Genomic DNA, 43,481 nt, shown 5'->3' on the forward strand with positions numbered 1-43,481 from the left:
TCTGGTGGCCGACATCCACGATCACGACGCGCCCGATGCGATCGTGGAAAAGGCGCTCGCGGACCCCCCCCCCCCCCCCGCCCCCCTCCCCCCCCCCCCCCTCCCCCCCCCCCCCCCCCCCCCCCCCCCCCCCGGGGCCGTCGGCGTTTCCGGAGCCGCCCGCCGGTCCGGCGGCTGCGTTCGGCCGGGGGTTTCAGAGCCCGAGCCGGGCGGCCCGGGCGGCGGCCCGGTCGAGCAGCTGGTGGACGTCCCCCACCCGGGTGGTGGGGCGGTCGTTGTACTCGTCCGGGGAGCGCGCCGGGCGCCCGGTGGCGTGCAGCACCTCCATCAGCTGGACCCGGGCGGTCCGCACGGTGGCCGGGGTGCCGTAGCCGTACGCCAGGACGGCGGCCTGGGCGCCGAGCAGGCAGACCCGGCCGGACGGGTCCCACATGGCGCCCTGCAGCCAGCCGTGGGCGCCGATGTAGCGGGAGGCGAGCCGCAGGTGGTCGGCGGCGCTGACCGGGACGGGCCGGGCGGGGCGGCGCAGCACCCGGTCGAGCAGGGTGGCCCGGGGGGCCAGGAAGCCGGCGTTCCAGGGGTGCAGCGTCGCGCCGTACCGGCAGACGTAGGGCGCCGGGGTGCGGACGGGCGCGGGCAGCGAGGCGAGGTACGCCTCGATCTCGGCGACCAGCCCGGTGCCGTCCGGGTGGACCAGGAGCGGTGGGAAGGTCGTCGGGGCGGTGCGGGGCATGCGGGTTCTCCAGGTTGGTGGCCGTCAGATTCCGCTCACCAAAGTGGGGCATTCCAGACATTTCCGCGACCGGAGTGCGCCCGACCGCGAGCGGTTTCCGGGTTGGCGGCCGGGCCGATAGCCTCGGCGGCGTTCGAGCGCAGTTCGAGCGCGACCGGAGCCGGCGCGTTCCCCGAGATGGAGGAGTCCCGGTGCATCCGCAGGAGCGACTGGCCGTCATACAGCGCTGCGTGATCCGGGAGATGGCGCGCCTGGGTCAGGTGTTCCATCCGGAAGGCGACGTGGTGCGCGGCCCGGGGACCACCGCGGTGGCGGTGCGCGACCACCCGGGGGACGACGGCGCCGGGCACGTGGACCTCGGCTTCGTGCTGCAACTGGGCCGGGCGGACGCACCGGTGGTGTGGGACTGCGCGGCGGGCCTCGGCAAGACCGAGGAGGAGAAGCTCGCGAACGCGGTGAAGATGTGGGCGACCACCACCGCCTCGGTGCTGGTGGAGCTGGCCGAGGGGCGCGGGGTGCACGCCGACCACGCCGACCTGCCCGAACTCCCGGGCTGGCACGCGGTGCAGGGGCCGGCGGCGGTCTTCGGGTTCGGCAACGAGCACCTGGCCGCCTGGCTCGCCGAGCACCGGGTGCTGCCGGCGCTGGCACCCGCGCTGCGGGCGGAGGTGGCCGGGCCGGGCCCGGTGGGGGTGAAGCTCTTCCTGGGCGGGAAGGCGGGCGACGACATCGCCGAGGTCCGGGTGGGCGGCGAGGTGTCGGAGGCGGCCTCCGCGGCGCTGCGCGCGCTGGACTGGCCCCGGGGCGAACGGCTCTGCTGGGCACGGCTGTTCGTGCTGCTGACGGCGGAACGGGCGGCGCCGGTCACGGCCGCGCCGGCGGGTGCCGCGACGCCCGCACCGTGGCACGCCCGGGCGGCGGCGCGCCCCCGGGGACTGTTCGCCCGCTGGCGGGAGGCCCGACGGGCCGGCCGGTGACCGCTACTCGCCCACCGGCCCACGCGCCCGCGCGAGTTCGAGCGTGCGGGCGTTCGGGATCCGGTGCCGACGGTCGATGCTCCGACGCCCCCGCCACCCGGAGCACCTCGCACCCGCCCCTCGACACCGGCGCGCCCTTCGGCTCGGGCGCGCGGGCCCGGGCCCGTCAGCCGCCGGTGATGCTGGAGATGCTGTGCGCCAGGTTGGACAGGATGGAGTTGATCGACGTCGCCATGGTGGTTTCGTGCAGCATGAAGCCGAAGAGGGCGGCGACGATCGCGTGCGGGATCTTCATCTGCTTGTTCCGGATGAAGATGATGCACAGGATCGCGAACAGGACCAGCGCGGAGACGGAGAGTGCCACCCGGACTCACTTCCTCGTTTCATAGCGTGGCGCCGCCGCCCGGCGGCACCTGCGAAGCCGGACCCCGGCCTGTCCGACGGTCCCGAGGCGGAATCGCGGACCGCCCGGCGCAGTGCCGGCCGGGGAGCCCACGCTCGTGCGCTGTCTGGCGTGCCGCACGTGCCACCCCCCGTTCCCCCGAATCCTGAACAGTCCCGCCCGGACTCAGTGTGGTCGACCGTGCCGGTTGCGTAAAGGTCTGACAGTCGGCCCAACGCCGACATCCTGCGATGCGAGACGAGTTTCCGCCGACCGGGACGATAGCGGAGCAGTTCTGACGGACGGTCGGCGGGGCGGGCTGAGCGGCCGGGACGCGTCTGCGGGCGGGGAGCGGAAGCCGCTGATCCGGTCAGCCGGCGGGGCGTCCGAGATGGCCGAAGATCAGCTGCCAGGCTTGACAGCGAGGCTGCCGGTGGCATGTGCCTCAGTCGCGCCAGAGCAGCAGCACGGCGCGGTCGTCGTTGATGTCCCGGGCCACCGTCTCGATCAGCGCGGCCGCGGCGCCCGCACGGGCGCCCGGGGCGCCGCCGGGGACCAGCCGGTCCGCCTCCCCCATCAGGCGGTCCATGCCCTCGGTGAGGTCCCGGCCCGGCGCCTCCACCATGCCGTCGGTGCACAGCATCAGCACGTCGCCGCGGTTCAACCGGCCGCGCACGCCCTCGAACTTGGCGCCGTCGTAGATCCCGAGCAGCGGGCCCTCGGCCTCCTTGACCTCCCAGCGTCCGGCGCCGGCCAGCCGCTGCATGCCCGGCAGGTGCCCGGCCGAGAGCAGCTCGTACTCGCCGGTGTCCAGGTCCAGCACCAGGTGGACGGCGGTGGCGAAGCCCTCCTCCCAGGACTGGCGCAACAGGTAGCCGTTGGCGGCGGGCAGGAAGTCGTGCGCGGGCAGCGAGCCGACCAGGCCGCCGAACGCGCCGGAGAGCAGCAGCGCCCGGGAGCCGGCGTCCATGCCCTTGCCGGAGACGTCCGCGAGGACCACCTCCAGCAGCCGCTGGCCGGGCCCGGTGCGGGCGGCCACCACGAAGTCCCCGGAGAACGACTGCCCGCCGGCCGGACGCAGCGCCATGTCGGCGTGCCAGCCGTCCGGCAGGTGGGGCACCCGGCTCTGCACCCGCAGCCGCTCGCGCAGGTCGAACAGCATGGTGGAGCCGCCCCACCACGGCACACCGACCCGGGCCCGGAACTGGGCCAGCAGCAGGCCGCCGACCCCGGCGGCGCCGACCACCAGGGCGGCGCCCGGGGTCACGCCGTAGAGGTAGGCCTGCGGGTTGTCGCTGGCGACCCGCTGGCCGGTGTGGATCACGGACTCGGCGGACAGGCCGAGGGCGGCCAGCGCGTAGAGCACCACCAGGCTGCCGGGGCGCAGCAGCAGCGCGCCGGCCAGGATCGGCAGCACGAGGGCGGTGGGCGGGGCCCAGTCGGGGATCCAGATGTTGAGCAGGATCAGCAGCGGGACGAGCAGCGCGAGCGCGCTGAGCACCGGCCAGTCGGCGGCGCCGCCGCGGAAGTAGTCGACACCGGCCGTGCGCAGCCTTCGGCGGACCCGGCGGAGCCTCTTGCGCAGCCGGGCCGTCACGGGCTCGGACGCCTGGGCGGCGCCGGGCCTCGTCGCAGTCGTCTGGGGCGGTGCGCCCGGCGGTCTGCCAGCCATGGGGTCCGACCCTATCCACGGGTACGGCCCGGCGTCGACGGGCCGGGGGCGGGCGGCGGCGTCGGCGCGCGGGGAGCTCAGCGGGTTTCGGCCGATCGGCGCGGTGCCGGGCGTGTCGTCAGGAGGCGTGCGCCGGTTGGGTCCACGGGGGCTCGGCGGCGGCGTGCGCGCCCCGCGTGCGGGGGCGGGGGTGTGCCTGCGCCTTGTGGCCGATCCCACAGGTCCCGGGCGGGTGGGACGTCCTCGCCGGCTCCCGGCTCCCGGCTCCCGGCTTCGGGCTGTGGGCTGTGGGCTCCGGGCTCCGGGCCCCCGCCGGGCGCCGGGCGCCGGGCGCAGACGGCGGCGGCCGGCCGCACGGGAGGGTGCGGCCGGCCGTCGTGGGCGGGTGGGGGGCGGGATCAGCCCTGCGGGTGGTGGGCCGGGATCGGCGGGAGCTCGCCGGTGGTCTCGTACTCGCTCAGCATCTCGATCCGGCGGGTGTGCCGCGGCTCGCCGCTGTAGGGGGTGTTGAGGAAGACCTCGACGAACCCGGTGGCCTCCTCCGGCGTGTGCATCCGGCCGCCGATGGAGATCACGTTGGCGTTGTTGTGCTGACGGCCGAGCTCGGCGGTCTGCGTGCTCCAGGCCAGCGCCGCCCGGACGCCCTTGACCTTGTTGGCGGCGATCGCCTCGCCGTTGCCCGAACCGCCGATCACGATGCCCAGGGCGTCCTCGTCGGCGGCGGTGCGCTCGGCGGCGCGCAGGCAGAAGGGCGGGTAGTCGTCCTCGGCGTCGTAGATGTGCGGCCCGCAGTCGACCGGCTCGTGGCCGGCCCCCTTCAGCCACTCCACCAGGTGGTTCTTCAGTTCGTATCCGGCATGGTCGGAGCCCAGGTACACGCGCATGCCATGAGTGTGGCATGCGCGCGCGCCCGGGCCCGACAACGGGGGGCGTCAGCGCTTGCCGAGCACCTTCCAGGCCAGCGGCAGGGCGCCGGCCGCGAAGGCGGCCTTGAGGGCATCGCCGACCAGGTACGGGTAGAGGCCGAGCTCGGCGGCGCGGGCCAGCGACACGTGCAGGGTGACCGCCAGGTACGGGACGCCGACGGCGTAGATGGCCAGGCTGCCGAGAACCATCGTGACGGCGGTGTTCACCGGGGTGCGGTCGGCGCCGCGGCGGGCCAGCGCGCCGGTCACGGCGGCGGCGAGGACGAAACCGATCACGTAGCCGAAGGAGGGCATGGCCCAGCCGGAGGTGCCCTCGGCGAACCAGGGCAGGCCCGCCATGCCGGCCAGCAGGTAGAGGACGAGCGAGGCGACGCCACGGCGGGCCCCGAGCGCGGTGCCGACCAGCAGGGCGGCGAAGGTCTGGCCGGTGACCGGCACCGGCGAGCCGGGGACGTTCACCGACAGCTGCGCGGCCGCGCCGGTGAGCGCGGCGCCGCCGACCACCAGGGCGAGGTCGCGGACCTGCGCTCCGACACGGGTGGAAGCGGCGGGCAGCAGGTCGGCGAGGACGGCGCGGCGCGCTATCGGGCTGGTGGCAGTGGCCATCGGGATCCTCCGTAAGGGTCCAGGTGAGTGAACATCTGTGAACCTACGCGGTGATCGACTCCGGCGCCGCCACGGTTTCGGACAAAGCCGGGCCCTCGGGCGTTGTCGGAAACGACTCCGGAGCACGCTCCGCGACCGCGGTGTCACGCTCCGGTGGACTCCGGTCCGCATGGTGGGCCGGAAGCGGCCATTGTTGGCATGAGCCGGGAGGCCACCGGATATTGGACAGCTCATGTCGCATTCCGCACAGTCTGGATCCACCCCTATGGCCCCCACCTCCGCGCCGACGGCGCCCGGGACCACCGACGCCGACGGCCGACCGGCCGACGGCACGGCACCCGGCAGCCAGCAGCTCAGCCACGGGCTCAAGCAGCGCCACCTGTCGATGATCGCCCTCGGAGGCGTCATCGGCGCCGGCCTCTTCGTCGGCTCCGGCGCGGGCATCGCGGCCGCCGGTCCGGCGATCATCCTCGCCTTCACCCTGTCCGGACTGCTGGTCATGCTGATCATGCGGATGCTCGGGGAGATGTCCGCGGCCCGTCCGGCCTCCGGCTCCTTCTCGGTGCACGCCGAGAAGGAGGTCGGCCCCTGGGCCGGGATCACGGCCGGCTGGATGTACTGGGTGATGCTCTGCTGCGGCGTCGCCGCCGAGGCCACCGCCGCCGGAAAGATCGTCAACGGCTGGATACCCGGCGTCTCCGCCTGGGTCTGGGTCGGCCTCTTCATGGTCTTCTTCTGCGCCAGCAACCTGACCGCGGTGAAGAACTTCGGCGAGTTCGAGTTCTGGTTCGCCACCATCAAGGTCGCCGCGATCGTCGCCTTCCTGGTCCTCGGCGTGCTCGGCGTCACCGGGGTGATCGGCCCCGGCGCCCCCGGCACCGGCAACCTCACCGGCCACGGCGGCTTCCTGCCCACCGGCGTCAGCGGACTGATCGTCGGCCTGCTCTCCTCGGTCTTCGCGTACGGCGGCCTGGAGACGGTGACCATCGCCGCGGCCGAGTCCGACGACCCCAAGAAGAACGTCGCCAACGCGGTGCGCACGGCGGTGTGGCGGATCGCGATCTTCTACATCGGCTCGATGGCCCTGGTCGTCACCCTGGTCTCCTGGAAGGACCCGGCGGTCGTCGCCGACGGCCCGTACGTCACGGTGCTGCGCCACCTCGGGGTGCCCGGCGCCGGGGCGATCATGGAGGTGGTGGTGCTGGTCGCGCTGCTGTCCGCCATGAACGCCAACATCTACGGCGCCTCCCGGATGGCCTACTCGCTGGTCGGCCGCGGCCAGGGCCCCAAGGCGCTGGCCAAGGTCAGCGGCGGGGTGCCGCGCCGGGCCGTGCTGGTCTCCTGCCTGTTCGGCTTCGGTGCCGTGCTGGCCGCCAAGTTCTGGCCCGCCACCGTGTTCACCTGGCTGATGAACACCACCGGCGTGGCCATCCTGGTGGTCTGGCTGTTCATCTGCATCGTCCAGCTGCGGATGCGCCGCCGGCTGGAGCGCGAGGCGCCCGAACTGCTCACCGTGAAGATGTGGGGCTACCCGTACCTGACCTGGGTGGCGATGGCCGCCGTGGCGGGCATCCTCGCGCTGATGACCACCACCGAGGGCAACCGCCAGCAGCTGTACGCGGCCGGGGTGCTGGTCGCCCTGCTGATCGGGGCCGGCCTGCTCAAGCAGCGCCGGGACGCCGCGGCGGGCTGACCCCCCGCCCCCGGCCGCCGCGCCGAGACACCCGGAAGGGCCCGGTACCGAGCGCGGTACCGGGCCCTTCCGCGTGCCGGCGCCTACTCGAAGGACGGGCCCGCCGTACGGGTGCGCTTGATCTCGTAGAAGCCCGGGGTCGACGCCACCAGCAGGGTGCCGTCCCAGAGCCGGGCCGCGGCCTCGCCCTTCGGGGCCGGGGTGACCACCGGGCCGAAGAAGGCGACCCGCTCGCCGTCCGCGCCCTCGACCGCGATCACCGGAGTGCCGACGTCCTCGCCGACCAGGCTGATGCCCTCCTTGTGCGAGGCGCGCAGGGCCTCGTCGTACGCGTCGGTGTCGGCCGCGTCCGCCAGCTCGGCGGGCAGACCGGCGGCGACCAGGGCGGCCCGCACCGTCTCCCGGTTCTGCGGCAGGCCCTGGTTGTGGAAGCGCAGGCCCAGCTCGGTGTACAGCCGGCCGAGCACCTCCTCGCCGTGCTGCTCGGCGGCCGCGATGCAGACCCGCACCGCGCCCCAGGCGTTGTCCAGCAGCTCGCGGTACTCCTGCGGCAGGTCGCGGTGCTCGTTGAGCACCGACAGGCTCATCACGTGCCAGTTCACGTCGACCGGGCGCAGTTGCTGGACCTCGATCAGCCAGCGGGACGTCATCCACGCCCACGGGCAGGCGGGGTCGAACCAGAAGTCGGCGGTCTTGCGCTCAGCGGCAGTCGTCACGGGAGTGTCGTCCTTCATGAGGTGATCCGAGGCGGCGGGGGTAACCCCCTCCCGACCCCAACACCCGTCCGGCGCCGGTGATTCCGGCCCCGGCCCGGCGGCCTGTGCAATGGTACCGGCCGGGGCGGGCGTGAAAGGATGCCCCTGCGTGCGCGACGCACACCGCGCACGGGACACCCACAGACGCACCACCGTGCGAGCCGGACAAAGGAGTACCGCCGTGCCGGGCAAGAACCTGAGCCGCGACGAAGCACAGCAGCGAGCCGGCATCCTGGCCGTGGACGGCTACCGGGTCCACCTCGACGTGACCTCGGCCCCCGACCCGGCCGCCGCCACCTTCCGCTCCACCACCACCGTCGCCTTCCGCTGCTCCCAGCCCGGCGCCGCCACCTTCCTCGACCTGCTCGCCCCGACCGTCCGCTCCGTCACCCTCAACGGCCGCGCCCTGGACCCGGCCACCGCCTACGACGGCGCCCGGGTGCACGTCGACGGCCTGGCCGCCGAGAACGTCCTCACCGTCGAGGCCGACTGCGCCTACAGCCGCACCGGCGAGGGCCTGCACCGCTTCGTCGACCCGGCGGACGGTGAGACCTACCTCTACACCCACTACGAGCCGGCCGACGCCCGGCGGGTGTTCGCGAACTTCGAACAGCCCGACCTGAAGGCCCCGTTCAGCTTCACGGTGACCGCCCCGGCCGACTGGGACGTGCGCTCCAACGCCCCGTACGAGAGCGTCAGCGCGGCCGGGCCCCTGCCGTCCGAGGACGAGCGGGAAGGGCGGGCGACCGGCGAAGGCGCCGCCCGCACTTGGGAGTTCGCGCCGACCAAGCCGATCTCCACCTACCTCACCGCCGTGGTGGCCGGCCCGTACCACGTCGCCCGCGACCACTACAGCCGCGAACTCGCCGACGGAACCACCCTGGAGATCCCGCTCTCCGCGCTGTGCCGCAAGTCGCTCGCCCCGCACTTCGACGCGGACGAGATCCTCGGCGTCACCAAGCTCGGACTCGACTTCTTCCACGAGGCCTTCGACTACCCGTACCCCTTCGGCAAGTACGACCAGGCCTTCGTCCCCGAGTACAACATCGGCGCGATGGAGAACCCGGGCTGCGTGACCTTCAAGGAGGAGTTCGTCTTCCGCTCGAAGGTCACCGACGCCGCCTACGAGTCCCGCGCCAACGTCGTCCTGCACGAGATGGCGCACATGTGGTTCGGCGACCTGGTCACCCCGCGCTGGTGGGACGACCTGTGGCTGAAGGAGTCCTTCGCCGACTTCATGGGGTCCTACGGCCTGATCGGCGCCCGCACCCGGTACTCCTCCGCCTGGGTCACCTTCGCCAACCAGCGCAAGGCCTGGGCCTACCGGCAGGACCAGTTCCCCACCACCCACCCGATCACCGCCGACATCCGCGACCTCGAGGACGCCAAGCTCAACTTCGACGGCATCACCTACGCCAAGGGCGCCGCCGTCCTCAAGCAGCTGGTCGCCTACGTCGGCTCCGAGGCCTTCTTCGAGGGCGCCCGCCGCTACTTCAAGCGGCACGCCTTCGGCAACACCGAACTCGCCGACCTGCTCGGCGTGCTGGAGGAGACCAGCGGGCGCGACCTGAAGAACTGGGCCGCCGACTGGCTGCAGACCGCCGGCGTCAACGCGCTCACCCCGCAGGTCACCACCGACGCCGAGGGCCGGATCACCGAACTGGCCGTGCTCCAGGACGGCGACGTCCTGCGCCCGCACCGGATCGCGGTCGGCCTCTACGACCGGGACACCGACGGCGCCCTGGTGCGCACCGGACGGATCGAACTGGACGTCACCGGCGCCCGCACCGTCGTCGCCGAGGCCGTCGGCCGCCCCCGCCCGGCCCTGGTCCTGCTCAACGACGAGGACCTGACCTACTGCAAGGTCCGCTTCGACGCCCACTCGCTGGAGACGCTGCGCACCGGCCTCGGCGACATCCACGACGAGCTGGCCCGCGCGCTCGCCTGGTCCGCTGTCTGGAACCTCACCCGGGACGGCCTGATGCCGGCCCGCGACTACGTCGCCCTGGTGCTGCGCTTCGCCGGACAGGAGGACAACATCGGCGTGCTGCAGTCGCTGCACGCCCAGGCCAAGACCGCCGTCGACCTCTACGCCGCCCCCGAGTGGCGCGCCGAGGGCGCCCGGCAGCTCGCCGACGGCGCGCTGCGCGAGCTGCGCGAGGCCGTCCCCGGCAGCGACCACCAGCTGGCCTGGGCCCGCTTCCTGGCCCAGACCGCGGGCGGCGCCGAGCACCTCGGGCTGGTCCGAGGGCTGCTCACCGGCAGCGCCCGGATCGACGGGCTGGAGGTCGACCAGGAGCTGCGCTGGTCGCTGTGGCTGGCACTGGCCGCCGCCGGACAGGCCACCGACGAGGAGCTGGCCGGGGAACTGGCCGCCGACAACACCGCGGGCGGCAAGCGCCAGCACGCCCTGTGCCTGGCCGCCCGGCCCACCCCGGAGGCCAAGGCCGCCGCCTGGTCGGCCGTGATCGACTCCGACGATTTGCCCAGCGCCCTGGTCGAGGCCAACAGCGCGGGCTTCGGCATCCCGGCCCAGCGCGACCTGACCGCCCTCTACGCGGCGCCGTACTTCAAGCTGCTGGAGAAGGTCTGGGCCGAGCGGACCATCGAGATCGCGATCCGGATCGTCGGCGGCTTCTTCCCGATCGCCCAGACCGACGAGCAGACCCTGGCCGAGGCCGACGCCTGGCTCTCCGGCCACCCGCATGCCGCGCCCGCGTTGCGGCGCCTGGTGCTGGAGCGCCGGGACGACCTGGCCCGCGCACTGCGGGCGCAGGCCTGCGACCGGGTTTGACGGGCTGGCCGGCTGACCGGGCTGACCGGCTGACCGACCGGCTCTGAGCGGTGCTCGCCCGGAGGGGCCCGTCGTGCGCGCGCACGGCGGGCCCCTCCGGCGTGCGGGGGCCTCCGCGTGGGCGGGCCGTTTCAGCGGGCGCATCGGCGCGGGACGTACGGCACGCGAAAGGGGCCGGACCGCGCGGTGCGGTCCGGCCCCTTTCAGCCGCTGGTGCGGGGCTGGGTTCAGCCGATCAGCGAGCGCAGCACGTACTGCAGGATGCCGCCGTTGCGGTAGTAGTCCGCCTCACCGGGGGTGTCGATGCGCACGACCGCGTCGAACTCCTTGCTGGCCCCGTCCGCGCCGACCGCCTTGACCTTGACGGTCTTGGGGGTGCGGCCCTCGTTGAGCTCGGTCACGCCGGTGAAGGAGAAGGTCTCCTCGCCGGTCAGGCCGAGGGAGTCGGCGTTCTCGCCCTCCGGGAACTGCAGCGGCAGGACGCCCATGCCGATCAGGTTCGAGCGGTGGATGCGCTCGTAGGACTCGGCGATGACGGCCTTGACGCCGAGCAGCGCGGTGCCCTTGGCGGCCCAGTCGCGGGACGAGCCGGAGCCGTACTCCTTGCCGGCCAGGACGACCAGCGGGATGCCGGCGGCCTGGTAGTTCTGCGAGGCGTCGTAGATGAACGACACCGGCGCGTCGGCCTGGGTGAAGTCGCGGGTGTAGCCGCCCTCGGTGCCCGGCGCGATCTGGTTGCGCAGACGGATGTTGGCGAAGGTGCCGCGGATCATGACCTCGTGGTTGCCACGGCGCGAGCCGTAGGAGTTGAAGTCGCGCTTCTCGACGCCGTTGGCGGTCAGGTACTGCGCCGCCGGGGTGCCCGGCTTGATGTTGCCGGCCGGGGAGATGTGGTCGGTGGTGACCGAGTCGCCCAGCTTGGCCAGGACGCGGGCGCCGGCGATGTCGGTCACCGGGCTCGGGGTCTTGGCCATGCCCTCGAAGTACGGGGGCTTGCGGACGTAGGTGGACTCGGCGTCCCACTCGAAGGTGTTGCCGGTCGGGACCGGGAGCGACTGCCAGCGGTGGTCGCCGGCGAAGACGTCCTGGTAGCCCTTGTCGAACATGTCCTGGTCGATGGAGCCCGCGACGACGGCGGCGACTTCCTGCTCCGACGGCCAGATGTCGGCGAGGAAGACGTCGTTGCCGTCGGCGTCCTTGCCCAGGGCGTCCCTGGTGATGTCGACGTTCATGTTGCCGGCGAGGGCGTAGGCGACCACCAGCGGCGGGGAGGCCAGGTAGTTCATCTTGACGTCCGGGTTGATCCGGCCCTCGAAGTTGCGGTTGCCGGAGAGCACCGAGACGACCGCGAGGTCGGACTCGTTGACGGCGGCCGAGACCTCCTCGGGCAGCGGGCCCGAGTTGCCGATGCAGGTGACGCAGCCGTAGCCGACCAGGTTGAAGCCCAGCTTCTCCATGTACGGGAGCAGGCCGGCCTTCTCGTAGTAGTCCATGACGACCTTGGAGCCGGGCGCCAGGGTGGTCTTGACCCAGGGCTTGACCTGCAGGCCCTTCTCCACGGCCTTCTTCGCCAGCAGGGCGGCGCCCAGCATGACGGAGGGGTTGGAGGTGTTGGTGCAGGAGGTGATCGAGGCGATCACGACCGCGCCGTTGTCGATTTCGTAGGTCGAGCCGTCGGGGGCGGTGACGGTGGTCGGCTTCGAGGCCTCGGCGGAGTAGGCCGGCAGCGCCTCGGCGAACTTCTGGGCGGCCTCGGCCAGGATCACGCGGTCCTGCGGGCGCTTCGGGCCGGAGATCGACGGGACGACGGTGGAGACGTCCAGCTCCAGGTACTCCGAGTAGACGGGCTCGACCGACGGGTCGTGCCAGAGGCCCTGCTCCTTGGCGTACGCCTCGACCAGGGCGAGCTGCTGCTCGTCGCGGCCGGTGAGCTTCAGGTAGTCGATGGTCTCGGCGTCGATCGGGAAGATCGCGCAGGTCGAGCCGAACTCCGGCGACATGTTGCCGATGGTGGCGCGGTTGGCCAGCGGGATGGCGCCGATGCCGTCGCCGTAGAACTCGACGAACTTGCCGACCACACCGTGCTTGCGCAGCATCTCGGTGATGGTGAGCACCAGGTCGGTGGCGGTGGTGCCGGCCGGCAGCTGGCCGGTCAGCTTGAAGCCGACCACGCGCGGGATCAGCATGGAGACCGGCTGGCCGAGCATGGCCGCCTCGGCCTCGATGCCGCCGACGCCCCAGCCCAGCACGCCCAGGCCGTTGACCATGGTGGTGTGCGAGTCGGTGCCGACGCAGGTGTCGGGGTAGGCCTGACCGCCCCGGACCATGACGGTGCGGGCCAGGTGCTCGATGTTCACCTGGTGGACGATGCCGGTGCCCGGCGGGACGACCTTGAACTCGTCGAAGGCGGTCTGGCCCCAGCGCAGGAACTGGTAGCGCTCCTTGTTGCGGCCGTACTCGATCTCGACGTTCTGGGTGAAGGCGTCCTTGGTGCCGAACTTGTCGGCGATGACGGAGTGGTCGATGACCAGCTCGGCCGGGGCCAGCGGGTTGATCTTGGCCGGGTCGCCGCCCAGCTCCTTGACGGCCTCGCGCATGGTGGCGAGGTCGACCACGCACGGCACGCCGGTGAAGTCCTGCATGATCACGCGGGCGGGCGTGAACTGGATCTCCTGGCTCGGCTGGGCGTCGGCGTCCCAGTTGCCGAGGGCGCGGATGTGGTCGGCGGTGATGTTCGCGCCGTCCTCCGTGCGGAGGAGGTTCTCCAGCAGCACCTTGAGGCTGTAGGGCAGCCGCTCGGAACCCTCGACGGCGGAGAGCTTGAAGATCTCGTACGACTCGTCGCCCACCTGCAGCGAGCTGCGGGCGTCGAAGCTGTTCGCGGACACGACTGACTCCTTCTGGGTGCTTCGTGCGATATCCGGCCGTCACACGGTGATAAGGTCACCCTTACTTAGGCTGACCTTGCCCGCATCGGCGGCGAGCGCCTCTCGGCAAGTATCTTGATGTCGAGATATATCCTAAGGGGCAGTTATCTCGATGTCGAGATAAACCATAGTGCATACCGCCGCAGACACCACCGCAGGCATGCCCCGCTGCGCGACGGCCCTGGTCAGCGGCCCTACCACCACCAGCTCACCACCGGAGCCCCCGGTCGGCCACGGGGCGGCGGCCGAGTACGGTGGCCGCTGTGGCGACAGGCAGAGGGGGCCGACCGATGATCGTGGTGGACGCGTCCGCGCTGGTGCTGGCACTCGCCGACCAGGGCTCGCGCGGAGTCCGGGCCCGGGCCGAACTCGCCTCCGGCGGCGAGTGGCTGGCGCCCGAGCACATCGTCATCGAGGTGATGCAGTCGCTGCGCGGCCTCTACCTGGCCAAGCAGCTGACCGCCGAGCGGGTCGCCGAACTCACCGGCGAACTGGCCGCAGCGGCCATCCGCAAGGTCGAGGTGGCACCGCTGCTCGGCCGGATCTGGGAGCTCAAGGACAACCTCACCCCGGACGACGCCGCGTACGTCGCCGTCGCCGAGCGGTACGGCGTGCCGCTGGTCACCGCCGATCTGCGGCTGATGCGGGCCAGTGGGCCGCGCTGCGAGATCCGGGGCATCCGCCGGGAGGCGGACTGACCGGGGGGCATCCCCCGGGAGGCAGGCTGAGGGAGCATCCGCCGGGAGGCGGACCGAGGGTGTCCCCGGCGGGGCGGCCGCGTTAGCAGGGTGACCGTCGCCCTGCCCGTGGAAGGCCCGTCCCGATGCCCGCTCCGTTCGCCGCCGCCCTGCTGCCGCTGGCCCTGCTCGCCCCCGCCGCCTCGCCGGTCTCCGTCCTGGACGCCCACTTCGACCCGGCGACCGCCTTCGTCCCGCCGGCCGCGATCAGCTACGCGGCCGACCTGGTGCCGTACGGCTCACACGTCCGGGTCGTCACCGACCGCTCGACGGCCGGGCGGACGGTGCTCACCCTGACGGTGGCCGGGCTCGCCCCCGATCACGAGTTCCCGGTGCACCTGCACACCGGCGCCTGCGGAGCCGAGCCGGCCGCCTCCGGGCCGCACTACCAAAACGTGGTCGACCCGGTGCAGCCGTCCACCGACCCGGCCTACGCCAACGACCGCAACGAGCTGCGGCTGGTGCTGCGCACCGACGGGCGGGGCGGGGGCACGGCCAAGGCGGCGGTGGACTGGCAGCCCCGCCCGGGCGAGGCCCGCTCGCTGGTGCTGCACGCCGGCACCCCGGCCGGGCCGCACGCGGCGGGCGACCGGGTGGCCTGCGTCAGGCTGGGGAAGTAGCCGCCCGATAGTGGGCCGGGAGGTGGCGGGGGCGGTAGCTCCCGGGAGACCGCCCGAGGGATCCGGACGGGTCAGGAGCCCAGGGTGGCGACCAGGACGGCCTTGATGGTGTGCAGGCGGTTCTCGGCCTGGTCGAACACGATGGAGTGCATCGACTCGAACAGCTCGTCGGTGCACTCCAGCTCGGTCATCCCGGTCGCCTCGTACATCTGCCGTCCCACCACGGTGCCCAGGTCGTGGAACGCGGGCAGGCAGTGGAGGAACTTCACGTCCGGGTTGCCGGTGGCCCGGACGGTGTCCATCGACACCTGGTACGGCTTGAGCAGCTCGATCCGCTCCGCCCAGACCTCCTTGGGCTCACCCATCGAGACCCAGACGTCGGTATAGAGGAAGTCGGCGCCCAGCACGCCCTCGGCCACGTCCTCGGTCAAGGCGATCCGGGCGCCGGTCTCCTCGGCCAGCTGCTGCGCGGCCTTCTGCACGTCCTCGGCCGGCCAGAGGGCGCGCGGGGCGACGATCCGGATGTCCATGCCGAGCAGGGCGCCGGTGACCAGCAGCGAGTTGCCCATGTTGGAACGGGCGTCGCCCAGGTAGGCGAGGGCGACCTCGGTGAGCGGCTTGGCGGTGTGCTCGGTGACGGTGAGCACGTCGGCCAGCATCTGGGTGGGGTGCCACTCGTCGGTCAGGCCGTTCCAGACCGGGACGCCGGCGTGCTGGGCCAGCTCCTCGACGACCTCCTGGCCATGGCCGCGGTACTCGATGCCGTCGAACATCCGGCCCAGCACCCGGGCGGTGTCCTTCACCGACTCCTTGTGGCCCATCTGCGAACCGGCCGGATCCAGGTAGGTGGTGGTGGCGCCCTGGTCGTGGGCGGCGACCTCGAAGGCGCAGCGGGTGCGGGTGGAGGTCTTCTCGAAGATCAGCGCGATGTTCTTGCCCCGCAGTCGGGGCTGCTCGGTGCCCGCGTACTTCGCCGCCTTGAGCCCGGCGGCGAGGTCCACCAGGAAGCGGAACTCCTGGGGCGTGAAGTCGAGCTCCTTGAGGAAGTGCCTGTTCCGGAGGTTGAAGGCCATGCCGGGCTCCTGGGGTGACGGGACTACGGGAAAGGCGGCAAGTGTATACGACGGTTGGTATTTCTATACGGCATGGGGGTGGAGGGGGAAGAAGGGGGAGCCCGGGTGGGACTCCCCCTTCACGGCGATCACCGCAGGCCTCCGCTACAGGCGCGGATCGACCGGCTCGGACTCCAGCGCGAGCACGGCGAACACCGGCTCGTGCACCCGCCACAGCGGCTCACCGGCCGCCAGCCGGTCCAGCGCCTCCAGACCCAGCGCGTACTCCCGCAGCGCCAACGAGCGCTTGTGTCCCAGCGAGCGCCCGCGCAGGCGGTCCAGGTGCCCGGTGTAGTCGGGGCCGTAGACGATCCGCAGGTACTCCCGGCCGCGCACCTTCACGCCCGGCTGCACCAGGCCGCCCGGACGGCCCTCGCCGCGCGCGGTCCGCGTCACCGGAGCCAGTGGCTTGACCACCATGCCCTCGCCGCCCGCGTCCGTGAGCCGCTCCCACCAGACGGTGGCGGCGGCCATCGAGGCCTCGTCCTCGGTGTCGACCAGGACGCGGCCCGTGCGGTGCAGCATCGACGCCTCACCGTCGATGCTCGGCCCGGCGGTGCTCGACTCGGGGGTGCTGGGCTCGGGGGTGCTGGGCTCGGGCGTGCTCGGCTCGGGGGTGGTGGGCTCGGCTGCGTTCCGCTCGGCGCTGCTGCGCTCGTCGGCGTCCACCAGGCGGTCGATCCGGGCCAGGTGCTCGTCATGCGGGAGCACGGCGAGGTTCGCGCCCTCCGCGGCCAGCAGCTGGAACGGCGCCAGCCGGATGCCCGACAGCCCCTCGGTCGGCCAGCAGTAGCGCCGGTACGCCTCGGTGAACGCCGACGCGTCGGCGGCCCGCCGGCGCTGGCGCCCGGTCAGCTCCGCGAGGTCCAGGCCACGCCCGGCGGCCCGTTCCAGCGCGGACAGCACCTCGGGCAGCGCGGCGCCGGCCGCCGCACCGACCGCCGCGTACTGGCGGCGCAGCAACTCCACCGCCTTGAGCGACCAGGGCATCAGCTCGGCGTCCAGCAGCAGCCAGCCGGTGTCCAACTCCTCGAACAGCCCGGCGCGTTCGGCGGCCTCGCGGACCCGCCCCAGCACGGCCTCGGTCAGCTCCCCGTCGTCGAGGAAGGCCCGGCCCGTCCGGGTCCAGATCGCACCCGGCCCGGCCAGCCCGAATCGCCGCTCCAGCGCGGCGTCGTCCCGGGCGACCAGCAGCACCGCGCGCGAGCCCATGTGCTTCTCCTCGCAGACCAGATGCCGGACGCCGTCCGCGCGGTAGGCGAGGAAGGCCTCCTCCGGGTGCTCCAGGTAGCCGTCCCGGCGGGACGTCGGGCTCGGCGCCATGGTCGGCGGCAGGTAGGCGAGCAGCCGCGGGTCCAGCGCGAAGCGGCTCATCACCTCCAGTGCCGCCGCGGCGTTCTCCTCCCGGACGGCGACCCGCCCGTGCAGACCGGTCTCCACGACCCGGCGCCCGGCCACGTCGGCGAGGTCCAGCGGACGGCCCTCGCGGGCGCCCGGCGCGTCGGTGATCAGCGGACGCACCGGCGCGTACCACTCCCGCTCGGCCGGCACGCTCACCAGCTCGCGCTCGGGGTAGCGCAGCGCGGTCAGGCTGCCGCCGAAGACGCAGCCGGTGTCCAGGCAGATGGTGTTGTTGAGGAAGCTCGCTCTCGGCACCGGCGTGTGGCCGTAGACCACCAGCGCCCGGCCCCGGTACTCCTCGGCCCACGGGTAGCGCACCGGCAGGCCGTACTCGTCGGTCTCGCCGGTGGTCTCCCCGTACAGGGCGTGCGAGCGGACCCGGCCGGAGTTGCGGCCGTGGTACTTCTCCGGCAGACCGGCGTGGCAGACCACGAGGGCGCCGCCGTCCAGCAGGTAGTGGCTGACCAGGCCACGCATGAACGCGCGCACCTCGGCCCGGAACTCCTCGCTCTCACCGGCCAGCTGGTCCAGCGACTCCCGCAGGCCGTGCGAGACGGTGACCTTCTTGCCGTCCAGGGCTCGGCCGAGCTTGTTCTCGTGGTTGCCGGGCACGCAGATCGCGTGGCCCGCCGCGACCATGCCCATCACCAGGCGCAGCACGCCCGGGGTGTCCGGGCCGCGGTCGACCAGGTCGCCGACGAAGACGGCGGTGCGTCCCGCGGGGTGGGCGGCGTCCACCGGGCGACCGGCGGCGTCCCGGGTCAGGGTGTAGCCGAGGCGGGCGAGCAGGGTCTCCAGCTCGGAGCGGCAGCCGTGGATGTCACCGACGACGTCGAACGGGCCGGTCAGGTGGCGCAGGTCGTTGTAGCGCTTCTCCCACTCGATCTCGGCGGCCGCCACTTCGGCCTCGCCGCGCAGGACGTGCACCTTGCGGAAGCCCTCGCGCTCCAGGCCGCGCAGCGAGCGGCGCAGCTCGCGGTGCTGGCGCGGCACGACGTGGGCGGGCAGCTGACGGTCAGGGCGGGAGCGGTTGCGCTCGGCGCACACGCCGGGCGGGACGTCCAGGACGATCGCGATCGGCAGCACATCGTGCTCGCGGGCGATACCGACCAGCTGCTTGCGGGCCTCCGGCTGGACGTTGGTGGCGTCCACCACGGTGAGGCGGCCGGCCGCCAGGCGCTTGCCGACGATGTGGTGCAGGAGGTCGAAGGCCTCGGCGGAGGCGGACTGGTCGTTCTCGTCGTCGGCGACCAGGCCGCGGCAGAAGTCGGAGGAGACCACCTGGGTGGGCAGGAAGTGGCGGCGGGCGAAGGTGGACTTGCCCGCGCCGCTGGTGCCGATCAGGACGACGAGGGAGACGTCGGTGACGGGGAGGCGGCGGGGGGCGGTGCTCAGGGTTCCGTCGCCGGTCATCGGGCTTCGCCTCCTTCGGGCGTCGTGGGGGTCGCGGTGGGGGCCGGGGCGGTGGTCGCACGGGTGGTCGAGGTCGGGGTGGTCGGGGTCGGGGTCGGGGTGGTGGAGGCGGTCGTGGCCGGGGTGGTGTGGTCGGTGTCGGACGCGGTGCGGAAGAGGGCGAGTTGGGTCGGGGCGCCGACCTCCTCGTCCTCGGGGCCGACCGGGCGCAGCTCGACCGTGTAGCCGTACGCGGCCGCGACCCGCCCGGCCCAGGCGCGGAACTCCGCCCGGGACCACTCGAAGCGGTGGTCGGCGTGCCGGACACGGCCGGCCGGGAGGCTCTCCCAGCGGACGTTGTACTCCACGTTCGGGGTGGTCACGACGACCGCCTTCGGACGGGCCGCGCCGAACACCGCGTACTCCAGGGCGGGCAGCCGCGGCAGGTCCAGGTGCTCGATCACCTCGCACAGCACCGCCGCGTCGTAGCCCTTCAACCGGGCATCGGTGTAGGTCAGCGCCCCCTGCGTCAGCGTCACCCGGGCCGCCTGCCGCTCGGGCAGACGCTCCAGGCGCAGCCTGCGGCTCGCCGCCCGCAGCGCCCGCGCGGAGACGTCCACGCCGAGGATGGCGGTGAACCGGGCGTCCTTCAGCAGCTCGCCGATCAGCTCGCCCTGGCCGCAGCCGAGGTCGGCGACCCGGGCCGCCCCGGTCTCGCGGAGCACGGCGAGGATGGCGGCGCGGCGCTGCTCCGCGAGGGAGGGCCGCTTGGCCTCCGGCTGCTGCCGGCTGTCGTCGGTGGCCCGGTCGTCCACGGTGCTTCCGGTGTGCTCAGTGGTTCCGGTGTCCGGGATGGTTCCGGTGTCCGGGATGGTCGCGGTGGTTTCGGCGTCCTCGTACGGGTGGTCGTCGACCGCGTTGTCGACCTCCTCGACCTCACGGTCGTCCGCCTCGGCCAGCCGGGCCAGTTCCAGGCGCTCCATCGCGGCCCGGGTCAGCGACCAGCGCCGGGCCAGGTAACGGCGGGTGATCAGGGCGCGCTCCGGGTGCTCGGCCAGCCAGCCCTCACCGGCGGCGAGCAGCTTGTCCACCTCGTCCGGGGCGACCCAGTAGTGCTTGGCACCGTCCAGCACCGGCAGCAGCACGTACAACTGCTGGAGCGCGTCGGCGAGCAGTACCGACTCCGAGGCCAGCGCGACCCGCACGTACCGGGACTCGCCCCACTCCGGGAACGCCTCGTCCAGCGGGACGGCCGTCGCCTCGACCCGCCAGCCCAGCGGTTCGAACAGCCGGGCCACCAGCGCCGGGCCGCCACCCTCGCCCGCGCCGTTCGCGGGCACGGCGGGCAGCTCGATCCGCAGCGGGCGGGCCCGCCCCGGCAGCTCGGGGCGGGCCGGGCAGTCACCCCTCATCGCGGACCGGAACACCGTCCGCAGCGCCACCGCGAGCAGCGAGGACGCGGCGTACGGGCGGTCGTTGACGTACTGGGCGAGCGCGAAGTCGGGCGAGCCGCCGCGCCCCCTGCCGTCGCCCCTGCCCTTGCGGACCAGCGCGATCGGGTCGATGTCCAGCAGCAGCGCCGCCGTGCAGACCGCGTCCTCCGCCTCCGGGTAGAAGACGTGGGCCTCGCCGTGCGACGTCGTGAACCGCTGGAGCTTGCCGGGGTGCTTGTGCAGCAGGAACCCGAGATCCGTCGCCGGGTCCGCGGCGCTGCCGGTGGTGGAGATCGACATGAACACCCGCCGAAGTATCGCCCAGCGCGCCGGCTCCGAGCACCGGGTTTTCCCTCCGCCCGGGGCGCCGACCTGCGGCTCCGCCCGGGCCCCGCCCGCGACTCGGTACGGCCCCCGCCGGCGACTCGGTCCGGGCCCTGCCCGCGGCTCGGTCCGGCCCGTCCGGACGGTGGGCGTGTTCGGCGGCGGGGCCCCGCATTGGTTAACGTGCACGGTGTGACTGCTGAATCCACCCCGCTCGAATCCACCTTCCCGGCAAACGGCGCCGTGGCCGCCGGTCTGGCCACCATCGCCGCCGACGGCACCGTCCTCGACACCTGGTTCCCCGCGCCCGCGCTGGCCGCCGAGGCCGGCCCGGCCGGCACCGTCCGGCTGACCGCCGAGCAGGCCGAGGCCGAGCTCGGCGCGGGCGCCGCCGAGGCCCTGCGCGCCGACGCCCGCCGGGGCGTCGAGGTCGTCGCCGTGCGCACCACCATCGCCTCGCTGGACGAGAAGCCGCTCGACACCCACGACCTGTACCTGCGCCTGCACCTGCTCAGCCACCGCCTGGTCAAGCCGCACGGCCAGAACCTGGACGGCATCTTCGGTCTGCTCGCCAACGTCGCGTGGACCAGCATCGGCCCCGTCCCGGTCGACAAGGTCGAGCAGGCCCGCCTCGCCGTCCGCGCCCAGGGCGGTCAGCTGGCCGTCTACGGGATCGACAAGTTCCCGCGGATGACGGACTACGTCGCCCCGACCGGCGTGCGCATCGCCCACGCCGACCGCGTCCGGCTCGGCGCCCACCTGGCGCCCGGCACCACCGTGATGCACGAGGGCTTCGTCAACTTCAACGCCGGCACCCTCGGCACCTCGATGGTCGAGGGCCGGATCAGCGCGGGCGTCGTCGTCGGCGACCACAGCGACATCGGCGGCGGCGCCTCGATCATGGGCACCCTGTCCGGCGGCGGCAAGCAGGTCGTCTCGGTCGGCGAGCGCTGCTTGCTCGGCGCCAACGCGGGCATCGGCATCTCGCTCGGCAGCGACTGCGTCGTCGAGGCCGGCCTGTACGTCACCGCCGGCACCCGGGTCACCACCCCGGACGGCGCGGTGGCCAAGGCCGTCGAGCTGTCCGGCCAGGACAACCTGCTGTTCCGCCGCAACTCGCAGACCGGCGCGGTCGAGGTGATCGCCCGCTCCGGCTCCTGGGGCGGCCTGAACGCCGACCTGCACGCCCACAACTGACCACTGGGCAGCAGAAGTTCGGGGCCCGGCGCCGGGTGCGCCGGGCCCCTTCGCGCGCCACGGGGGTGCGGGGCGGTGCCGCGTCCGCCCCGGCCGCCGTCCGGCGCCCACCGTGCTCTTCAGGTGCGGCGGTGGCGACCCGGCGCCCGGCGCTGGCGACTCTGCCGGGGCTCCGAGTAGGGGGGCCGACGCACGCCGTCACCCTCGATCCCGTGCAGGATCCGCTGGGCGGCGGCGTAGTCCTCGGCCACCGTCTCCGCCAGCCACTGGTAGCCGTCCCAGCGCACGATCAGTCGCGGCTCGCCCGGCTCCAGATGGGCGCCCCGCTGCTGGTCGCCCCCGAGCCGGACGGCCCTCAACTGCCCGACCGGGCGCAGCCGCTGCTCCCGCCGCGCGGCCCACGACGCCAGCGGTTCGTCCTCGTCCATCGGCCCAGTCTGGCCTGCTGAACCCGTTGATCGGCACCCCCGTCACCCGACCGGGGGACCCACCGGCCCCGGCAGCCGACCGGGGGACCCACCGGCCCCGGCAGCCCCGCCGCTACGCGATCACGACCGCGTTCGCCGTCAGCGGGTCCCCAGGGGTGGCCCCTCAACTCCTGCGGCTCCGCCGGTCTTCGGTCCCGCGGCTGCTCAGGACGACGAGTTGCTGGGTCGCCCTGGTCATCGCCACGTAACGGTCGACCGCTCCCGCGACGCCCTCGCCGAACGCCTCCGGATCGACCAGAACCACCAGGTCGAACTCGAGCCCCTTGGCCAGCTCGGGGGTGAGCGAGCGGACCCGCGGCCGCTCCCGGAAGCCCGCATCGCCGATGACGCAGGCGACCCCTTCCGGGTGCTCGGCGAGCCAGGCGTCCAGCACCGCTTCCAGTTCCGCCACCGATCCGTGCCGCACCGGGATGCCGCTGCTGCGCACCGAGGTCGGCACGTTGGCGTCCGGCAGGGCCGCCCGGATGGCGGGCTCGGCCTCCGCCATGACCTCCTCCGGGGTGCGGTAGTTGATGCCCAGGGACGCCAGGGTCGTGCGGTCCAGGCCCACCCGCTCGAGCCGCTCCTGCCAGGACTCGGTGAAGCCGCGCCTGGCCTGGGCGCGGTCCCCGACGATGGTGAAGCTCCGGGACGGGCAGCGCAGCAGCAGCATCTGCCACTCGGCGTCGGTGAGTTCCTGGGCCTCGTCCACCACGATGTGGGCGAACGGGCTGGCCAGCGGCTCCGCGTCGGCACCGGGCAGCGCCGCCTCGTCGACCAGGGTGTCCTGGAGGTCCCGGCCCCGCAGCATGGTCACCGCGCCCTCGCCGTCGTCGTCGGCCTGGAGCAGGTCGCCGATCACGTCGGCCATCCTGGCCCGCTCGGCGGCCACCGAGGCCCGGTGGCGGTTGCGGCGCAGCGTGGCCTCGCGGTCCCCGAGCCGCTGGCGGGCCGCGTCCAGGAGCGGCAGGTCGGAGACCGTCCAGGCCTGCGGGGCGTGCTTGCGCTGGAGCTTGCGGACCTCTTCGGGGGTGAGGTGCGGCGCGCACATCCGCAGGTAGGCGGGCACCGACCAGAGGTCGCCGACCAGGTCGGTCGCGTCGAGCAGCGGCCAGGCGCGGTTGAGGGTCTCCACCAGCTCCCGGTCCTGCCGCAGCGAGCGCCGGAACAGCTCGGGCGGGACCTCCTCCTCGTCCTGATCCCGGTCCTGGTCCAGCTTGTCCATCAGGATCGTGGCCAGCTCGTCCCAGATCTGCTCGCGCGCCTCGTTGTGCGGGGTGCCCGGGTCCGGGGCGTCGAAGGCGTCCGCCCAGTCCTGGGCGCTCAGCCAGAGGTCGGACCAGCGGGTGGTGACCGCCAACCCCTCGCTCGGCGGCTCCTCGTAGAACCGGACGGCCTTCTCGATCGCCTTCACCATCTCCACGGAGGACTTCAGCCGGGCCACCTCCGGATCGGCCTCCGGCGCCGCGGCCGCGCCCTCGGGGACGAGGTCGCGCACGGTGCAGGTCCGCACCCCTTCCTCGCCGAGACTGGGCAGCACGTCGGCGACGTACGCCAGGTACGGCTGGTGCGGGCCGACGAACAGCACTCCGCCGCGCCGGTGACCGAGGCGGGGGTCGGAGTACAGCAGGTAGGCGGAGCGGTGCAGCGCGACGACGGTCTTGCCGGTACCGGGGCCGCCGTCGACCACCAGGGCGCCGCGCGAGCCGGCCCGGATGACGGCGTCCTGGTCGGCCTGGATGGTGCCGAGCACGTCCCGCATCCGAGCCGAGCGGTTGCCGCCCAGGCTGGCGATGAAGGCGGACTGGTCGTCCAGCGCGGCATGCCCCTCCAGGCCCTCGGCGGTGAACACCTCGTCCCAGTAGTCGGTGATCCGGCCTCGGGTCCAGCGGTACCTGCGGCGGCTCACCAGGCCCATCGGGTCGACGTGGGTGGCCGCGAAGAACGGCTCGGCGGCGGGCGAGCGCCAGTCGACCAGCAGCCGGCGGCCGTCACCGTCGGTGAGCCCGAGCCGGCCGATGTACACCGGCTGCTCATCGTCCCCGGCGACGATGCGCCCGAGGCACAGGTCCAGGCCGTAGCGGCGCAGGGCGCGCAGTCGGCCACTCAGCCGGTGGACCTCGATGTCCCGGTCCATCGCCGCCTGCCCGGCACCCCCCGGTGCGCGGCGCACCGCGTCGAGTTGGCCGGACAGCTCGGCGATCGTCTGCTCAAGGCTCTCGGCGATGGCCGCGAAGTGCCGCTCGTCGCCGGCGATCAACGTGGGGACGGCCTTGCCGGAAAGGCGCTCGGGGAGGTCGAAAGCGCTGGTGATCAGGGGGTTCATGGCATCAGCTCCGATCTGAGGCCAGCGATTCTGCGGCACCCCGGGGGCCTTGCCGCAAGGCCCCCGGTGCGCTATAGGTTGGGAGTGGCAAGGGGGGCCCTCCCCCCTCCCCCCCTCCCCCGCCTCCTCCGCCCGCCCGCGCACTCGCCTCCTCTCCGCACGCGCCCTTGGCCCTCGCGCGATCCGGCCCTTGCAGAGGCACGCACCGCACCCCTGGTCCTCCCGGCGGCGCGCACCCCGGGCCCTAGCCGAGGCTGCGGCGCGGCGGCAACCCGGGCTCACCCGAGAGGCTTACTGGGCACCGGAGTCGGACCTCATCGGGTGGTAGGCGGTGACCGGCCGCCGGAACGGTTCGTTGGTCGCTGCGGCACATCGCACCACCGATCCGAAGAGGTCCCGTCATGTCCGAACCCTCCGCCACGCCGCAGCTCCCGAGTAGCCCGACGAGCTCGGCCGTCGGCGACTCGGCCGGGCCCGCGACTCCCAAGAGCCTGCTGGAGCAGATGCAGGCACTGCTCGCCTCGGTGACCGCGGACCTCGCGGAGCTGCAGTTCGGCAGCGGCACCCGGAACACCGCGCCGACCGCCGACTACCCCGCCGACACGGACACCTCCGAGGCACCGGCCACGCCGGCCACACCGGGCACCCGGTAGTCCGGCGCCCGCTCCCGCGCGGTCGGCCCGTCGCCACCCGGCGGGCCGAGCCGGACCACCAGTAACGGCGAAGCGCCGACGGCCCGTTCAGGCTCCGCCCCGCCGAGCGCCGTGGGCTCCGCTGCCCCGCCACGGTCCACCGCTTCGCGCAGTCGCGCGGCCACGTCCTTGCACTCCGACACCGCATCCACGCCGTCGATGCACGTCCAGTACAGGCTTTCGGTCTCGGCCCCGCAGGCCAGCACCACCAGCGTCTCCCCGACGTCCCGCAGCAGTTCGTCGAGCGCGCTCAACGCCTCGGCGGGTTCGCCAAGTTCGGTGAGCCGACCGGCCCGTCCGCCGCTCACCAGAGAGCCCTTGGCGACGGACCGGTCCAGACAGACCGCCGCGTGCGCTCCCGCCTCCGAGAGCTGCTGGCCGAGCCCGGTCAGCTCCTCGTCCTCCGACTCCGCCAGGCTGGCACCCACCGCCTCGGTGAGCAGCGCGGCCTGCCTCGCCTCGGCCAGTACGTCGGGTACGTGCCTGGCCTCGGCCAGGGCGTGCCGGGCCGTCCTGATCAGTCGCAGCGCCTCCATGGATCCCGCTCCTTCCGCTCGCTGTCTCCGTCGCCTCCGGCCGCCGGTGGGGCGGTCGAGTGGTCACGGGGAGAGCGTGCGGGGAGGCGGGGAAAAGTGCATCCACCCCATGCGGAAGCTGTGGAAAACCCGGGGGTTGTGGATAACTTCCGTCCCTCACAAGGGTGATCAGGTCATGTCGGGGTTGACATCGGCCGCCTCTCCCGGAGCCGGGAAGCGGTGTTCATTGCGGTCGATCTTGGCCGCGAGAGCTTCCAGCGGGTCCACCCCGACCGTCGTGCAGAACTGCACCAGGTAGGCGAGCACGTCCGCGACCTCGTCGCGCACCCGGTGGGCCCGTTCCGGGTCGGACATCACCGCGGCCGCCTGCTCGGGCGTGAGCCACTGGAAGATCTCCAGCAGCTCCCCCGCCTCCACGCTCAGCGCCGCCGCCAGGTTCTTCGGCGTGTGGTACGGCTCCCAGCGCCGAGCCGCGGCGAAGTCCACCAGCCGACGCCGCAGCGCCTCCAGGGTCAGCTCCCCGGACTCCGCCGTCCGCCCGCTCCCCGCGGACGCCGCGCGCTCCCCGGCCACCTCGGGCCCGTCCGGCTCCCCTGGCTCCCCCGGCCTCGTCACTCGCTCGTTCACGCCCCCAGGTCTACCGCATCCGGGGCCGCCACCACCCCCGGGGCGCCTCCCCCGACGCCGCCGACGACGTCCCCGGCCCCTTCCCCGCCCCCGGTCCCATCCCCCCGCCCGCACTGCACCGGCACCCGGGCCGTCTCCGACCGCAGCACCGTGAGCCCCGATCCCGGGTCGCGCCGGCACTCCACCAGCGCCACCGCCCCCGAACGCTCTCCGTCCGTCCCGAACGCCTCCCGCGCCGCCGTCGGCTCCTGCAGCGCGGCCACCACCCGTAGCTGGTTGCGTCCCGCCATGTCCCGCGCCAGCCGCAGCAGCGAGGCGGCCTGCTCGGTGGCGAGCCCGCTCCCGAGGTCCTCGGCGAGGACGGTGAGCTGCCGGTGCGCCCAGGGCACCTCGGCGGCCACATCGAGGTCGAGCACCCCGGCCCCGGTGAGCAGCACCGCCGCGAAGGCGAGGTGGCGCAGCATGCCGTCGGAGGCCTGGTCGGCCCCGGTGCGTCCGAGCACGCCCTCGTCGAAGACGGTGAGCACCCGCCGCGCCGCGCCGCTGTCGCGTTCGGCGAGGGTGAGGCCGAGCAGCGGGTGCGGCGCGGCCGCCTGGATGGCCCGCAGCAGTTGGCCGTACCGGCGTGGGCACTCGTTGCTGAGCCGGTGGATGACGGCCGAGATGTTGGCGGCGTTGCTGCGCAGCCGGGCTTGTGGGTCGGCCTTGGCCCAGCCGCGCATCAGGGCCGGTACGGGGTGCAGCGGGAAGACTTCGCGCAGTGCGGTGAGCAGGTCCTCGACGGCGGCGAGGACGAGTCGTTCGCCGGGGGAGGAGCCGGCCACGCGTAGCGGCAGCTGCGCGGTGATCATGGTGCCGCTGGGCAGCGGTGCCCGGATGTCGCCCTGCCTGGTGTCGTTGTGCCAGCAGACGTTGACGCGCCGGTTGCGCAGGTCCTGTTCGCCGGTGTCCACCAGCGTCCGGCCGTCGAGAGTGATCGATTCGCGGGCGATCCGCACCGGGCCGTCGGTGCGGATCACCAGGTCGAGCCGGATCCGGCCGCGCGGTGAGCGGACGGTACAGCCCAGGATGACGGCGTCGCGTCCGTGCGGCACGCACCCGTCGAGGCCGCCGCGTACGGGTGCGGCGAGCGGGCCGGTGCGGTCGGCGAGCCCGTCCAGGGAGTCGGTGATCTCCTCGCCGAGGGCGAGCCGGGACAGTACGGCGAGCGCGTCGAGGGCGTTGGACTTGCCCACGCCGGCGGGCCCGTGCAGCACGGTGAGCGGGGCGAGCGGCAGGACGGCCCGCCGGTACGACTTGAAGGCGGTGAGCCGGAGCTCTTCGACGGTGGGGCGTGGCACGGGCGGCCGGTCGGGCATGGGGGTGCTCGGGCGCAGAGGGGCCGGCCCGGTGGGGGCGGCGGCGTCGCGGTTCACCCGTGGGACGTTAGCCGCAGGCCGATCGGGAGAAACGTGCCTGCTCAGCAAAATTCATCCCAACGTGCGGCCAACCCTGTGACCCGATGACCTACGGCCGCCGGTAGGCGGCCACCGTCACGGAGGCGGTCACCTCGACCGGGTCCGGCAGGGCCGCGAGGGCGGCGTCGAGCCGCGCCGGGTCGGTGTGCCAGGCACTGGGGCCCATGCCGACGACGGTGCGGACGTCCTGCGGCCCGAGCCGCAGGGTGAACTCGACCTCGTGCTGCTCCACCGGTGTCAGGTGGGGGCCGAGCTTCTCGTCGATCCGGCGCTGCTTCTCCTCGTCCACGGACAGCAGTCCGAGTGCGGCCACGAGTTCGCGCAGGTGGCGGGCGGTGGGCGCGACCAGCAGCAGGGTGCCGCCGGGGCGCAGCACCCGGCGGATCTCGGGGCCGTTGCGCGGCGCGAACACGTTGAGCACCAGGTCGGCGGAGGCGTCCCGCAGCGGCAGGGGCCGCCAGGCGTCGCAGACGACGGCCCCGATCCTGGGGTGGGCCTTGGCGGCGCGGCGCAGCGCGTACTTGGAGATGTCGAGCGCGGCGCCGACCCGGCCGGGCAGGGCGTCGAGGACGTGGGCCAGGTAGTGGCCGGTGCCGGCCCCGAGGTCGGCGACCAATCCCTCGGGGGCGAGGGAAGGGCCGGCCTCCGCGTGGGGCGGGCCGGCCTGCGCGAGAGGCGGACCGGCCTGCGCGTCGGAGGGCCCGGCCGCGGTGAGCGCGGTGGCGGCCTCGGCGAGGGCGTCGGCGATCGGCCGGTAGTGGCCGGCGGTGAGGAAGTCGGCGCGCGCGGCGACCATCTCGGCGGTGTCGCCGGTGCCGGTGTGGGCGTCGCCGGGGAGCAGGCTGACGTACCCCTGTTTGGCGAGGTCGAAGCTGTGCCCGGCGGCGCAGCGCAGGCTGCGTTCGTGCCGGGTGAGGGCCTGCGCGCAGTGGGGGCAGGCCAGGTAGGGCTCGATGTCCTGCAGCAACGTTCCGTCTTCTCTCGCCGTTCGCCCCGGCCGTTCGGGGCGCCAGCCAGCCTAACGACCCGGGCCCGCCGGGGGCCGCCCCCGCTCCGCGGCCGCCCGCAGGGCCAAGGCGGCGAGGGCCTCCGGCGCGCCCGGCCGCCCGCGCACCCCGGGGAACGCGTTGACGTCCACGATGACCGGTTCCGCGGCTCCGTCGAGGAGGTCGACCCCGTAGACGTCGAGCCCGAACACCTCCCCCACCCGCAGCGCGAGCGCGGTCAGTGCGGCGGGCGGCTCCCATGCGCCGACCGGGCCCGTCTCCCCGCTGTCGGGGGAGAGTTCGGAGCGCCGCCGGGCCGCGAAGAGCTGCCCGTCGACGACCCACAGCTTCTGGTCCCAGCCGTTGCCGGGCAGATACGGCTGGGTGACGATTTCCTCGTCGGGCCAGCGCTCGGCGAGTTCGCGCAGCCGCACCGCGTCGTCGACCTTCGCGACCAGGTCGTGCCGTCGGCTGTGCCGGCTCTTGACCACGAACGGCTTCCCTGGGAAGGCCAGTTCACCGAGCCGCCGAACGGTGGTGGTCGCCGCGAACGGCAGTCCGGCGCTCCGGCCGAGTTCCGCCATCCGCGTCCGGTCCTGGCAGAGTTCCGTCGCCGCCGCCGAGTTGATGACGGTCGCGCCACGCCGTTCCAACTCCCGCGCGAGGGCGAGGGCTTGCGGCGTACGGGCCTTGAGCAGATAGACGTCGGCGAGCACCCCGGCCCCGGCGCCGAAGGGATCAGCAGCGTCCGGCGGAACGACCTCCACCGCGCACCCACGCCGCACCAGCACCTCGGCGGCGGCCGCGAGCACCGGGTGCCCCGGGTCGCGCGTGATCAGTCCGGCCCTCACCGCAGGTCACCGTCCACCAGGTCCAGCGGGCCGTACGAGGCGCCGCCCACCGGCACCAGCGGGGGCGCTGTCACGGCCGTCCCGCTGCGCGCGAGCCGCAGCACCGCCCGGGCGACCCGGGCCACCGCGTCGGGAACCTGCCGGAAGCTGGGGAAGTCGTTGACGTCCACCACGACCGGCCCGTCCGGGCCGAGCAGCACGTCGATCCCGTAGAGGTCCAACCCGAACACCTCGCCGACCTGGGCGGCGATCCGCGCCACGCTCGCCGGCAGCGGCACCTGGCGTTCGCGCACGCCCTGCCCGGGGTGCAGCAGGGATGAACGTTCCGTTGCGAAGAGCTCGCCGTCGACGCAGTACACCTTGAGGTCCGTCCCGGAGTTGGGCACGTACGGCTGCGCGATCAGCAGCCCCTCGCCCGCGAGTTCGGGCCCGAGGCCGGGCAGGTCGTCGGGTCCGGCGACCAGGCGGACGCCCCGCCCCGAGCTGCCGTCGGCCGGTTTGACGACCAGCGGGTACTCGGACGCGGGGATCTCGGCGAGCCGCTCCCAGCGGGCGGCCGCGTAGGTGACCGGGGCGGGCAGCCCGCGGGTGCGGGCGATGACGGAGGCGAGCGCCTTGTCCCGGACGCCGCGGATCGAGCGCACGTCGTTGACGGTGGTCAGGCCCACGGCGGCGGCCGCCTCCAGCAGGGTGAGCCCGGGCCCGCCGGAGACGGTCTTGAGCACCCAGGCGTCGTGGCTGCCCGCCCGCACCGACTCGGAGATCACCATCAGCGAGTCCCCGGGGCGCAGCACGTCCACCCGGTGTCCCCACGCGGTGAGTTGGCGTGCCACGTCCAGGGGCATGCCGTCCCGCCGGTAGTGCTCCTCCACCAGAAAGCAGAGCCTCATGGGCCTGTCTTCCCCCCTTGCCTCGCCGAGTGCATCCGTAGGTCCGCCGTCCCCCCTCGGCAGAACCGTGAAGGGTTCAGCTTGCCCGGTGTACACGCACAAGATCACCGCGAGCCGGTAAGCGTTCGGCAACAATCCGCGGCCTCGGCCGGGCGCCCCGGGGCGAAACCGGTGGCGGTCCGTCAGTGCCCCTGCTTGTATGCACGCCGTGACTTCCGCTGATCATGCCGACGACCGTGCCCTGCTCGACGAGATCGAGCGCTACTACGACGCGGCTCCGCGCAGTGCCGCGGACGCCGAGGACTTCGGCCCGCTGACCCTGTTCGTCCGCAGGGACGCCGCCGGCTGGCCGTACTACGCCCGCCCGACGCTCGGCCACGACGGCCCTGCCGCCACCGCCGAGGACGTCCGCACGGTGCTGGCGCGGCAGCGGGAGTTGGGCGCGCCGGAGGCCTTCGAGTGGGTCGCCGAGCGGAATCCCGAGCTGCGTGCGGCCGTGGAGGCGGCCGGGCTGACGGTGCACGAGCATCCGCTGCTGGTGCTCGCCTCGGAGGCGGAGGCCCCGGCGCCCGAGCTGTCCGGGCGGGTGGAGGTGCGGGTGCTGGGCGCGGACGCGCCGGAGCTGGCGGCCGCGGTGGCCGTTCCGCACGTGGCCTTCGGCACTCCGGGCACTGCCGCCGGTGAGGCGGGAGCGGCCGAACTGGCCGAGCACATCGCGGCGTTGACGGCCGACGGCAGGGTCGCGCGGGTCGCGCGGCGGATCGCCGACGGCGTCACCGTGCAGGCCGCCGCCTTGGACGGCGCCGAGGTGCTGTGCGCGGGCCAGCATAATCCGGTGGGCCGGGTCACCGAGGTGGTCGGGGTCGGCACGCTGCCGTCCGCGCGTCGTCGCGGCCTGGGCCTCGCGGTCACGGCGGCGCTGGTGGCGCACGCGCGCGCCCACGGGGTGCGGACGGTGTTCCTGTCCGCCTCGGACGAGGACGTCGCCCGGATCTACCGCCGGGCCGGCTTCCGTCCGTTCGCGACGGCCCTCATCGCGGAGCGGTGACCGGCGGGCGGCGAGGACGGCGGCCGGACGACCGGGTCCGCGCGCCGGCGACCGGTCGACGGGACGGCGACCGGCGGGCCTGTGGGACGGCCCGGCCCTGCCGTCAGTCGTCGTCCTCGTCCTCGTCGTCCGCCCCGCTGACGCCCTCCCCCGCGGCCTCGTCCACCACCCAGGCCGCCAGCCGCTCCGCGACCCCGGACACGCCGAGCCGCCCTTCCCGGATGGCGCGGGAGAGGCTGCGGACCTCGCGGGCGGTGGTGGCGACGGTGCAGCCGCTGGCGACGAGGTAGGCGTAGGCGACGGCGGTCGCGAAGAGCTCGTTGGTCTTCTCCAGGGCCGGCACCCGGATCAGCTGGTGCATCAGGGCGGCAGCGCGGTCCTGCGGTTCGGGGTAGACGGCGATGTCGAAGATCTCGGCCTGGTGCCGGGTGACGGCCGCGAGCAGCGATCCGTAGTCGGTGACCTGCGGGTCACCGGGCGTGTACTGCTCGGCGGTCATGAGCAGCCACGAGAGGTCGACCTCCAGTTTCAACGGCGCACGTCCTGGATCTCGCCCGGCTCCCCGAACTCGGCGAGGAACGCCGTCTCGTACTCCTTCATGAACTGCGCGGCCGCGTCGACGAAGGCCCGCCCCGACTCGCCCATGTCCTGCTGGACCAGGCGTTCGATGTACTGGTTCATGCTGATCCCCTGTTGCTCCGCCCGTTCCCGGGCCATCTCCGCGGTCGTGGCGTCCACTCGGACGTTCAGCTGCTTCTTACCCATGCCCTCAAGCTAGCGCTGAAGTGCTAGCACAACAAGGGCGCACATCCACCGCCCGCACACCCGCCGCACGCCCCCGCGCAACCTCCCGTCCCCCGAGCCGTCACCGCAGCCGTCACCGGAACCGCCATCAGAGCCGTCACCGCGGCCGTCATGGAGCCCACCGAACCGGCCGCCGAGCCGCCCAGCTCCCCTACCCTGCCCGCCGCCACCCCACCCCACCAGGGCGAGCGAGACTTGAAGAGTCCTTCACCATCCGGGACTCTGAACTCTCCTGAGCGTTCCCCGAGCGGCACCGACCGGTGTGGAGGCCGGCAATGACAGCCATGTTCGACCAGGAGCTGCGTGAGCAGCTCGCCCAGGCCCGGCGGGACCTCGCGGCGGCCCGGGCCGAAGGGGACGCCGACGGCGTCCAGGCGTACCAGGGCCGGATCGCCGCGCTCCTGCGGCTCGCCGCCCAGCACGGCATCGACCTTCCGCACAGTGCCGACGAGGAGGAGCACAACGGCTGACCGCGCGCCGGAACGCCGAGGAGGCGGCACCCGTACCGAACGGGTGCCGCCTCCTGCGCGTCGGGTCACTCCCCGATGGGCTCCAGGATCGCCACGCACTCGAAGTGGTGCGTCATCGGGAACAGGTCGAAGGCCCGCAGCGACACCGGACGGTAGCCGCCCTCGCGGAAGAACCCGAGGTCCCGGGCGAGCGCCGCCGGGTCGCAGGCCACGTACGCGATCCGGCGCGCCTCCAGGCCCACCAGGTGCGCGACCGTCTCACGGCCGGCGCCCGAGCGCGGCGGGTCGAGGACGATCAGGTCGGTGGCGGTGATGCCGGTGCGCGGCAGCAGCGTCTCGACCCGGTCGCACTCGATCCGCACGTTGTCCAGCGCGGCCAGGTTGTGCCGGGCGTCGGCCACGGCCTGCTTGGCGGACTCGATGCCGAGCACCGCGCCGTCCTCGCCGACCCGGTCGGCCAGCGCGCCCGCGAACAGGCCGACGCCGCAGTACAGGTCGAGCGCGTTCTCGCCCCACTGCGGGTCCAGCCCGTCCAGCACCGCGTCGACCAGCGTCTCCGGCGCCTCCGGGTGGATCTGCCAGAACCCGCCGTTGCTGACCCGCCAGGTGCGCCCGGCGGCCCGCTCGCGCACGAAGCCGCGCCCGTGCACCCGGTGCACGTCGCCCTGGTCGTCGATCCGGGCGATCGACACCGGCTTGTCCAGCTCGACCAGCGGCAGCTGGGCCCCGGGGCGCGGGGTCAGCACCACCTGGCGGTCCGAGGAACCGCTCGCGGCGACCACCTCCACCGCGGCCACACCCGGCCAGTCGCGGGACTCGATGCCCAGCTCGGTGACGCCCTCCGCAGCGATCAGGCAGCGGTCCACCGGCTGCACCTCGTGCGAGCGGTGCTTGCGCAGACCGACCTTGTCGGTCTGCGCGTCCACCGCGTACTGCACCCGGGTGCGCCAGGCCGGCACCTGTCCGGCCGGCAGCTTGCCGCCGACCGGCTCGACGCTGCCGTCCCAGCCCGCCTCGGCCGGGGTGAGCCCGGCCAGCTTCGCCAGCTGCTCGGTCAGCACCGCCGCCTTGAGCTTGCGCTGCCCGCCCGGGGTCACGTGCTGCCAGTCGCAGCCGCCGCACTTGCCCGGCCCGGCGAACGGGCAGGGCGCCTCGATCCGCTCCTTGGCGGGCTCCAGCACCTCCACCGCGTCGGCCCGCAGGAACCGGGAGGTGGTGGTGCCCTCGGTCACCAGCGCGACCACCTTCTCGCCGGGCAGCGCGTGCCGGACGAACAGCACCCGCCCCTCGTACCGGGCCACGCAGTGCCCGCCGCCGTGCGCGACCGGGCCGACCTCGACCTCGTAGCGCTGCCCGACCAGCGGATCCCCGGACGGCTTCTCCTGGCGCGGCGCCCGCGGGCCGGCCGCGCGCAGCGCCTTCGGCGGCCGCACCGCCTGCTTGCGCGGCGCCTTGCGGCCCGCCCCGCCGCCGTCGTCGCCGGCCGCCCGGGCGCCCTTCTCCGCACCGGCACCCTTGTCCGCGCGGGCGGGCTTCTGCGCACCGGCGCCCTTCTCGGCGCGGGCGGGCCGCCCGGCCGGGGCGTCCGGGCGGGGCTCCCCCGGCACGACCGGCGCGGTGCGCGCCGTCAGGCCGTCCCGGTCGGTGGCCTCCGGACGGTGCGGCCGGCCCCAGCGCGGCCGGGAGACCTGCCCGGGCTGGGAGCCGCCCCGACGGGCGCCGCCCTTGCCGGAGGCGCCGGAGGAGCCCGAGGAGCGGGGCGGAGTGTTGCGCGTCACTGGGAGGAGTCCTTGCTGCGGTCGGAGGTGCCACCGGCGGTCGCACCGGCACGGTCGGAATCCTTCGACTTTACGGCCTTCGGCGCCCGAGGGTCGCCACGCCGGACGGCACCCGGCGGCGACCAGGCCTTCAGCGCCTTGCGCCGCTCCGACGATTCCAGCTGCCAGGGCACCGACGTCACCATCACTCCGGGCTTGAACAGCAGCCGCCCCTTGAGCCGCAGCGCGCTTTGGTTGTGCAGCAGGTGCTCGTACCAGTGGCCGACCACGTACTCGGGGATGTAGACCGCGACCACGTCGCGCGGACTGCTGCGCCGCAGGTTCTTCACGTAGTCCAGGATCGGCCCGGTGATCTCGCGGTAGGGGGAGTCCAGCACCTTGAGCGGCACCTCGATGCCGCGCTCGTCCCACTCCTGCCGCAGCGCCGCCGTGTCCGCCGGGTCGACGTTGACGCTGACCGCCTCCAGGGTGTGGGCGTGGGCCAGCCTGGCGTACGCGAGGGCGCGCAGCGCCGGCTTGTGCAGCTTGGAGACCAGCACGATCGCGTGCACCCGGGTGGGCGGCACCACGTCGTCCGGCTCGACGGCGGCGGTGAGCTCCTCGGAGACCCGGTCGTAGTGGCGGCGGATGCCCTTCATCATCACGAACAGCACGGCCATCGCGGCGATCGCGATCCAGGCGTGGCCGATCTTGGTGACCAGCACGACGATGAGCACCGCCATGGTCATCACCAGGCCGAAGCCGTTGATCGCCCGGCTGCGCTGCATGTGGCGGCGCTTGGCGGGGTCGGTCTCGGTGCGCAGCAGGCGGGTCCAGTGCCGGATCATGCCGGACTGGCTCATGTTGAAGGAGACGAAGACGCCGACGATGTAGAGCTGGATCAGCCGGTTGGGGTCCGCGTCGAACGCGATGATCAGCAGGATCGCGGCGATCGCCAGCAGGATGATGCCGTTGGAGAAGGCCAGCCGGTCGCCGCGGGTGTGCAGCTGGCGCGGCAGGTAGCGGTCCTGGGCCAGGATCGAGCCGAGCACCGGGAACCCGTTGAAGGCGGTGTTGGCGGCCAGCACCAGGATCAGGCCGGTGACGGCGGCGACGAAGTAGAAGCCGGGCGTGAAGTTGTTGAAGACGGCCTCGCTGATCTGGGCCAGCGCGGTCTTCTGGTGGTAGTCGGGCGCGGCGCCGACGAGCTGCTCGGCCGGGTTCTCGGCCATCTGCACGCCGGTCAGCCGGGCCAGCCAGATGATGCCCATGAACATCACCACGGCGATGGACGCCATCAACAGCAGGGTGGTGGCCGCGTTCTTGCTCTTCGGCTTGCGGAAGGCCGGCACGCCGTTGGAGATCGCCTCCACACCGGTGAGCGCGGCGCAGCCGGAGGAGAAGGATTTCAGCAGCAGGAACACCATCGCGAATCCGGCCAGCGAGTCGTTGCCCGGGGTGGCGGCGAGGTGGAAGCCGGAGCTCTCGGCGGGCATGGACTGGCCGAGCGCGAAGTGCCGGAGCACGCCGTAGCCGACCATTCCGATCACGCCGATCATGAAGGCGTAGGTGGGCACCGCGAAGGCGCTGCCGGACTCGCGCACTCCGCGCAGGTTCATGCCCATCAGGAGCACCACCACGATGACCGACACGATCATCTCGTGTCCGCGCAGCGCCGGGACGGCGGAGACCACGTTGGCGACGCCGGAGGTGGTGGACACGGCCACGGTCAGCACGTAGTCGACCATGAGGGCGGCCGCGACCACCAGACCGGCCGCCGGCCCGTGGTTGACGGTCGCGACCTCGTAGTCGCCGCCCCCACTCGGGTAGGCGTGCACGTTCTGCCGGTACGAGGCGACCACGGCGAGCATCACGACCGCCACCACGAGGCCGATCAGCCAGGAGAAGTGGATCGCCGACGCCCCCGCGACGGACAGGGTGAGCAGGATCTCCTCGGGGGCGTACGCGACCGAGGAGAGCGCGTCCGAGGCGAAAACGGGCAGCGCGATCCGCTTGGGGAGAAGCGTTTCCCCCAGCTTGTCGCTGCGGAGCGCACGCCCGATCAGGATGCGTTTCGGAAGGTCTTTCGGCATAGGCACGGTAAGGAATCGTAGGGGCTTCCCGGGCGGGGCTCTGCCGTTTGTCCCCCCCTTCGTCGCGACTGCGTTCTGTGGACCGGCTAGCGTGTCGGATACGAGTCGACGGGCAACACTCGGATTGTCGAGCGGTTTCCAGCCGATGCCCCCACGAGGAAGCTCGTCCCGGCACGCCGGGCGGGAAAGGGAGATGAGCGGTGTTTGCGCAGGTCAAGAGCCCTACGGGACGGGTGAGGTAGCGCCGGTGCACATCGTCATCATGGGCTGCGGCCGCGTGGGCTCGGCCCTCGCCAGAGCGCTCGAGAAACAGGGCCACTCGGTGGCCGTGGTCGATCAGGATCCGACCGCCTTCCGCCGGCTGGGCGCCGGGTTCAAGGGGCGCCGGGTCACCGGAGTCGGCTTCGACCAGGACACCCTGCGCGAGGCGGGCATCGAGGAGGCCGGCGCCTTCGCCGCCGTCTCCAGCGGTGACAACTCCAACATCATCGCCGCCCGCGTGGCCCGGGAGACCTTCGGCGTCGAGAACGTCGCGGCCCGGATCTACGACCCCCGCCGCGCCGAGGTGTACCAGCGCCTGGGCATCCCGACCGTGGCGACGGTCCGCTGGACCGCCGACCAGATGCTGCGCCGGCTGCTGCCGAGCGGCGCCGAGCCGCTGTGGCAGGACCCGAGCGGCAGCGTGCAGCTGGCCGAGGTCGCCTACCACCCGGACTGGGTCGGCCAGCGGGTCAGCCGGCTGGAGGAGTCCTCCGGCGCCCGGGTGGCCTTCGTCACCCGGCTCGGCGAGGGCGTGCTGCCCTCGCCGCAGATGGTGGTGCAGGAGGGCGACCTGGTGCACGTGATGGTGCGCCGGACGGACCTGACGGCCGTCGAGGCCGCGTTCGCGCAGGGTCCGAAGGAGGAGGGTCACTGATGCGCGTCGCCATTGCCGGGGCCGGTGCCGTGGGCCGCTCGATCGCGGGCGAGCTGCTGGAGAACGGGCACGAGGTCCTGCTGATAGACAAGAACCCGAACTCCATCTCGGTGGAGCGGGTGCCGATGGCGGAGTGGCTGCTGGCCGACGCCTGCGAGATCACCTCGCTGGACGAGGCCGCCCTGCAGCGCTGCCACGTGGTGATCGCCGCCACCGGTGACGACAAGGTCAACCTGGTCGTCTCGCTGCTCGCCAAGACCGAGTACGCGGTGCCGCGGGTGGTCGCCCGGGTGAACAACCCCAAGAACGAGTGGCTCTTCAACGAGTCCTGGGGCGTGGACGTGGCCGTCTCCACCCCGCGCCTGATGTCCGCCCTGGTCGAGGAGGCGGTCAGCGTCGGCGACCTGGTCCGCCTGATGCGCTTCAGCCAGGGCAACGCCAACCTGGTCGAGCTGACCCTTGCCGCCGACACCGAACTGGTCGGCACCCGGGTCGGCGACGTGGCCTGGCCGCAGGACACCGCACTGGTGACGATCATCCGCGAGGGCCGGGTGCTGGTGCCCGGCAAGGACGACACCCTGGAGGGCGGCGACGAGCTGCTCTTCGTCGCCGCGCAGGAACGCGAGGAGGAGCTGGAGCAGCTGCTCTCGGCCACCTCCGGCGCCCAGTAGGAAGCACCGGAACACGGCGCAGGGCCCGCACCCGGGTCGGGTGCGGGCCCTGCGCCGTCCTCGGGACCGTCCTCGGGACCGTCCTCGGGCCGTAATCGGCGCCCGTGCCCGGCGCCCGTGCCCGGCGTCCGTGCTCGGCGCCCGTGGCGGCCTCGTGGGGGCGGCTATTTCGCCGGCTCGTCCTCGTCGTCGTCCAGCTGCGCCTTGATCGGCGGCGGCGCCTTCAGCAGGATCTGCCAGGTGACGTACATCGCCAGCAACAGCGGCGGAATGCCGAGGGCGACCTTCAGCCAGCCGAGCAGGTTCACGTTGTGGGTGAAGTACAGCGGGAAGAGGATCACCGGCTTGAGGCCCATGATCACCACCCAGGCCCAGGTCGCCTTGGTGTAGGCGGCCAGACGCCCCGGGTTCTCCTTGCGCCAGGTGAACATCTCGCCGGTGATCGGGCCGAGCATCACCCCGATCATCGGCCAGCGCGCCAGCGCGGAGGCCGCCAGGGCGATGCAGTAGCCGACGTTCCAGAGCAGCCCGGGCAGGTAGAAGTCCTCGGCCTTGCCGCTCTTCATCGCGATCCAGGCGCCCAGGGCCACACCGAACACACCGCTGAAGGCGTGCTGGATGGTCTCCCGCTTCGCCAGCCGCACCACCACGAGCAGGCCGCTCAGGCCGAGCGCGGCCCAGGCGGCGGCGCTCACCTGGTGGGTGATGTTGTACGTGACGATGAAGACCAGGCCGGGCAGCGTCATGTCGATCATGCCGCGTACGCCGCCGAAGGCCTGCAGCACGGTGTCGGCGGCCTCCTTGGAGGCGGCCTGACGGGCGGCCTCGGCGGCCGCCGGGTCGAGCGGCGGCTCGACGGTCGGCTCGGCGGCCGGTGCGACGGCTTCGCCGCCGGGGTGGTTGCTCACGCTTCGCTCCCGTGTCCGACCGGACGCAGCTCATAGCGGGGGTTGAACAGCACGCGGCGCCCGCGTGCGTGGCTGATCCGGCCGCTGGCGACCAGCCGGCGGCCCGGCTCTATGCCCGCGATCGAGCGGCGGCCGAGCCAGACGACCTCCAGCGCCTCGGTGCCGTCGAAGAGTTCGGCCTCCAGCGCCGGCACCCCGGCCCGGGGACGGAGCGTCACCGTGCGCAGCGTGCCCGCGACGGTGACCAGCTCACGGTCCGCGCAGCCGGCGATCGGCCGGCAGCCGGACTCCGCGGCGATCTCCTGGCGCAGGTCCTCGGCGTCCAGTTCCTCGGCCGAGGAGGTCAGCCGGCTGAGCATGCGGCGGAATCGCCCCGGCGGCTGGCCACTGCTGTTGTCACCACTCATGTCGGCAGGGTACCGGTTTCCGGGCCCCCGGCGGCAGGCCGCACGACCGCCGGGGGCGCCCCCGGTCAGCCCTCGAAGCGGTATCCCATGCCCGGTTCGGTGATGAAGTGGCGCGGATGCGAAGGGTCCCGCTCCAGCTTCCGGCGCAGCTGGGCGAGGTAGACCCGCAGGTAGTTGGTCTCAGTGCGGTAGGCCGGGCCCCACACCTCCTGGAGCAGCTGGGTCTGGCTGACCAGCCGGCCGGCGTTGCGGACCAGCACTTCCAGCAGGTGCCATTCGGTGGGCGTGAGGCGTACGTCGGTGCCGTCCCGGTTGACCTTCTTGGCAGCGAGGTCGACGGTGAAGCTCTCGGTGACGACCAGCGAGTCGTCCTCGCCCGCCACCGGCTCGGCCCGGCGCACCGCGGCCCGCATCCGGGCGAGCAGCTCGTCCATGCCGAAGGGCTTGGTGACGTAGTCGTCGGCGCCGGCGTCCAGGGCCTCGACCTTCTCGTCGGAGGCGTGCCGGGCCGACAGCACGATGATCGGCACCCGGGTCCAGCCGCGCAGACCGCGGATCACCTCGACGCCGTCCATGTCGGGTAGGCCCAGGTCGAGGACGACCACGTCCGGATGACGGGCGGCGGCCAGCTCCAGCGCGCTCGCGCCGTCGTGGGCCGCGTCCACCTCGTACTTGCGGGCCTTGAGGTTGATCACCAGCGCGCGGACGATCTGCGGTTCGTCGTCCACGACGAGGACCCGGGTCATGTGCGGGCTCCGCCTTTCAGGGCTGTCGGATCTTTCGGACTGTGTGACTCGGCTGGAGCCGCGACCCGCATACCGGACCGGCGGGGGCGGCCCATGCGCGACGGGGGCAACGGGCGGGGAGCGGGCGGTGCGCCGCGGGGCCTCAGGTGATCAGCTGCGACAGCGATCCGTCGTCGTCCCCGACCGGCTCCCCCGGTTCGGGCGGCCGCTCGACGGCGGGCAGGCTGACGACCATGGTCAGACCGCCACCCGGGGTGTCCTCGGCGGTGACGGTGCCGGCCATCGCCTCGACGAAGCCGCGCGCCACCGCCAGTCCCAGGCCCACGCCGGCGCCGCGCGGCGCGTCCCCGTACCGCTGGAACGGCGCGAAGATCCGCTCCTTCGCGTCCTCGGGCACCCCCGGCCCACGGTCCACGATCCGCAGCTCGACCCGGCCCGGCCCGCCCGGCTGCTCCAGCGCGTCCGCCTTGACCAGCACCCTGACGCCCTCCGGGCTGTACTTCACGGCGTTCTCGACCAGGTTGGCCAGCGAACGCTCCAACAGCCCGCCGTCGGCCCGCACCATCGGCAGCGTCTCCGGGACCTCCAACCGGACGGACTCCGGCGCCACACCGCCCAACGCGTACGGCACGACCTCGTCCAGGTCGGTCTCCTGGATCAGCGGGGTGACGGTGCCGGTCTGCAGCCGGCTCATGTCCAGCAGATTGTTGATCAGGTGGTCCAGCCGGTCGGCCCCGGCCTCGATGCCCGCCAGCAGCTCGGCCTCGTCCTCCGGATCCCACTCCACGTCGGCCGAGCGCAGTGAACTCACCGAGGCCTTGATGCCGGCCAGCGGGGTGCGCAGGTCGTGCGAGACGGCGGCCAGCAGCGCAGTGCGGATCCGGTTGCCCTCGGCCTCCCGGCGGGCCGCGGCGGCCTCCCGGGCCAGCCGGCGGCGCTCCAGCACCACGGCGGCCTGGGCGGCGAAGGCCCCCAGCAGACGCCGGTCCTCCCCGGGCAGCACCCGGCCCCGCAGCACCAGCGCCAGGCCCTCCCCGACCGGCACGTCCACGTCGGCCTCCTCGGGCCGCTGCGGCGGGCGCGGGCCGGCCGCGGCGACCGGCGCCCAGGCGGCCAGCTGCTCGGGGCGCTCCAGCAGCGCGGCGCTCTCCTGCCCGAACGTCTCCCGCACCTGCTCCATCAGCGCCGTCAGCACCCCGTCACCGTTCGGCGCACCGCGCAACACCGTGCCGGCCAGCGCGCTGAGCGTCTGCGCCTCGGCCCGGGCGCGGGCCGCCTGGTGGGTGCGCCGAGCCGCCAAGTCCACCACGGAGGCGACCGAGCAGCCGACGACGGTGAATATCGCCACCGCCATGATGTTCTGCGGCTCGTTGATGGTGAAGGTGTGCAGCGGAGGGGTGAAGTAGTAGTTCAGCACCGTGGAGCCGACCAGCGCCGAGCCGATCGACGGCAGCAGCCCGCCGACCAGCGCCGCGCACACCGTCAGCGACAGGAACAGCAGCATGTCCGTGGACAGGCCCAGCCCGCCGACCGCGGCCAGCACCAGCGCCAGCACCGGCGGCCCCGCCAGCCCGATCAGCCAGCCGGCGACCGTCCTGGTCCGGCCCAGATCGGTGATCCGGCGGACCGGTACCGTGCCGCGCCGCCCGTGCCCGGCGTGCTCGTGGGTGACCATGTGGACGTCGATGTCCCCGGCCTTCTGGGTGACCGTGGTACCGACGCCCGGCCCGTACAGGAACTGCCAGCCGGGTCGGCGGCTCGTGCCGAGTACGATCTGGGTCGCGTTCACGCCGCGCGCGAAGTCCAGCAGCCCGGCCGCGGGGTCGTCGCCCAGGACGTTGTGGAAGGAGCCGCCGAGGCTCTCCACCAGCGCGCGCTGCTCGATCAGGGTCTGCGGCGAGCCCGAGCCCGCCAGGCCGTCCGAGCGGGAGATGTGGACCGCGAGCAGCTCACCGCCGGAGACGCGGGCCGCGATCCGGGCCGCCCGGCGGATCAGCGTCGCCCCCTCGGGGCCGCCGGTCAGGCCGACCACGATCCGCTCCCGGGCCTGCCAGGTGCCCACGATGCCCTGCTCGGCCCGGTACTTCTGGAGGTACTCGTCCACCCGGTCAGCGGTCCACAGCAACGCCAGCTCGCGCAGCGCCGTCAGATTGCCAGGACGGAAGTAGTTGGCGAGCGCGGCGTCGATCTTCTCCGGCGCGTACACGTTGCCGTGCGCCAGCCGCCGCCGCAGCGCCTGCGGGGACATGTCCACCAGCTCGATCTGGTCCGCCCGGCGGACCACCTCGTCCGGGACGGTCTCGCGCTGACGCACTCCGGTGATGCCCAGGACGGCGTCACCGAGCGACTCCAGGTGCTGGACGTTGACCGTGGAGATCACGTCGATCCCGGCCGCCAGCAGCTCCTCGACGTCCTGCCAACGCTTTTCGTTGCGGCAGCCGACGTTGGTGTGGGCGAGCTCGTCCACCAACGCCACCTGCGGACGGCGGGCCAGGACGGCGTCCAGGTCCATCTCGGAGAACCTGGCACCCCGGTGCACCACCTGCTGGCGCAGCACGACCTCCAGCCCGGCGACGAGGTCCGCGGTGCGCCGGCGGCCGTGGTCCTCGACGAACGCCACCACGACGTCCGTGCCGCGCTCCTGCCGCCGGTGCGCCTCCGCGAGCATGGCGCACGTCTTGCCGACCCCGGGGGCCGCCCCGAGGTAGATGCGCAGCCTGCCGCGTCCCATGAGCACCATTCTTGATCCGGCTCTGTCCGGCAGCCACCCCCGGACACCTGTTCCCGTCCCTTCGAGACTACGGCGTGAGAGGCGATTTTCCGCTGATCAGTGCACTGATCATGCGGTTTTAGCGGCATATTGACGGAAGACCAGCCACTCGGCGGGGGTCACGGGAAGCGGGGCGACGGCCCTCGTCGAGCCCCGTCCGAGCCCCGTCCGAGCCCTTCCGAGCCCTTCCGCGCCTCGGTCAACCCATCGGTCGATCCTTCGCGACGACTCTTCTCGACCCGTTTCCCGTGACGTCCGTAAACGCGAAAAGGCCCTGCCCGGCAACCCGGGCAGGGCCTTTTCAGAAGAATTGTTCGGCGGCGTCCTACTCTCCCACAGGGTCCCCCCTGCAGTACCATCGGCGCTGTGAGGCTTAGC

37 protein-coding genes and 1 rRNA gene are annotated in these 43,481 nt (G+C 73.4%); 11 read left to right on the forward strand and 27 right to left on the reverse strand.

From position 1 onward, the window contains the following. Positions 1 to 193: 193 nt before the first annotated feature. A complete protein-coding gene (locus ACZ4WV_RS31745; RefSeq protein ID WP_465752102.1) occupies positions 194 to 733 on the reverse strand; it encodes a DUF6197 family protein in 540 nt (179 codons plus the stop codon). Between the two features lie 191 nt (positions 734 to 924). Between ACZ4WV_RS31745 and ACZ4WV_RS31750 the strand changes: the two genes are divergently transcribed. Then, positions 925 to 1,710, forward strand: a complete 786-nt coding sequence (locus ACZ4WV_RS31750; RefSeq protein ID WP_465752103.1) for a DUF6348 family protein — start codon at positions 925 to 927, stop codon at positions 1,708 to 1,710. 166 nt (positions 1,711 to 1,876) lie between these two features. Here ACZ4WV_RS31750 and ACZ4WV_RS31755 read toward each other — a convergent pair whose 3' ends face one another. The 4 genes from ACZ4WV_RS31755 to ACZ4WV_RS31770 form a co-directional block, all read right to left on the reverse strand. Next, positions 1,877 to 2,074 carry a hypothetical protein gene (locus ACZ4WV_RS31755; RefSeq protein ID WP_350749969.1) on the reverse strand — a complete coding sequence of 66 codons (198 nt, stop codon included), beginning with the start codon at positions 2,072 to 2,074 and terminating at the stop codon, positions 1,877 to 1,879. 463 nt (positions 2,075 to 2,537) lie between these two features. Next, on the reverse strand, positions 2,538 to 3,677 hold the full coding sequence (locus tag ACZ4WV_RS31760; RefSeq protein WP_465752132.1) for a PP2C family protein-serine/threonine phosphatase: 1,140 nt from the start codon (positions 3,675 to 3,677) through the stop codon (positions 2,538 to 2,540). Positions 3,678 to 4,162: 485 nt separating this feature from the next. Next, the gene (locus ACZ4WV_RS31765; protein WP_465752104.1) at positions 4,163 to 4,648 is read right to left on the reverse strand and encodes a ribose-5-phosphate isomerase; all 486 of its coding nucleotides are present in this window, start codon (positions 4,646 to 4,648) and stop codon (positions 4,163 to 4,165) included. Between the two features lie 48 nt (positions 4,649 to 4,696). After that, a complete protein-coding gene (locus ACZ4WV_RS31770) occupies positions 4,697 to 5,296 on the reverse strand; it encodes a biotin transporter BioY (RefSeq protein ID WP_465752105.1) in 600 nt (199 codons plus the stop codon). Positions 5,297 to 5,561: 265 nt separating this feature from the next. Here ACZ4WV_RS31770 and ACZ4WV_RS31775 point away from each other — a divergent pair, with 265 nt between their 5' ends. Beyond that, entirely contained in the window at positions 5,562 to 6,989 is a 1,428-nt protein-coding gene (locus tag ACZ4WV_RS31775) for an amino acid permease (protein ID WP_465752106.1), read from the forward strand. A gap of 83 nt (positions 6,990 to 7,072) precedes the next feature. Here the strand turns inward: ACZ4WV_RS31775 and ACZ4WV_RS31780 are convergent, their stop codons facing one another. Then, positions 7,073 to 7,723 carry a mycothiol-dependent nitroreductase Rv2466c family protein gene (locus ACZ4WV_RS31780; protein WP_465752107.1) on the reverse strand — a complete coding sequence of 217 codons (651 nt, stop codon included), beginning with the start codon at positions 7,721 to 7,723 and terminating at the stop codon, positions 7,073 to 7,075. A gap of 202 nt (positions 7,724 to 7,925) precedes the next feature. Between ACZ4WV_RS31780 and pepN the strand changes: the two genes are divergently transcribed. Beyond that, positions 7,926 to 10,538 carry an aminopeptidase N gene (gene pepN, locus ACZ4WV_RS31785; protein WP_465752108.1) on the forward strand — a complete coding sequence of 871 codons (2,613 nt, stop codon included), beginning with the start codon at positions 7,926 to 7,928 and terminating at the stop codon, positions 10,536 to 10,538. Positions 10,539 to 10,765: 227 nt separating this feature from the next. Here pepN and acnA read toward each other — a convergent pair whose 3' ends face one another. Next, positions 10,766 to 13,426, reverse strand: a complete 2,661-nt coding sequence (gene acnA / locus ACZ4WV_RS31790) for an aconitate hydratase AcnA (protein ID WP_465752109.1) — start codon at positions 13,424 to 13,426, stop codon at positions 10,766 to 10,768. Between the two features lie 329 nt (positions 13,427 to 13,755). Here acnA and ACZ4WV_RS31795 point away from each other — a divergent pair, with 329 nt between their 5' ends. Then, complete coding sequence (locus ACZ4WV_RS31795; protein WP_465752110.1) at positions 13,756 to 14,163, forward strand: type II toxin-antitoxin system VapC family toxin; 408 nt, start codon at positions 13,756 to 13,758, stop codon at positions 14,161 to 14,163. 125 nt (positions 14,164 to 14,288) lie between these two features. Then, positions 14,289 to 14,822, forward strand: coding sequence for a superoxide dismutase family protein (locus ACZ4WV_RS31800; protein WP_465752111.1), 534 nt, complete (start codon positions 14,289 to 14,291; stop codon positions 14,820 to 14,822). A gap of 71 nt (positions 14,823 to 14,893) precedes the next feature. Here the strand turns inward: ACZ4WV_RS31800 and argF are convergent, their stop codons facing one another. The 3 genes from argF to ACZ4WV_RS31815 all read right to left on the reverse strand — a co-directional run bounded on the left by argF (position 14,894) and on the right by ACZ4WV_RS31815 (position 20,466). Beyond that, positions 14,894 to 15,895: an ornithine carbamoyltransferase gene (gene argF / locus ACZ4WV_RS31805; RefSeq protein WP_465752112.1), complete on the reverse strand. Its 1,002-nt coding sequence runs from the start codon at positions 15,893 to 15,895 to the stop codon at positions 14,894 to 14,896. Between the two features lie 144 nt (positions 15,896 to 16,039). Further along, positions 16,040 to 18,748 carry a polynucleotide kinase-phosphatase gene (locus tag ACZ4WV_RS31810; RefSeq protein WP_465752113.1) on the reverse strand — a complete coding sequence of 903 codons (2,709 nt, stop codon included), beginning with the start codon at positions 18,746 to 18,748 and terminating at the stop codon, positions 16,040 to 16,042. Beyond that, positions 18,745 to 20,466, reverse strand: coding sequence for a 3' terminal RNA ribose 2'-O-methyltransferase Hen1 (locus tag ACZ4WV_RS31815; protein ID WP_465752114.1), 1,722 nt, complete (start codon positions 20,464 to 20,466; stop codon positions 18,745 to 18,747). The genes ACZ4WV_RS31810 and ACZ4WV_RS31815 overlap by 4 nt, the downstream gene beginning before the upstream one ends. A gap of 210 nt (positions 20,467 to 20,676) precedes the next feature. On the opposite strand from ACZ4WV_RS31815, the gene dapD reads away from it, so the two are divergent. Beyond that, on the forward strand, positions 20,677 to 21,681 hold the full coding sequence (gene dapD / locus ACZ4WV_RS31820) for a 2,3,4,5-tetrahydropyridine-2,6-dicarboxylate N-succinyltransferase (RefSeq protein ID WP_465752115.1): 1,005 nt from the start codon (positions 20,677 to 20,679) through the stop codon (positions 21,679 to 21,681). A gap of 119 nt (positions 21,682 to 21,800) precedes the next feature. Here dapD and ACZ4WV_RS31825 read toward each other — a convergent pair whose 3' ends face one another. Beyond that, a complete protein-coding gene (locus tag ACZ4WV_RS31825) occupies positions 21,801 to 22,109 on the reverse strand; it encodes a DUF6087 family protein (RefSeq protein WP_465752116.1) in 309 nt (102 codons plus the stop codon). A 163-nt stretch (positions 22,110 to 22,272) separates the two neighbouring features. Then, positions 22,273 to 24,474 carry an RNA polymerase recycling motor ATPase HelR gene (gene helR / locus ACZ4WV_RS31830; protein ID WP_465752117.1) on the reverse strand — a complete coding sequence of 734 codons (2,202 nt, stop codon included), beginning with the start codon at positions 24,472 to 24,474 and terminating at the stop codon, positions 22,273 to 22,275. 401 nt (positions 24,475 to 24,875) lie between these two features. Between helR and ACZ4WV_RS31835 the strand changes: the two genes are divergently transcribed. Beyond that, a complete protein-coding gene (locus tag ACZ4WV_RS31835) occupies positions 24,876 to 25,127 on the forward strand; it encodes a hypothetical protein (protein ID WP_465752118.1) in 252 nt (83 codons plus the stop codon). Here the strand turns inward: ACZ4WV_RS31835 and ACZ4WV_RS31840 are convergent. The 6 genes from ACZ4WV_RS31840 to ACZ4WV_RS31865 all read right to left on the reverse strand — a co-directional run bounded on the left by ACZ4WV_RS31840 (position 25,064) and on the right by ACZ4WV_RS31865 (position 30,513). Continuing rightward, positions 25,064 to 25,702, reverse strand: a complete 639-nt coding sequence (locus ACZ4WV_RS31840) for a DUF6099 family protein (RefSeq protein ID WP_465752119.1) — start codon at positions 25,700 to 25,702, stop codon at positions 25,064 to 25,066. The two genes, ACZ4WV_RS31835 and ACZ4WV_RS31840, sit on opposite strands and share 64 nt — an antisense overlap. Positions 25,703 to 25,870: 168 nt before the next feature. Further along, a complete protein-coding gene (locus tag ACZ4WV_RS31845) occupies positions 25,871 to 26,212 on the reverse strand; it encodes a nucleotide pyrophosphohydrolase (RefSeq protein ID WP_465752133.1) in 342 nt (113 codons plus the stop codon). Between the two features lie 113 nt (positions 26,213 to 26,325). Continuing rightward, positions 26,326 to 27,744 (reverse strand): AAA family ATPase, encoded by a 1,419-nt coding sequence (locus ACZ4WV_RS31850; RefSeq protein WP_465752120.1) that lies wholly within the window; start codon positions 27,742 to 27,744, stop codon positions 26,326 to 26,328. 91 nt (positions 27,745 to 27,835) lie between these two features. Continuing rightward, positions 27,836 to 28,753, reverse strand: coding sequence for a putative RNA methyltransferase (locus ACZ4WV_RS31855; protein ID WP_465752121.1), 918 nt, complete (start codon positions 28,751 to 28,753; stop codon positions 27,836 to 27,838). Positions 28,754 to 28,804: 51 nt separating this feature from the next. Next, entirely contained in the window at positions 28,805 to 29,623 is an 819-nt protein-coding gene (locus ACZ4WV_RS31860) for an ATP-grasp domain-containing protein (protein WP_465752122.1), read from the reverse strand. After that, positions 29,620 to 30,513: an ATP-grasp domain-containing protein gene (locus ACZ4WV_RS31865; protein WP_465752123.1), complete on the reverse strand. Its 894-nt coding sequence runs from the start codon at positions 30,511 to 30,513 to the stop codon at positions 29,620 to 29,622. The genes ACZ4WV_RS31860 and ACZ4WV_RS31865 overlap by 4 nt, the downstream gene beginning before the upstream one ends. Before the next feature lie 208 nt (positions 30,514 to 30,721). Between ACZ4WV_RS31865 and ACZ4WV_RS31870 the strand changes: the two genes are divergently transcribed. After that, on the forward strand, positions 30,722 to 31,561 hold the full coding sequence (locus ACZ4WV_RS31870; protein ID WP_465752124.1) for a GNAT family N-acetyltransferase: 840 nt from the start codon (positions 30,722 to 30,724) through the stop codon (positions 31,559 to 31,561). A 103-nt stretch (positions 31,562 to 31,664) separates the two neighbouring features. Here ACZ4WV_RS31870 and ACZ4WV_RS31875 read toward each other — a convergent pair whose 3' ends face one another. Beyond that, on the reverse strand, positions 31,665 to 32,093 hold the full coding sequence (locus ACZ4WV_RS31875) for a fic family toxin-antitoxin system, toxin component (protein ID WP_465752125.1): 429 nt from the start codon (positions 32,091 to 32,093) through the stop codon (positions 31,665 to 31,667). Next, on the reverse strand, positions 32,090 to 32,326 hold the full coding sequence (locus ACZ4WV_RS31880) for a toxin-antitoxin system HicB family antitoxin (protein WP_380613687.1): 237 nt from the start codon (positions 32,324 to 32,326) through the stop codon (positions 32,090 to 32,092). The genes ACZ4WV_RS31875 and ACZ4WV_RS31880 overlap by 4 nt, the downstream gene beginning before the upstream one ends. A gap of 314 nt (positions 32,327 to 32,640) precedes the next feature. On the opposite strand from ACZ4WV_RS31880, the gene ACZ4WV_RS31885 reads away from it, so the two are divergent. Beyond that, on the forward strand, positions 32,641 to 32,835 hold the full coding sequence (locus tag ACZ4WV_RS31885; RefSeq protein ID WP_465752126.1) for a hypothetical protein: 195 nt from the start codon (positions 32,641 to 32,643) through the stop codon (positions 32,833 to 32,835). Positions 32,836 to 32,900: 65 nt separating this feature from the next. Here the strand turns inward: ACZ4WV_RS31885 and ACZ4WV_RS31890 are convergent, their stop codons facing one another. After that, positions 32,901 to 34,250 carry a class I SAM-dependent RNA methyltransferase gene (locus ACZ4WV_RS31890; RefSeq protein WP_465752134.1) on the reverse strand — a complete coding sequence of 450 codons (1,350 nt, stop codon included), beginning with the start codon at positions 34,248 to 34,250 and terminating at the stop codon, positions 32,901 to 32,903. Positions 34,251 to 34,609: 359 nt separating this feature from the next. Further along, positions 34,610 to 36,685: an APC family permease gene (locus ACZ4WV_RS31895; RefSeq protein WP_465752127.1), complete on the reverse strand. Its 2,076-nt coding sequence runs from the start codon at positions 36,683 to 36,685 to the stop codon at positions 34,610 to 34,612. Positions 36,686 to 36,932: 247 nt separating this feature from the next. Between ACZ4WV_RS31895 and ACZ4WV_RS31900 the strand changes: the two genes are divergently transcribed. After that, complete coding sequence (locus ACZ4WV_RS31900; RefSeq protein WP_465752128.1) at positions 36,933 to 37,601, forward strand: potassium channel family protein; 669 nt, start codon at positions 36,933 to 36,935, stop codon at positions 37,599 to 37,601. Continuing rightward, a complete protein-coding gene (locus tag ACZ4WV_RS31905) occupies positions 37,601 to 38,272 on the forward strand; it encodes a potassium channel family protein (RefSeq protein WP_402980144.1) in 672 nt (223 codons plus the stop codon). Before ACZ4WV_RS31900 ends, ACZ4WV_RS31905 begins: the two co-directional genes overlap by 1 nt. 164 nt (positions 38,273 to 38,436) lie before the next feature. On the opposite strand, the gene ACZ4WV_RS31910 is transcribed toward ACZ4WV_RS31905, so the two are convergent. The 5 genes from ACZ4WV_RS31910 to rrf form a co-directional block, all read right to left on the reverse strand. Next, on the reverse strand, positions 38,437 to 39,180 hold the full coding sequence (locus ACZ4WV_RS31910; RefSeq protein ID WP_465752129.1) for a DUF3159 domain-containing protein: 744 nt from the start codon (positions 39,178 to 39,180) through the stop codon (positions 38,437 to 38,439). Continuing rightward, complete coding sequence (locus ACZ4WV_RS31915) at positions 39,177 to 39,587, reverse strand: OB-fold nucleic acid binding domain-containing protein (protein WP_465752130.1); 411 nt, start codon at positions 39,585 to 39,587, stop codon at positions 39,177 to 39,179. Before ACZ4WV_RS31915 ends, ACZ4WV_RS31910 begins: the two co-directional genes overlap by 4 nt. 65 nt (positions 39,588 to 39,652) lie before the next feature. Then, entirely contained in the window at positions 39,653 to 40,333 is a 681-nt protein-coding gene (locus ACZ4WV_RS31920) for a response regulator (protein WP_350749961.1), read from the reverse strand. 142 nt (positions 40,334 to 40,475) lie between these two features. Further along, entirely contained in the window at positions 40,476 to 43,064 is a 2,589-nt protein-coding gene (locus ACZ4WV_RS31925) for a sensor histidine kinase (RefSeq protein WP_465752131.1), read from the reverse strand. Between the two features lie 351 nt (positions 43,065 to 43,415). Beyond that, positions 43,416 to 43,481: ribosomal RNA gene (gene rrf / locus ACZ4WV_RS31930) — 5S ribosomal RNA — on the reverse strand; the annotation flags it as partial.

The organism is Kitasatospora sp. NPDC029312 (genome assembly GCF_055569215.1).

Excerpts from the sequence above, each read along its gene's own strand:
- argF (WP_465752112.1), bottom strand. The coding sequence starts at position 15,895 with ATGGCCTTCAACCTCCGGAACAGGCACTTCCTCAAGGAGCTCGACTTC.
- ACZ4WV_RS31840 (WP_465752119.1), bottom strand. The coding sequence starts at position 25,702 with ATGGAGGCGCTGCGACTGATCAGGACGGCCCGGCACGCCCTGGCCGAG.
- ACZ4WV_RS31775 (WP_465752106.1), top strand. The coding sequence starts at position 5,562 with ATGGCCCCCACCTCCGCGCCGACGGCGCCCGGGACCACCGACGCCGAC.
- ACZ4WV_RS31800 (WP_465752111.1), top strand. The coding sequence starts at position 14,289 with ATGCCCGCTCCGTTCGCCGCCGCCCTGCTGCCGCTGGCCCTGCTCGCC.
- ACZ4WV_RS31745 (WP_465752102.1), bottom strand. The coding sequence starts at position 733 with ATGCCCCGCACCGCCCCGACGACCTTCCCACCGCTCCTGGTCCACCCG.
- ACZ4WV_RS31865 (WP_465752123.1), bottom strand. The coding sequence starts at position 30,513 with ATGAGGCTCTGCTTTCTGGTGGAGGAGCACTACCGGCGGGACGGCATG.
- ACZ4WV_RS31780 (WP_465752107.1), bottom strand. The coding sequence starts at position 7,723 with ATGAAGGACGACACTCCCGTGACGACTGCCGCTGAGCGCAAGACCGCC.
- ACZ4WV_RS31810 (WP_465752113.1), bottom strand. The coding sequence starts at position 18,748 with ATGACCGGCGACGGAACCCTGAGCACCGCCCCCCGCCGCCTCCCCGTC.
- ACZ4WV_RS31915 (WP_465752130.1), bottom strand. The coding sequence starts at position 39,587 with ATGAGTGGTGACAACAGCAGTGGCCAGCCGCCGGGGCGATTCCGCCGC.
- ACZ4WV_RS31905 (WP_402980144.1), top strand. The coding sequence starts at position 37,601 with ATGCGCGTCGCCATTGCCGGGGCCGGTGCCGTGGGCCGCTCGATCGCG.
- ACZ4WV_RS31885 (WP_465752126.1), top strand. The coding sequence starts at position 32,641 with ATGACAGCCATGTTCGACCAGGAGCTGCGTGAGCAGCTCGCCCAGGCC.
- ACZ4WV_RS31925 (WP_465752131.1), bottom strand. The coding sequence starts at position 43,064 with ATGGGACGCGGCAGGCTGCGCATCTACCTCGGGGCGGCCCCCGGGGTC.
- ACZ4WV_RS31825 (WP_465752116.1), bottom strand. The coding sequence starts at position 22,109 with ATGGACGAGGACGAACCGCTGGCGTCGTGGGCCGCGCGGCGGGAGCAG.
- ACZ4WV_RS31895 (WP_465752127.1), bottom strand. The coding sequence starts at position 36,685 with ATGCCGAAAGACCTTCCGAAACGCATCCTGATCGGGCGTGCGCTCCGC.
- ACZ4WV_RS31835 (WP_465752118.1), top strand. The coding sequence starts at position 24,876 with ATGTCCGAACCCTCCGCCACGCCGCAGCTCCCGAGTAGCCCGACGAGC.
- ACZ4WV_RS31920 (WP_350749961.1), bottom strand. The coding sequence starts at position 40,333 with ATGACCCGGGTCCTCGTCGTGGACGACGAACCGCAGATCGTCCGCGCG.
- helR (WP_465752117.1), bottom strand. The coding sequence starts at position 24,474 with ATGAACCCCCTGATCACCAGCGCTTTCGACCTCCCCGAGCGCCTTTCC.
- ACZ4WV_RS31770 (WP_465752105.1), bottom strand. The coding sequence starts at position 5,296 with ATGGCCACTGCCACCAGCCCGATAGCGCGCCGCGCCGTCCTCGCCGAC.
- ACZ4WV_RS31880 (WP_380613687.1), bottom strand. The coding sequence starts at position 32,326 with ATGGGTAAGAAGCAGCTGAACGTCCGAGTGGACGCCACGACCGCGGAG.
- ACZ4WV_RS31795 (WP_465752110.1), top strand. The coding sequence starts at position 13,756 with ATGATCGTGGTGGACGCGTCCGCGCTGGTGCTGGCACTCGCCGACCAG.
- ACZ4WV_RS31765 (WP_465752104.1), bottom strand. The coding sequence starts at position 4,648 with ATGCGCGTGTACCTGGGCTCCGACCATGCCGGATACGAACTGAAGAAC.